Source organism: Streptomyces sp. NPDC028331, assembly GCF_055565775.1.
The window spans coordinates 111080-166252 of sequence record NZ_JBVHTR010000003.1; the positions used below are offsets into that span (position 1 = coordinate 111080).

56 protein-coding genes (2 of these 56 only partly in view) are annotated in these 55173 nt (G+C 70.9%); 25 read left to right on the forward strand and 31 right to left on the reverse strand.

Annotated features, from left to right (window positions below; translation table 11 throughout):
* Positions 1-187 carry the beginning of a dihydrodipicolinate synthase family protein gene (locus tag ACZ4SW_RS04565; RefSeq protein ID WP_468237852.1) on the reverse strand. The gene continues 722 nt to the left of window position 1, outside the view, so the window shows 187 of its 909 coding nt (coding positions 1-187); it begins with the start codon at positions 185-187; its stop codon lies off the left edge, out of view.
* Positions 184-861 (reverse strand): GntR family transcriptional regulator, encoded by a 678-nt coding sequence (locus ACZ4SW_RS04570; protein ID WP_468237854.1) that lies wholly within the window; start codon positions 859-861, stop codon positions 184-186. Before ACZ4SW_RS04570 ends, ACZ4SW_RS04565 begins: the two co-directional genes overlap by 4 nt.
* A gap of 300 nt (positions 862-1161) precedes the next feature.
* Here ACZ4SW_RS04570 and ACZ4SW_RS04575 point away from each other — a divergent pair, with 300 nt between their 5' ends.
* Positions 1162-2394 carry an MFS transporter gene (locus ACZ4SW_RS04575; RefSeq protein WP_468237857.1) on the forward strand — a complete coding sequence of 411 codons (1233 nt, stop codon included), beginning with the start codon at positions 1162-1164 and terminating at the stop codon, positions 2392-2394.
* Here the strand turns inward: ACZ4SW_RS04575 and ACZ4SW_RS04580 are convergent.
* On the reverse strand, positions 2331-3494 hold the full coding sequence (locus ACZ4SW_RS04580; protein WP_468237859.1) for a hypothetical protein: 1164 nt from the start codon (positions 3492-3494) through the stop codon (positions 2331-2333). The genes ACZ4SW_RS04575 and ACZ4SW_RS04580 overlap by 64 nt on opposite strands.
* Positions 3491-4432, reverse strand: coding sequence for a 5-dehydro-4-deoxyglucarate dehydratase (locus ACZ4SW_RS04585; RefSeq protein WP_468237861.1), 942 nt, complete (start codon positions 4430-4432; stop codon positions 3491-3493). Before ACZ4SW_RS04585 ends, ACZ4SW_RS04580 begins: the two co-directional genes overlap by 4 nt.
* 277 nt (positions 4433-4709) lie before the next feature.
* Between ACZ4SW_RS04585 and ACZ4SW_RS04590 the strand changes: the two genes are divergently transcribed.
* From ACZ4SW_RS04590 to ACZ4SW_RS04620, 7 genes are all read left to right on the forward strand, one after another.
* Positions 4710-5519 (forward strand): NAD-dependent epimerase/dehydratase family protein, encoded by an 810-nt coding sequence (locus ACZ4SW_RS04590; RefSeq protein WP_468237863.1) that lies wholly within the window; start codon positions 4710-4712, stop codon positions 5517-5519.
* Positions 5520-5774: 255 nt separating this feature from the next.
* The gene (locus ACZ4SW_RS04595; RefSeq protein WP_468237865.1) at positions 5775-6545 is read left to right on the forward strand and encodes a DeoR/GlpR family DNA-binding transcription regulator; all 771 of its coding nucleotides are present in this window, start codon (positions 5775-5777) and stop codon (positions 6543-6545) included.
* Between the two features lie 91 nt (positions 6546-6636).
* Entirely contained in the window at positions 6637-8007 is a 1371-nt protein-coding gene (locus tag ACZ4SW_RS04600; protein ID WP_468237868.1) for an ABC transporter substrate-binding protein, read from the forward strand.
* Entirely contained in the window at positions 8004-8942 is a 939-nt protein-coding gene (locus tag ACZ4SW_RS04605) for a carbohydrate ABC transporter permease (protein WP_468237869.1), read from the forward strand. Before ACZ4SW_RS04600 ends, ACZ4SW_RS04605 begins: the two co-directional genes overlap by 4 nt.
* On the forward strand, positions 8939-9790 hold the full coding sequence (locus tag ACZ4SW_RS04610) for a carbohydrate ABC transporter permease (protein ID WP_468237871.1): 852 nt from the start codon (positions 8939-8941) through the stop codon (positions 9788-9790). The genes ACZ4SW_RS04605 and ACZ4SW_RS04610 overlap by 4 nt, the downstream gene beginning before the upstream one ends.
* Positions 9787-10776 carry a zinc-dependent alcohol dehydrogenase family protein gene (locus ACZ4SW_RS04615; RefSeq protein ID WP_468237873.1) on the forward strand — a complete coding sequence of 330 codons (990 nt, stop codon included), beginning with the start codon at positions 9787-9789 and terminating at the stop codon, positions 10774-10776. The genes ACZ4SW_RS04610 and ACZ4SW_RS04615 overlap by 4 nt, the downstream gene beginning before the upstream one ends.
* Before the next feature lie 220 nt (positions 10777-10996).
* Entirely contained in the window at positions 10997-12166 is a 1170-nt protein-coding gene (locus tag ACZ4SW_RS04620; RefSeq protein WP_468237875.1) for a TerD family protein, read from the forward strand.
* An 82-nt stretch (positions 12167-12248) separates the two neighbouring features.
* Here ACZ4SW_RS04620 and ACZ4SW_RS04625 read toward each other — a convergent pair whose 3' ends face one another.
* Positions 12249-12815, reverse strand: coding sequence for a TetR/AcrR family transcriptional regulator (locus ACZ4SW_RS04625; protein ID WP_468237877.1), 567 nt, complete (start codon positions 12813-12815; stop codon positions 12249-12251).
* A gap of 108 nt (positions 12816-12923) precedes the next feature.
* Here ACZ4SW_RS04625 and ACZ4SW_RS04630 point away from each other — a divergent pair, with 108 nt between their 5' ends.
* Positions 12924-13421 carry a nuclear transport factor 2 family protein gene (locus tag ACZ4SW_RS04630; RefSeq protein WP_468237879.1) on the forward strand — a complete coding sequence of 166 codons (498 nt, stop codon included), beginning with the start codon at positions 12924-12926 and terminating at the stop codon, positions 13419-13421.
* 265 nt (positions 13422-13686) lie between these two features.
* On the opposite strand, the gene ACZ4SW_RS04635 is transcribed toward ACZ4SW_RS04630, so the two are convergent.
* Both ACZ4SW_RS04635 and ACZ4SW_RS04640 read right to left on the reverse strand, forming a co-directional pair.
* Positions 13687-15141, reverse strand: coding sequence for an alkaline phosphatase PhoX (locus ACZ4SW_RS04635; RefSeq protein WP_468237882.1), 1455 nt, complete (start codon positions 15139-15141; stop codon positions 13687-13689).
* Positions 15142-15376: 235 nt separating this feature from the next.
* Positions 15377-16804 (reverse strand): hypothetical protein, encoded by a 1428-nt coding sequence (locus ACZ4SW_RS04640; RefSeq protein ID WP_468237885.1) that lies wholly within the window; start codon positions 16802-16804, stop codon positions 15377-15379.
* Positions 16805-17115: 311 nt separating this feature from the next.
* Between ACZ4SW_RS04640 and ACZ4SW_RS04645 the strand changes: the two genes are divergently transcribed.
* Positions 17116-18942, forward strand: a complete 1827-nt coding sequence (locus tag ACZ4SW_RS04645; RefSeq protein ID WP_468237887.1) for an endonuclease/exonuclease/phosphatase family protein — start codon at positions 17116-17118, stop codon at positions 18940-18942.
* Positions 18943-18984: 42 nt separating this feature from the next.
* Here ACZ4SW_RS04645 and ACZ4SW_RS04650 read toward each other — a convergent pair whose 3' ends face one another.
* The 5 genes from ACZ4SW_RS04650 to ACZ4SW_RS04670 form a co-directional block, all read right to left on the reverse strand.
* Positions 18985-19716, reverse strand: a complete 732-nt coding sequence (locus ACZ4SW_RS04650; protein WP_468237889.1) for an SRPBCC family protein — start codon at positions 19714-19716, stop codon at positions 18985-18987.
* 14 nt (positions 19717-19730) lie between these two features.
* Entirely contained in the window at positions 19731-20360 is a 630-nt protein-coding gene (locus tag ACZ4SW_RS04655; protein WP_468237891.1) for an ArsR/SmtB family transcription factor, read from the reverse strand.
* Between the two features lie 84 nt (positions 20361-20444).
* Positions 20445-21149, reverse strand: a complete 705-nt coding sequence (locus ACZ4SW_RS04660; RefSeq protein WP_468237892.1) for an antibiotic biosynthesis monooxygenase — start codon at positions 21147-21149, stop codon at positions 20445-20447.
* A 90-nt stretch (positions 21150-21239) separates the two neighbouring features.
* Positions 21240-21902: a hypothetical protein gene (locus ACZ4SW_RS04665; RefSeq protein WP_468237895.1), complete on the reverse strand. Its 663-nt coding sequence runs from the start codon at positions 21900-21902 to the stop codon at positions 21240-21242.
* Positions 21899-22051 carry a hypothetical protein gene (locus ACZ4SW_RS04670; RefSeq protein ID WP_468237897.1) on the reverse strand — a complete coding sequence of 51 codons (153 nt, stop codon included), beginning with the start codon at positions 22049-22051 and terminating at the stop codon, positions 21899-21901. The genes ACZ4SW_RS04665 and ACZ4SW_RS04670 overlap by 4 nt, the downstream gene beginning before the upstream one ends.
* 186 nt (positions 22052-22237) lie before the next feature.
* On the opposite strand from ACZ4SW_RS04670, the gene dapA reads away from it, so the two are divergent.
* Both dapA and ACZ4SW_RS04680 read left to right on the forward strand, forming a co-directional pair.
* Positions 22238-23143 (forward strand): 4-hydroxy-tetrahydrodipicolinate synthase, encoded by a 906-nt coding sequence (dapA, locus tag ACZ4SW_RS04675; protein ID WP_468237900.1) that lies wholly within the window; start codon positions 22238-22240, stop codon positions 23141-23143.
* An 88-nt stretch (positions 23144-23231) separates the two neighbouring features.
* Positions 23232-23735 (forward strand): hypothetical protein, encoded by a 504-nt coding sequence (locus ACZ4SW_RS04680; RefSeq protein WP_468237903.1) that lies wholly within the window; start codon positions 23232-23234, stop codon positions 23733-23735.
* Between the two features lie 53 nt (positions 23736-23788).
* Here the strand turns inward: ACZ4SW_RS04680 and dapD are convergent, their stop codons facing one another.
* The 3 genes from dapD to ACZ4SW_RS04695 form a co-directional block, all read right to left on the reverse strand.
* Entirely contained in the window at positions 23789-24778 is a 990-nt protein-coding gene (gene dapD, locus ACZ4SW_RS04685; protein ID WP_468237905.1) for a 2,3,4,5-tetrahydropyridine-2,6-dicarboxylate N-succinyltransferase, read from the reverse strand.
* Positions 24779-24871: 93 nt separating this feature from the next.
* The gene (locus ACZ4SW_RS04690; RefSeq protein WP_468237908.1) at positions 24872-25408 is read right to left on the reverse strand and encodes a TetR/AcrR family transcriptional regulator; all 537 of its coding nucleotides are present in this window, start codon (positions 25406-25408) and stop codon (positions 24872-24874) included.
* Positions 25408-25728, reverse strand: coding sequence for a DMT family transporter (locus ACZ4SW_RS04695; RefSeq protein WP_468237910.1), 321 nt, complete (start codon positions 25726-25728; stop codon positions 25408-25410). Before ACZ4SW_RS04695 ends, ACZ4SW_RS04690 begins: the two co-directional genes overlap by 1 nt.
* A 284-nt stretch (positions 25729-26012) precedes the next feature.
* On the opposite strand from ACZ4SW_RS04695, the gene ACZ4SW_RS04700 reads away from it, so the two are divergent.
* A complete protein-coding gene (locus ACZ4SW_RS04700) occupies positions 26013-26867 on the forward strand; it encodes an AbfB domain-containing protein (protein WP_468237913.1) in 855 nt (284 codons plus the stop codon).
* A gap of 73 nt (positions 26868-26940) precedes the next feature.
* On the opposite strand, the gene ACZ4SW_RS04705 is transcribed toward ACZ4SW_RS04700, so the two are convergent.
* From ACZ4SW_RS04705 to ACZ4SW_RS04740, 8 genes are all read right to left on the reverse strand, one after another.
* Positions 26941-27276 (reverse strand): metal-sulfur cluster assembly factor, encoded by a 336-nt coding sequence (locus ACZ4SW_RS04705; RefSeq protein WP_103844434.1) that lies wholly within the window; start codon positions 27274-27276, stop codon positions 26941-26943.
* Positions 27273-27740, reverse strand: coding sequence for a Fe-S cluster assembly sulfur transfer protein SufU (sufU, locus tag ACZ4SW_RS04710; RefSeq protein WP_388563129.1), 468 nt, complete (start codon positions 27738-27740; stop codon positions 27273-27275). The genes ACZ4SW_RS04705 and sufU overlap by 4 nt, the downstream gene beginning before the upstream one ends.
* A gap of 16 nt (positions 27741-27756) precedes the next feature.
* Positions 27757-29013, reverse strand: coding sequence for a cysteine desulfurase (locus ACZ4SW_RS04715; RefSeq protein ID WP_468237916.1), 1257 nt, complete (start codon positions 29011-29013; stop codon positions 27757-27759).
* Entirely contained in the window at positions 29010-29774 is a 765-nt protein-coding gene (gene sufC, locus ACZ4SW_RS04720) for a Fe-S cluster assembly ATPase SufC (RefSeq protein ID WP_468237919.1), read from the reverse strand. The genes ACZ4SW_RS04715 and sufC overlap by 4 nt, the downstream gene beginning before the upstream one ends.
* Positions 29775-29781: 7 nt before the next feature.
* The gene (locus ACZ4SW_RS04725) at positions 29782-30102 is read right to left on the reverse strand and encodes a non-heme iron oxygenase ferredoxin subunit (protein ID WP_103844430.1); all 321 of its coding nucleotides are present in this window, start codon (positions 30100-30102) and stop codon (positions 29782-29784) included.
* Entirely contained in the window at positions 30099-31283 is a 1185-nt protein-coding gene (sufD, locus tag ACZ4SW_RS04730; protein WP_468237922.1) for a Fe-S cluster assembly protein SufD, read from the reverse strand. Before sufD ends, ACZ4SW_RS04725 begins: the two co-directional genes overlap by 4 nt.
* Positions 31284-31347: 64 nt before the next feature.
* A complete protein-coding gene (gene sufB, locus ACZ4SW_RS04735) occupies positions 31348-32769 on the reverse strand; it encodes a Fe-S cluster assembly protein SufB (protein WP_388563119.1) in 1422 nt (473 codons plus the stop codon).
* The gene (locus tag ACZ4SW_RS04740) at positions 32766-33542 is read right to left on the reverse strand and encodes a helix-turn-helix transcriptional regulator (protein WP_468237925.1); all 777 of its coding nucleotides are present in this window, start codon (positions 33540-33542) and stop codon (positions 32766-32768) included. Before ACZ4SW_RS04740 ends, sufB begins: the two co-directional genes overlap by 4 nt.
* A gap of 161 nt (positions 33543-33703) precedes the next feature.
* Between ACZ4SW_RS04740 and ACZ4SW_RS04745 the strand changes: the two genes are divergently transcribed.
* From ACZ4SW_RS04745 to ACZ4SW_RS04760, 4 genes are all read left to right on the forward strand, one after another.
* Positions 33704-34495, forward strand: a complete 792-nt coding sequence (locus ACZ4SW_RS04745) for an AAC(3) family N-acetyltransferase (RefSeq protein ID WP_468237928.1) — start codon at positions 33704-33706, stop codon at positions 34493-34495.
* 84 nt (positions 34496-34579) lie between these two features.
* Positions 34580-35503, forward strand: a complete 924-nt coding sequence (locus tag ACZ4SW_RS04750) for an ABC transporter ATP-binding protein (protein ID WP_468237930.1) — start codon at positions 34580-34582, stop codon at positions 35501-35503.
* 50 nt (positions 35504-35553) lie between these two features.
* Positions 35554-36270, forward strand: coding sequence for an ABC transporter permease (locus ACZ4SW_RS04755; protein WP_468238502.1), 717 nt, complete (start codon positions 35554-35556; stop codon positions 36268-36270).
* Between the two features lie 54 nt (positions 36271-36324).
* Positions 36325-37332 carry a COX15/CtaA family protein gene (locus ACZ4SW_RS04760; protein WP_468237932.1) on the forward strand — a complete coding sequence of 336 codons (1008 nt, stop codon included), beginning with the start codon at positions 36325-36327 and terminating at the stop codon, positions 37330-37332.
* A gap of 16 nt (positions 37333-37348) precedes the next feature.
* On the opposite strand, the gene ACZ4SW_RS04765 is transcribed toward ACZ4SW_RS04760, so the two are convergent.
* The 3 genes from ACZ4SW_RS04765 to ACZ4SW_RS04775 all read right to left on the reverse strand — a co-directional run bounded on the left by ACZ4SW_RS04765 (position 37349) and on the right by ACZ4SW_RS04775 (position 39936).
* A complete protein-coding gene (locus ACZ4SW_RS04765; RefSeq protein ID WP_468237934.1) occupies positions 37349-38455 on the reverse strand; it encodes an amidohydrolase family protein in 1107 nt (368 codons plus the stop codon).
* 79 nt (positions 38456-38534) lie between these two features.
* Entirely contained in the window at positions 38535-38870 is a 336-nt protein-coding gene (locus tag ACZ4SW_RS04770) for a hypothetical protein (RefSeq protein ID WP_468237937.1), read from the reverse strand.
* Positions 38871-38949: 79 nt separating this feature from the next.
* Positions 38950-39936: a heme o synthase gene (locus ACZ4SW_RS04775; RefSeq protein ID WP_468237939.1), complete on the reverse strand. Its 987-nt coding sequence runs from the start codon at positions 39934-39936 to the stop codon at positions 38950-38952.
* A 369-nt stretch (positions 39937-40305) separates the two neighbouring features.
* Here ACZ4SW_RS04775 and tkt point away from each other — a divergent pair, with 369 nt between their 5' ends.
* The 6 genes from tkt to ACZ4SW_RS04805 all read left to right on the forward strand — a co-directional run bounded on the left by tkt (position 40306) and on the right by ACZ4SW_RS04805 (position 47598).
* Positions 40306-42393, forward strand: a complete 2088-nt coding sequence (tkt, locus tag ACZ4SW_RS04780) for a transketolase (RefSeq protein WP_468237942.1) — start codon at positions 40306-40308, stop codon at positions 42391-42393.
* Between the two features lie 34 nt (positions 42394-42427).
* Positions 42428-43546 carry a transaldolase gene (tal, locus tag ACZ4SW_RS04785; RefSeq protein WP_468237945.1) on the forward strand — a complete coding sequence of 373 codons (1119 nt, stop codon included), beginning with the start codon at positions 42428-42430 and terminating at the stop codon, positions 43544-43546.
* 4 nt (positions 43547-43550) lie between these two features.
* Positions 43551-45083 (forward strand): glucose-6-phosphate dehydrogenase, encoded by a 1533-nt coding sequence (gene zwf / locus ACZ4SW_RS04790; protein ID WP_468237947.1) that lies wholly within the window; start codon positions 43551-43553, stop codon positions 45081-45083.
* Complete coding sequence (gene opcA / locus ACZ4SW_RS04795; protein WP_468237950.1) at positions 45080-46168, forward strand: glucose-6-phosphate dehydrogenase assembly protein OpcA; 1089 nt, start codon at positions 45080-45082, stop codon at positions 46166-46168. The genes zwf and opcA overlap by 4 nt, the downstream gene beginning before the upstream one ends.
* A complete protein-coding gene (pgl, locus tag ACZ4SW_RS04800) occupies positions 46165-46947 on the forward strand; it encodes a 6-phosphogluconolactonase (RefSeq protein ID WP_468237953.1) in 783 nt (260 codons plus the stop codon). The genes opcA and pgl overlap by 4 nt, the downstream gene beginning before the upstream one ends.
* A gap of 159 nt (positions 46948-47106) precedes the next feature.
* On the forward strand, positions 47107-47598 hold the full coding sequence (locus tag ACZ4SW_RS04805) for a lamin tail domain-containing protein (protein WP_468237957.1): 492 nt from the start codon (positions 47107-47109) through the stop codon (positions 47596-47598).
* A gap of 69 nt (positions 47599-47667) precedes the next feature.
* On the opposite strand, the gene ACZ4SW_RS04810 is transcribed toward ACZ4SW_RS04805, so the two are convergent.
* The 5 genes from ACZ4SW_RS04810 to ACZ4SW_RS04830 all read right to left on the reverse strand — a co-directional run bounded on the left by ACZ4SW_RS04810 (position 47668) and on the right by ACZ4SW_RS04830 (position 54317).
* Positions 47668-48507, reverse strand: coding sequence for a carbohydrate ABC transporter permease (locus ACZ4SW_RS04810; RefSeq protein ID WP_468237959.1), 840 nt, complete (start codon positions 48505-48507; stop codon positions 47668-47670).
* On the reverse strand, positions 48504-49862 hold the full coding sequence (locus ACZ4SW_RS04815) for an ABC transporter permease (protein ID WP_468237962.1): 1359 nt from the start codon (positions 49860-49862) through the stop codon (positions 48504-48506). The genes ACZ4SW_RS04810 and ACZ4SW_RS04815 overlap by 4 nt, the downstream gene beginning before the upstream one ends.
* Positions 49863-49868: 6 nt before the next feature.
* Entirely contained in the window at positions 49869-51194 is a 1326-nt protein-coding gene (locus ACZ4SW_RS04820; RefSeq protein WP_468237965.1) for an ABC transporter substrate-binding protein, read from the reverse strand.
* Positions 51195-51231: 37 nt separating this feature from the next.
* On the reverse strand, positions 51232-52878 hold the full coding sequence (locus tag ACZ4SW_RS04825) for a glycoside hydrolase family 13 protein (protein WP_468237968.1): 1647 nt from the start codon (positions 52876-52878) through the stop codon (positions 51232-51234).
* A gap of 167 nt (positions 52879-53045) precedes the next feature.
* Positions 53046-54317, reverse strand: a complete 1272-nt coding sequence (locus tag ACZ4SW_RS04830; RefSeq protein WP_468237971.1) for an ABC transporter substrate-binding protein — start codon at positions 54315-54317, stop codon at positions 53046-53048.
* 121 nt (positions 54318-54438) lie between these two features.
* Between ACZ4SW_RS04830 and ACZ4SW_RS04835 the strand changes: the two genes are divergently transcribed.
* On the forward strand, positions 54439-54954 hold the full coding sequence (locus ACZ4SW_RS04835; protein ID WP_468237974.1) for a PadR family transcriptional regulator: 516 nt from the start codon (positions 54439-54441) through the stop codon (positions 54952-54954).
* Positions 54951-55173, forward strand: the start of a protein-coding gene (locus ACZ4SW_RS04840; protein ID WP_468237976.1) for an ABC transporter ATP-binding protein. Its footprint extends 536 nt past the window's final position; 223 of the gene's 759 nt are visible here — the first part of the coding sequence; the start codon lies at positions 54951-54953; its stop codon lies off the right edge, out of view. Before ACZ4SW_RS04835 ends, ACZ4SW_RS04840 begins: the two co-directional genes overlap by 4 nt.

Below are 55173 nucleotides of genomic sequence, written 5' to 3' on the forward strand. Positions count from 1 at the left end.
GGGTGAGGGCGTAGAACTCGCCGGTGTTGCCGCCCGGGGTCAGGGTCCTCACCCCGCCGTCGAGCAGGCGACGCAGCAGGACCCGGTGCGCTTCCCGGTCGATGGTGCCGTCCTCGGCGAAGGGGGTCACCGGGATCGCCACCACGTCGGCCAGGGCCGCCCGCTGGGTCTCGAACGACGTTGTCATGCCCGACCGTCCTCTCCCCGGGCCGTCGGCTCCGCCGCCTCCGTCGCGGGGAAGGCCCGTCGCACGAACGACGCGATGTGGGCGCGGAGGGCGCCCGCCGCCCCGTCGGCGTCGCCTTCGAGGGCGAGCCGCAGGATCTCCCGGTGCTCGGCGGCCTCCCGCTCCCAGGAGGGGTCGGCGGCCCAGGCGACGGCCGAGACGAGGGCGGCCTGGTCGCGGACCTCGTCGAGCATCCGGCCGAGCAGCGGGTTGCCGCACGGCAGATAGAGGGCGCGGTGGAACTCCCGGTTGGCCAGGGAGCGTTCGGCGGTGTCGTGCGCCTCGTCGGCCCGGGTCAGCGCGTCGCGCGCGGCGTCCAGGGAGGCCCCGCGCCGCACCGAGCGCCGCAGGGCCTCCGGCTCCAGGAGCAGCCGGACGTCGTAGACCTCGCGCGCCATGTCCGCGTCCACCATGCGCACCGTGACGCCCTTGTACTGGCTCATCACGACGAGCCCGGTCCCGGCCAGGGTCTTGAGCGCCTCGCGCACGGGGGTCTTCGACACCCCGAACTGTGCGGCGAGTTCGGTCTCGACCAGGGCCTGACCGGGCGTCAGCTGCCCGGTGAGGATGCGGTGTTTGATCCCTTCCAGCACGTACTGCGTGCGGGAGGGAATCGGCGTGGGCACAGAGGTCATGCGCGCCTCTCGGGTGTCGCGTATGGGGTGTCGCGTATCTGATCTCGCGTACGGCGTCTCATATATGACGTACGAAGTACGACGGGTCGAAGGTAAGAGCGGTCCTGTGTTTCGTCAATGCTTCTGACAAAGGGAGTTGCGCCGACGTGTGGGTGACGCGCGGTCACTCACCGCGTGACGCTCCATGGGGCACGACTGACAACGCACCACGATTTCCGTCCACCACGGTCCCCGGCCCTCACTTTTCTAAGGCATCTGCCCGATCCCGCCCCCGTGTCCTTAGAGCCACGATGACCGGACATGACGACGACATGGACGGCGGCGCGCGTGCTGCGCGACCGCGATGCGGGGCTCTGTCTGGCCGGGGTGGTGGTGTCCGGCTTCGGCACGTCGGCGCTGTGGCTGGCGTCCGGGGTGTGGGTCAAGGACCTCACCGGCTCGGACGGCCTGGCCGCGCTGTGCCTCCTCGCCCTGTGGGCGCCGGTCCTGGCCGGCCCGGTCCTGGGCACGCTTGCCGACCGCGTCCGCCGCAAGCCGCTGCTGATCGCCACGAATCTCGGCCTCGCGGCCCTCCTGCTGACGCTCTTCACCGTCCGTTCCCAGGGCGGGCTGTGGCTGCTGTACGCGGTCCTGTTCGTGTACGGGGCGGCCGGGATCGTGCACGACGCGGCCGAGTCGGCTCTCGTCGCCGCCGCCGTCGACGGTTCGCTGCTCGGCGACTTCAACGGACTGAGGATGACGGCCACGGAGGGCATGAAGCTCGTCGCCCCGCTGGCCGGCGCGGGGATCTACGCGGCGTACGGGGGCCCCTGCGTGGCGTTCCTGGACGCCGTCACGTTCATACTCGCAACCGGTCTGTACGCGCTGCTGCGGGTCCGCGAGGACGGACCGGAGCCGCCCACCGCCGGGTGGCGCGCCCGGACCGTCGAGGGCGCGCGTCATCTGTGGCGGCACGAGCGGCTGCGGCCGCTGGTCCTGGCGAGCGGGAGCACCATGCTGTTCGCCGGGCTCAACGGCGCGATGATCTACGCGGTCGTGGACGGCCTCGGCCGCTCCCCCGCGTACGCCGGGGTGCTCTTCGCCGTCCAGGGCACCGGTTCGGTGCTGATCGGCACGGTCTCGGGCCCCGCCCTGCGCCGCCTGGGGGAACGCCGGTTCGCGGCCTGTGGCATCGCCCTGTTCGCCGCCGGTGTGGCGCTCAGGGTGATCTCGTCCGACCCGGTGACGCTGGCGTGCAGCGCGGCCATCGGTGCGGGACTGCCGTGTGTCCTGATCGCGGCGTTCACCGCGGTGCAGCGGGAGACACCGGGTCCGCTGCTGGGCCGTGCGGCCGCCACGGCGAACACGCTGCTGTTCGGCCCCAACGCGGTCGGGCTGGCCGTCGGGGCGGGGCTCGTCGAACTGGTCGGCCACCGGCCGGTGCTGGTGGCGCTCGGCCTGGTCGCGCCGGTGGCGGTGGTGCCGCTGCTTCAGAGCCCCGCAAGCGCGTCCGATACGGCGTCGAGGTCGTCGTCGGACGCCAACCCGGCGTGATACAGCCGCAGTTCGGTCGCGCCCAGCTCGGCGGCGCCCCGGGCGTCCCGCGCGAGTGTCCCCGGGCTGCCGCCCATGCCGGAGACCACGGTGAAGTTGGCGGCGAGGACGGCACCCGACCGGTGCTGTTCCGCGAACGGGGTCAGCAGCCCGGCGCCGCCCGTGCAGGGCACCACCACACCGTCCGCCACGGACAGGACGTGCGCCGGGTCGACGCCCGCGTTGGCGCCGCAGTGGTAGGAGACCGGGTCCGCGTGCAGCAGCACCTGGAAGCCGTCGGGTGCCGCCGCCCGGACCGCCGCCACGGCCTCCTCCTGGAGCGTGCGGGCGGTGGTGTCGCGCCACGCGCGCGTGGCCGCCGCTCGCGTGTCGCCGAGGAGCTTCTCCACGCCCGCCCAGCCCCCGTCACCGGGCGCCCCGCGCCACACCGGCTCCAGTGCGGCCCGTACCGCCGCCGCCAGTTCCCCGGCATCCAGTCCGTGCCGCCCGTAGCCCTCGCGGCAACTCGGGCAGAAGCACAGTGACATCAGGTACTGCGCGGCGTCCCCGAACGGCACACCGCCGATCTTGTCGTGGGCGTGCAGGTGCGCCAGTCCGTACCAACCGAGCGACTCCAGTTCCGCGCCGCGCGCGCCGGGTCGTACGGCCGCCTCGGCCGCCAGGTCGACCAGGTACGCGCGCGTGGCGGGCTGCGCGATGCACGGCGCCCAGGGGTAGCGGTCGCCGTAGGCGTTGACCACCGAGGTGGCGGGATGCTCCTCACCGAGGCGGGTGTTGTGCGCCAGCACCACCCAGGTGTGCACCTCGAGCCCGGCGGCGGTGAGCGCGCGGGCCGCCTCGCCGAACGCGTCGCCCGGGGCCCAGTCGCCGGCCGGGTGGGGGCGCAGGATGCGGCCCTCCCAGCGTGCGTCCGTCGGGTAGAGCACGGCCGCGTGCCGGGCGGTCACGATGCGGTGGCGCGGATGCCGGGGGGTGAGGGCGCGTGTGGAGTGGTACGCGGAGGCGAGGGTCACCTGCCGGACGCCCAGCGCGGCGATGCGGGCCGGGGCCTCGGGGTCGCCGTTGACGTCCCAGGGGTAGACGAACGCCGAGGCTTTCACATGCCCTCCTCGAGCAGCGCGTTGCCGCGGTCGATCAGCTCGGCGAGCTGTTTGACGTGGTCCCCGGACGGCTCGTGCAGCGGTGGCCGGACCTCGCCGACGTCGAGGCCGCGCAGCCGGACGCCCGCCTTGACGAGGGACACGGCGTAGCCGCGCCCGCGTGCGCGCAACTCGACGAACGGGCGGTAGAAGCCGTCCAGGAGCCGGTTCACGGTGGCGTCGTCGCCGGAGGCGAGCGCCCGGTGGAAGGCGAGGGCGATCTCGGGGACGAAGCAGAACACGGCGGAGGAGTACAGCGTGACGCCGATGCCGCGGTAGGCGAGCTGGGTCAGCTCGGCGGTCGGCAGCCCGTTGAAGTAGAGGAAGTCGCCGGGGACCTCGCTGCGCACGGCGCTGACGACACGCTGCATCAGGTCCAGGTCGCCGAGCCCGTCCTTGAGGCCCACGACGCCGTCCGTGCGGGCGAGTTCGACCACCGTCCCGGGCGTGAACACCGCGTTGTCGCGCTGGTAGACGACGGTCGGCAGCGAGGTCGCGGCGGCCAGCTCCCGGTAGTGCCGCAGCAGGCCCTCCTGGCCGGCGAGGACCAGGTAGGGCGGCATGGCGAGCAGCCCGTCGGCGCCGGCGTCCTCCGCCAGCCGCGCGTAGCGCACGGCGAGGGCGGTCCCGTATCCGGCGCCCGCGACGACCGGAACCCGTCCGTCCGCGGCCTCGACGGCCACCCGCACGCAGGCCTGGAACTCCTCGGGCGTCAGCGCGTGGAACTCGCCCGTGCCGCAGCACGCGAACACGGCGGCGGCGCCCGCCTCCACCCCCGTGCGCACATGGGCGCGGTAGACGTCGAGGGCGAGGGAGCCGTCGGGCTCGTAGGCGGTGACGGGGAAGAACAGCGGCCCGCTGGGGATGCTGAGTCGAGCGGCGAGAGGGGCTGACGTCACGGGCTCTCCCTTGAACAGGCGCTCCTGCGCGGACCGGCGGGCGCTCCGGGGTGGGTCACAACCCGGACGAGTGCACGTTTATGATCCGCGTCCATATCTCTGAACGAATCCACGCTATGGGGCCACGTCAGGGCGGGTCAAGCGCACAATCGGGCAAGTCAAGGGCGGATTCCCTACTTCCGCGCCAGACTTGACGGGCCCGGCCGACGCTCCCTAGCGTGTCCACGAATGTGAATCCTGTGCATGAATGCGGCCGTTGATCTCAAGGAGACCGAGGATGCCCGCTCCCCGCACCGTTCTGCTCACCGGCGCCGCCGGCGGACTCGGCACCCTGATGCGGGGACTGCTGCCGCAGTACGGCTACGAGCTGCGGCTTCTGGACCTCAGGCCGATCGAGGGCGAGCCCGGCGCGATCGTCGCGGACCTCGCGGACAAGGACGCCGTACGCGATGCGGTGCGGGGCGTCGACGCGATCATCCACCTCGCGGGCATCTCCCTCGAGTCCACGTTCGAGAAGATCCTGAAGGCGAACATCGAGGGCACGTACAACGTGTACGAGGCGGCGCGCGAGGAAGGGGTACGCCGGATCGTGTTCGCCTCCTCCAACCACGCGGTCGGCTTCACCCCGCGCCCCCGGGGTGACGACCCGCTCATCCCGATCGACGCCCCGCGCCGCCCCGACACCTTCTACGGCCTGTCCAAGTCCTTCGGCGAGGACCTGGCCCAGCTCTACTGGGACAAGCACGGCCTGGAGACGGTGTCGGTGCGCATCGGTTCCTGCTTCCGCGAGCCGACCAGCGTCCGCATGCTCTCCGTCTGGATGAGCCCCGAGGACGGCGCCCGCCTCTTCCACGCGGCCCTGACCGCCGAGAACGTCGGACACACGGTCGTCTACGGCTCCTCGGCCAACACCCGCCTGTGGTGGGACCTGACCACCGCCCGGGCCCTCGGCTACGAGCCGCAGGACGACTCCGAGCCGTACGCCGAGAAGCTCATCGCCGAGCAGGGCGAACTGGACCCGGACAACCCGGCGCACGCGTACCTCGGCGGCCATTTCGTCACCGACCCGCCCATCTGGCCGTACTGAGTCGGCACCCACCGGGGCGGGCGGGCACCGAACGGGCTCGCCCGCCCCGTCATTCGGGCACCGAGGCCGCCCGTTCCCACCGGCCTCCCGGCTCCACCGCAGGTCCGCGACGGGCCCGCTGTTCGCCATACGGGCCGCATCGGGCACACTCGGACTTGCAACAGACCTGGTCAGCGCCGCACAGCCGCTGTAGAAAGGCCTCCATGGCCCACACCGGGCCCGAACGGGCACACCGGAGCGGAGACGGGAGGCGCGATGACGGCCAGGACCGCTGAGGAACGGCAGCGTGAGATCGTCAGGGCCGCCCGCCGCACGGGCTCGGTCGACGTCACGACGCTCGCCGCGGAGCTGGGCGTCGCCAAGGAGACCGTACGCCGGGATCTGCGCGCCCTGGAGGACCACGGGCTCATCCGCCGCACCCACGGTGGCGCCTACCCCGTGGAGAGCGCCGGTTTCGAGACGACCCTCGCCTTCCGCGCCACCCGCCACGTCCCCGAGAAGCGCCGGATCGCGGCCGCCGCGGCCGAGCTGCTCGGGGACGCCGAGACCGTCTTCGTGGACGAGGGTTTCACCCCCCAGCTCATCGCCGAGGCCCTGCCCCGGGACCGGCCGCTGACCGTGGTCACCGCGTCACTGGCCACCGCCGGCGCGCTCGCGAAGGCCGAGAACACCACCGTCCTGCTGCTGGGCGGCCGGGTGCGGCACGGCACGCTCGCCACCGTCGACCACTGGACGACGAAGATGCTGGCCGGTTTCGTCCTGGACCTGGCCTACATCGGCGCCAACGGCATCTCCCGCGAACACGGCCTGACCACCCCCGACCCCGCCGTCAGCGAGGTCAAGGCGCAGGCGATCCGCGCGTCCCGGCGCACGGTGTTCGCGGGGGTGCACACCAAGTTCGGGGCGGTCAGCTTCTGCCGGTTCGCGGAGATCGGCGCGCTGGAGGCGATCGTCACGAGCACGCTGCTGCCGGCGGCCGAGGCGCACCGCTACTCGCTGCTGGGCCCGCAGGTCATCCGCGTCTGACACCGTCCGACGACAGCTCGAGGAAAACCCGCCACAGGGACGTTCACGCCCCCCGTGCGCCCTTGTCCCCCCATGAGTACAGGAGCGATCCATGCGCACCCAGAGCCGACGGAGGCCGCGAGCCGTGCTCGCCATGGCCGCCGCAGGGACGCTGCTCGCCCCGCTGCTCTCCGGCTGCTGGGTCGGAGCAGGCGGGTCCGGTTCCGGCGGCGACTCCATCAACGTCCTGATGGTCAACAACCCGCAGATGGTGGAGTTGCAGAAGCTCACCGCCGCCCACTTCACCAAGGACACCGGCATCAAGGTGAACTTCACCGTGCTGCCCGAGAACGACGTCCGCGACAAGATCAGTCAGGACTTCGCCAACCAGGCCGGCCAGTACGACGTCGCCACCCTGTCGAACTACGAGATACCCATCTACGCCCGCAACGGCTGGCTGCACGAGATGGACTCGTACGTCACCGAGGACCGCGGCTACGACGAGCAGGACATCCTCGGGCCCATGCGCGAGTCGCTGACCGGCGCCGACGGCAAGCTCTACGGGCAGCCGTTCTACGGCGAGTCGTCCTTCCTCATGTACCGCAAGGACGTCTTCACCGAGAAGGGCCTGACCATGCCCGCCCACCCCACCTGGCGGCAGGTCGCCGACCTCGCCGCCGAGGTGGACGGCGCGAAACCCGGAATGCGGGGCATCTGCCTGCGCGGCCTGCCCGGCTGGGGCGAACTCATGGCGCCGCTGACGACGGTCGTGAACACCTTCGGCGGCACCTGGTTCGACAAGGACTGGAAGGCACACCTGGACTCCCCCGAGTTCGAGAAGGCGACCAGGTTCTACGTCGATCTGGTCCGCGAGCACGGCGAGGCGGGCGCCGCCCAGTCCGGGTTCGCCGAGTGCCTCAACAACATGACCCAGGGCAAGGTCGCCATGTGGTACGACGCCACCTCCGCGGCCGGTTCCCTGGAGGCGGCCGGGTCCCCCGTCAAGGGCAAGCTCGGCTACGCCCCCGCCCCCGTCCAGGAGACCAAGTCCTCCGGCTGGCTCTACACCTGGGCCTGGGGCATCCAGAAGGCGTCCCGCAACCCCGACAAGGCCTGGAAGTTCGTCTCCTGGGCCTCCGGCAAGCAGTACGAACAGCTCGTCGGCCGCACCAGCGGCTGGGCGAACGTCCCCGCGGGCAAACGCGCCTCCACCTACGACAGCGCGGACTACCGCAAGGCCGCCGCCTCCTTCCAGGAGATGACCCGCGAGGCCATCGAGGGCGCACGGCCCCGCGACCCCGGCGTGCAGCCGCGCCCCGCGCCCGGCATCCAGTTCGTCGGCATCCCCGAGTTCACCGATCTCGGCACCAAGGTCTCCCAGGAGATCAGCGCGGCCATCGCCGGACGCCAGTCCGTCGAGTCGGCCCTGAAGAAGTCCCAGCAGCTCGCCGAGCAGATCTCCAAGGAGTACGAGGGACGATGACCGCCACGACCACGGCCCCCGTGGCCGCCACTCCCCTGCGCACCGCGCACCGCCCGTCGGCCCGCCTGCGCGCCTGGGCCACCCGGGCACCGCTGCTGCCCGCCCTCGTCTTCATGATCGTCGTGACCCAGCTTCCGTTCGTGGCGACAGTGGTGATCTCGTTCTTCGACTGGAACGCCCTCTACCCCAAGGCCCGCCACTTCACCGGCGTCGACAACTACCGTCAGGTCCTCGCCGACCCCGGGCTGCGCCACTCGGTGTGGACGACGGTCCTGCTCACGGTCGCCGTGGTCCTGGTCAGCCTGGTCCTCGGCCTCGCCCTGGCCCTGCTCCTGGACCGCAGGTTCCGCGGTCGCGGCATCGTCCGCACCCTGCTGATCGCACCCTTCCTGGTGGTCCCGGTGGCGGCGGCCCTGCTCTGGAAGCACGTGCTGTTCAACCCTGAGTACGGCCTGCTCAACGGGTTGCTGCACTATGTGGGCGGCCCCCAGCCGGACTGGATCTCCAACACCCCGCTGCTCGCGGTCGAGGCCTCACTCGTCTGGCAGTGGACGCCGTTCATGATGCTGATCCTGCTGGCCGGTCTGCAGAGCCGCGACCATCAGCAGATCGAGGCCGCACGGGTGGACGGCGCCGGCGACTGGCAGATCTTCCGCCACCTGACACTGCCGCACCTGCGCCGCTATCTGGAACTCGGCGCCCTGCTCGGCTCGATCTACATCGTGCAGAACTTCGACGCGGTGTTCACGCTCACCTCGGGCGGCCTCGGCACCGCGAACCTCCCCTACACCGTCTACCAGAGCTTCTACCAGGCCCATGAGAACGGCCTCGCCTCGGCCGCAGGCGTCCTGGTCGTCATCGGCTCCATCGTCATCGCGACCTTCGCCCTGCGCGTGGTGTCGTCCCTGTTCCGCGAGGAGGTGTCCCGAGCATGAGCGCCGTCGCCGCACGCGGCCGCATCCGCCGCCGGCGTGGAGCGGGACTGGGCCTGCTGGCCTGGCTGACCGGCCTGCTGTTCTTCCTGCCCATCGCCTGGATGGCCCTGACCTCCTTCCACTCGGAGGCGGACGCCGCGACCAATCCCCCGTCCTTCGGGGCCGCCCTGACCCTGGACGGCTACCGCGACTTCTTCGGCATGGGCGGTGGCGCGAGCCCCTGGCCGGCGCTGATCAACTCCACGGTGGCGTCGGTGGCCTCGACGCTGTGCGTCCTGCTCCTCGCCCTCCCTGCGGCCTACGCGCTCTCCATCCGCCGGGTGAAGAAGTGGACGGACGTCTTGTTCTTCTTCCTGTCCACCAAGATGCTGCCGGTGGTGGCGGGCCTGCTGCCGATCTACCTGTTCGCGAAGAACACCGGGATGCTCGACAACGTCTGGCTGCTGGTCATCCTCTACACCTCCATGAACCTGCCGATCGCGGTGTGGATGATGCAGTCGTTCCTCGCCGAGGTGCCGGTCGCGGTGATCGAGGCGGCGCGGGTGGACGGCGCGAGGCTGCCGACGGTACTGGCCCGGGTGGTGGCCCCCATCGCGCTGCCGGGAATCGCGGCAACGGCGCTGATCTGCTTCATCTTCAGCTGGAACGAGCTGCTCTTCGCCCGGGTGCTGACGGGCGTGGTCGCGGAGACCGCCCCCGTCTTCCTGACCGGCTTCATCACCAGCCAGGGCCTGTTCCTGGCGAAGGTGTGCGCCGCGTCGCTCGTCATCTCGCTGCCGGTGCTCGCCGCGGGGTTCACCGCCCAGGACAAACTGGTCCAGGGCCTGTCGTTGGGAGCCGTGAAATGAGGGCCGCCGTCATCGAGTCCGTGGGCCGCGCCGTCGTCTCCGAGGTCCCGGACCCGACGCCCGGGCCGCGCGAGGTGGTCGTGGAGGTCGCGGCCTGCGGTCTGTGCGGGACCGATCTGCACATTCTCCAGGGCGAGTTCGCGCCGAAGCTGCCGATCGTGCCGGGCCACGAGTTCGCAGGCGAGGTGGTCGGAGTGGGCACCGCGGTCACGGAGCTGACGGTCGGCGACCGGGTCGCCGTGGACCCGTCCCTGTACTGCCACGAGTGCCGGTACTGCCGTACGGGCCACAACAACCTGTGCGAGCGGTGGGCGGCGATCGGCGTGACCACGGCGGGCGGGGCGGCCCGGTACGCGGTGGCGCCGGCGGCGAACTGCGTGAAGCTCCCGGAGCACGTGCGCACCCAGGACGCGGCGCTGGTGGAGCCCCTGTCCTGCGCGGTCCGCGGCTACGACGTCCTGCGGTCCCGCCTCGGGGCACACGTCCTGATCTACGGCTCGGGAACGATGGGCCTGATGATGCTGGAGCTGGCCAAGCGGACGGGCGCGGCGAGCGTGGACGTGGTGGACGTGAACCCGGCACGGCTGGAGACGGCACGGCGGCTGGGCGTCTCGGGCTCGGCGGCGAACGCGGACGAACTCGACCGCCCGCAGGGCTGGGACGTGGTGGTGGACGCCACGGGCAACGCGGCGGCGATCCAGGACGGGCTGGGCCGGGTGGCGAAGGCGGGGACGTTTCTGCAGTTCGGGGTGGCGGACTATGCGGCGCGGGTGACGATCGATCCCTACCGGATCTACAACCAGGAACTGACCATCACCGGCTCCATGGCCGTCCTCCACAGCTTCGAACGCGCGGCGGAACTCTTCGCGAACGGGGTGCTGGACCCCGAGGTGTTCATCAGCCACCGGCTGCCGCTGGAGGAGTATCCGCGGGCGCTGGAGCAGTTCGCGGCGGGGGTGGGGCGGAAGATCGTACTGGTCCCGTAGCGGTGCGACACGGACGGTTCCCGCCCCCGCCGCCCCCGAGGGCCACACCCTCAGCCCCCTGCCGGCCTCCGGCCCGGAGCCCCCAGCGGGACGCAGTCCCGAAGGGGCGGAGCCCCTGGAGGTGGGACGGGTAGGGGCGGCGGGGGCGAGCACCCCGCAGAGACGTACCAGGTAAGGGAACGGTAAAGCGGACTTGCTCGTTACCCCTGGCATGACAGTTATGACCCCCGGCTCGAACCTCCCCCTCGGCGTCCCCCGCGTGACCGTCGACGTCGCCGCCCCGGTGCGGCTCGACGTGTCGGCCCTGCTGCTCACCGCCGACGGCAAGGTGCGCTCCGACGACGACTTCATCTTCTACAACCAGCCGATGGGCCCGGGCGTCACCTACCGCTCCGGCGGCGGCACGAACCCCGACTCGATCTTGGTCGACACCGCCTCCCTCCCCCCGGGCATCGAGAAGATCGTCGTCACGGCGAGCCCGGACGCCGCCGGCCAGACATTCCAGGGCATCGAGCCGACGGCCACCCTCCGCAACGCGGACGACAACAGCGTGCTGGCCACCTTCACGCCGCCCCGGCTCGGCACGGAGACCGCGCTGGTGGTCGTGGAGGTCTATCTGCGGGGCGGCGTATGGAAGGCGCGTGCCGTGGGACAGGGCTACGCCAACGGCCTCGCGGGCATCGCGACCGACTTCGGCGTCACGGTGGAGGAACCGGCCGCCGCCCCGCCGCAACCCGCCGCGCAGCCCCCGGTCACCGCTCCCCCGGCCCCCGCCGCGCCGCCCGCACCACCCGCCCCGGTCCCCGGTGCCGGAAAGATCAACCTCGACAAGGGCCGCGTCAGCCTCCAGAAGAACCAGACCGTGTCCCTCGTCAAGGGCGGCCGCCCGCTGCTCTCCCAGGTCCGGATGGGCCTCGGCTGGGAGCCCGCGTTCCACGGCAAGGACATCGACCTCGACGCGTCCGTCATCGCGTACGGCCCGCAGCGCAACCACATCGACAGCTGCTACTTCGGCAAGCTGACCATCCTGAACGGCGCGGTCAAGCACTCCGGGGACAACCTCACGGGCGAGGGCGGAGGCGACGACGAGGTCATCACCGTCGACCTCGGACGCCTGCCGCAGGAGGTCACCGGGCTGGTGTTCACGGTCAACTCCTTCTCCGGCCAGAAGTTCACCGAGGTCGCCAAGGCCTACTGCCGCCTCGTCGACGCCGCCACCGACCAGGAACTGGTCCGCTTCGACCTCACGCACGCGGAACCGCAGACTGGCGTGATGATGGCGAAGCTCGTCCGCCAGTTCTCCGGCGAGTGGGACATGACCGCGATGGGCGACTTCGTCAAGGCCCGCACGGTGCGCAACATGGTCAAGCCGGCGGCCGAGGCGCTGTAGCCGGTCGTACGCCGGTCACCACACCCGCGGGTGCCCCCTCGGCCGGGTGCCCACGGGTGCGGCCGTCGGCGGCCTCGTCGGCCTACGGCCGCAAGCCCTCCGTCAGCAGCGACAGGTAGCGGCGGATGTACCTGCCCTGACCGTTCGCCAGTTCCGAGGCCGTGGCGATCCCGTGGGCCAGCCGCAGGACCTCGATGGGTTCGATGTCGGCCCGCAGGGTCCCCTCCCGTTGCGCCGCCTCCACCAGCCGTGACGCCGCCTCCTTCATCGAGGTGCCGCAGGCCGTGACCGCGACGGAGCCGCCGTCCGTGACGGCCGAGCCCAGCAGGACCTTCATCCCGCGCACCTGGATCGTTCCGACGCACAGTTCGTACAGCCACTCCACCAGCGCCTCACCCGGCGGCAGTTCCCGCGCGATCTCGTCGGCGCGGGCCGCGATCGCCTCGATCCGGTCGACGTACGCGGCCTCCAGCAGCGCCTGACGGTTCGGGAAGTGCCGGTACAGCGTGCCCGACCCGACGCCCGCCCGCTTGGCGATGTCATCGAGCGACGCGTTCTCGCCGTGCTCGGCGAAGGCCTCGGCCGCCACCTTCAGCAACCGTTCGTAGTTGCGCCGCGCGTCCGCTCGCATGGGCCTGACCTGCGCCATCCAGCTACTCCTTGCGAACCGGGGACCCTCCCCGTATGTTATCGGCACCGAACCGGAGACACTCCCCGGTTATGTCGCCCGGGGACCGAGCGAACGGAGTCCCACCGTATGTCCACCACCGCCCCGACCGGCTCCGGCCCGAGCGACCTCCTGGCCCGCTACCGGCGCGCCCTGCTCGAGAAGTCCGCGGACGACCTGGCCGACCTGTACGCGGACGACGCCGTGCATGAGTTCCCGTTCCTCTTCCCGGGCATGCCCGCGCGCTATCACGGCCGTGAAGAGGTACGCGCCGGGTACAGGGCCGCCTGGGGCGCAAGCCCGGCGCAGCCGCGGCAGATCCGTGAGGTGGCCGTCCACGAGTCCACCGACCGGGAGGTGATCATCGTCGAGCAGATCGTCACCGGCACCGTGACCACCACCGGTGAGCCGTTCGAGTTCCCGGGACTCCTGGTGCTGCGCGTACGGAACGGATCGATCGTGCACGTGCGCGACTACATGGACGGCCTCGGTGTGGCCCACGCGATGGGCCGGCTGCCCGCTGTGGCCGCCGCGCTCGGCGGCCGGCGGCCCGGACAGCGGGAGGGGGACCGCGAGAGCGCACCCTAGGCGCTCAGCACGGACTGCCGCGGCTTTCCGTACGACATGCTCGCCAGAGACCACATCCGCAAGGTGACCGCGGGCGACCTGGCGATCGAAGCCCGCCGCTGACATCCGGTCGAGCGCCGAGGGCGGCACAGCAGCCGCCCTCGGGGCGATCGGCACCCGGGCCCAGATCGTCTCCCGGCCGCAAGCCCGGTCTGACGCGAAGGTTCTGATCACCTGTGAGGTGAACGCCGGCTCCACCGTCTGACCGGCACTTCCGCAACGGACCCTAGCGCCGCTGGCGCTTCCACGGCCCGGTGATGGCGAGCATGATGCCGGGCTCCTGGATGTTGGCGTACAGGGTCCTGCCGTCGGGCGAGAAGGTCACGCCGGTGAACTCGCTGTACTCCGGCTCCTCCTCGGTGCCGATGTTCAGCTCGTTGCGGGCGATGGGGTACGTGCGGCCGCTGTCGGTCGCGCCGAAGAGGTGCTGGACGCCCTCGCCGTCCTCGGCGATGACCAGACCGCCGTACGGGGAGACGGTGATGTTGTCGGGTCCGTCGAAGGCGCCGTCCTCGGCCGGGTCCGGGTTCACACCGAGCAGCACCTTGAGCGTCAGGGTCCGGCGGCGGGGGTCGTAGAACCAGACCTGGCCGTCGTGCTGTACGGGGCTCTCCGCGCGGGCGTAGGAGGAGACGATGTAGGCGCCGCCGTCACCCCACCACATGCCCTCCAGCTTGCGGGCGCGGGTGATCTCACCGGCGGCGAACTGCTTGCGCACGGGAACCGTCTTGGCGTCGCGGTCCGGGACGTCGATCCAGTCGACACCGTAGACGGTGCCCGTCTTCGTGGCGCGGGAGAGGTCGTCGACGAACCGGCCGCCGGAGTCGAAGCACTTGAAGGCCTGCAGGCGGCCCGCGTCGTCGGCGAGGGTGCGCAGCTTGCCGCGCCCGTGCTCGAAGCCCTGCGGCGGCGTCCAGCGGTAGAGCAGGCCGTTCGGGCCGGAGGCGTCCTCGGTCAGGTAGAGGTGGCCGCGCTTGGGGTCGACGACGACGGCCTCGTGGGCGTAACGGCCGAGCGCCTTGACGGGCTTGGGGTCGCGGTTGGCGCGCCGGTCGGCGGGGTCGACCTCGAAGACGTAGCCGTGGTCCTTGGTCATGCCGTTCTGGCCGGCCCTGTCCTCGGTCTCCTCACAGGTGAGCCAGGTGCCCCACGGGGTGCTGCCGCCGGCGCAGTTGGTGGAAGTGCCGGCGATGCCGACCCACTCGGCGACGTGGTCCTGGCGGACCTCCACGACGGTGCAGCCGCCGGACGCGGCCGGGTCGTAGACGAGGCCCTCGGTGAGGGGTACCGGGTACTTCCACTGGGAGCGGGGGCCCTTGAGCTCGTGGTTGTTGACGAGGAGGGTGGCGCCGCGCGGGCCGGGGAAGGTGGCGGTGCCGTCGTGGTTGGACGGGGTGAACTCACCCGATTCGAGCGTGGTCCTGCCGCTGTAGGTGATCACGCGGTACGAGAACCCGGCGGGCAGGGCGAGGACGCCCTTCGGGTCGGGGATGAGCGGTCCGTAGCCGACGCCGTCGTGCCGGTGCTCCTCGTCGGCGCCCGCGGTCTCGGTGTCGGTGTCGGTGTCGGTGGACGCGAGGGCGTTCGGAGCCGTGGCGAGGGCACCGACACTGCCGGCCAGGGCGATGCCGGCACCGGTGAACGCGGACTGCCTGGCGAAGTCCCTGCGGGTGAGCGACATGCTGTCTCCTGTGAGAGGGGAGTGAGTCGGTCGGGGGGTGGCTGGCGGACCTCCGCTGGGCGCACACGCTCGCGCCGACTCCTGAACTCCGGTTGAACAGCGGTCGACTCCTGGGCACGTTTTTCCATGAACCTGCAAAGCGGGGCCCTGCCGGGCGCCGCGCAGACCAACGCCGGGCAATGCCATGGCAACGTTCCGCCCCGCCACTCACCAAGCAGGGCCCCGAGTGCGACGGTCAGCCTCCCTGCTGGGACCGCGCCTTGAACGCCGCCTTCCTCGCCTCCTTCGCCACCTTCTTGTCCGGGTGCAGGCGCCCCATCGCCTCCAGGACGTCCGGTGTCGCCGGATGGTCGACCCGCCACGCCGTCGCGAAGAAGCCGCTGTGCTGGGCCGCCAAGCCCTCGACCAGGCCCTGCAGTTCCTCCGAGTTGCCCTCGGCGGCCAGTTGCGCGGCCAGCGTGTCGATGGTGAGCCAGAACACCATCCACTCCGGCGGTGCCGGCACGTCCGCCGCCCCGCGCTCGGTGAGCCATACGCGCGCCAGGCCGCCCAGTTCCGCGTCGTCCAGCACCTCGCGCAGCGCGGGTTCCGCCTCCGGCCCGATGAGGGACAGGGCCTGCTGGCAGCGGAGCCGGCGCAGCGGCGCACCGGCGTCCGAGCCCCGCGCCGCGGCCAGCAGCTCCCGCACCGCCGTCAGCGGGGCCCGGCGTGCCAGCCACTGCTCCGTCTCCGCCTGCGCGGCCGCCGGCGGAAACGCCGACGTGCCGTCGAGCAGGGCGTCCGCCCCCTTGTCCGCCAGTTCCCCGACCGCGGGCGCCGTCATCCCGGCCTCCTGCAGCCGCGCCCGCATCCCGTACAGCCCGAGGGGCGTCAGCCGCACCATCCCGTACCGGCTGACGTCCGTCTCGTCGACGGCCGCCGCGGACTCGTCCCCGGCGTCGGTCATCAGCGCCTCGTCGACCGGCTGGAAGTCGACGAGCCCGATGGGCTGAAGGATCCGGAACTGGTCGTCCAGCCGCATCATGGCGTCGGAGACCTGTTCCAGGACGTCGTTGGTGGGTTCTCCCATGTCGTCGGGCACGATCATCGACGCGGCGAGCGCGGGGAGCGGCACCGCGCTGTCGTCGGGCGCCTCCTGACTGACCGTCAGCACGTAGAGGTTGCCGAGCGCTCCGTCGAGGAACTCGGCCTCCGCCTCCGGGTCCCAGTCGAGGGAGGACAGGTCGACCCCGCCGTTCTCCTCCATGGCGTCGACGAGCCCGTCCAGCTCGGGGACGCTCGCGTCGGCGAGCACGGCCTCCAGCGCGCCGAGCCACACGCCGAGCACGTCGCCCGGGCTGCCGGAGGTCAGCAGCGCCAGATCGGCGCCGGTGGCGACCGTCCCCTCCTGCTGGTCGACGACCTGGACGAGACCGGTGTCGACGGCGACCCGCCAGGCCTCGCTCGCGCAGGCGGCGGCGTCCTCGCCGGTCAGCCCGAGGACCTCGGCGGCGGCGGGAAGCTGCTCCTCGACGAGTTCACCCCCGGGGCCGACCCGTGTGTCCGGTCCGGCCCAGCGGGCGAGCCGGGCGGCGCGGGAGAGCAGGGGTGTGGCGAGCGCGTCCCGTGCGAGCTCCGCCTCGGAACGCAGCCGGACCGGCGGCAGGAGGGAGCTGTGTGACATCGGCTGGATCTCCTTGGGGGACGTACGTGGTGGCCGAGGGGCGCCCCGAAACACACTGCTCAGCGTAGACGGATTTCCACCCATGCCACCCGGTTCATCTCCTCGCCGGCTGCCGTACATGGCCGAAACCTTGACAACTGGCCGGAGAACACAGGAGATTGACGCGCGTAGAAGTCGGGGGACAGCTGTTCACTGAGGTTCGGCGCCGTCCGTCGCCCGCTACGCGCGTCGCCGCCGCCCCACCGGTCGCGGCCCCCGGTTCCACGCTCCACTTCGTCCCGGCGTCCACGTATGTCCCCGGAGGGATTCCGTTGCCGAGCAAGTCTTCCGCGCGCCTCGCCGCGCTCACCGTCGCCGCCGTCTGCTCCGCCGTGCCCGGGGTGATCCTCACCTCTCCCGCGCACGCGGACACCGTGCGCATCCACGACATCCAGGGCACGACCCGGATATCGCCGCTGGCGGGCCAGAAGGTCACGGACGTGGCCGGAATCGTCACGGGTGTGCGGACCTACGGCTCGTCGAGAGGGTTCTGGATGCAGGACCCGGCCCCGGACGACGACCCGGCCACCAGTGAGGGCGTCTTCGTCTTCACCGGTTCCACCCCGAAGGTCGCCGTCGGCGACGCGGTCACGGTGACGGGCACGGTCTCGGAGTACGTCCCCGGCGGCACCTCGTCCGGCAATCAGTCGCTGACGGAGATCACCAAGCCGACGGTGACGGTGGGGTCCAGCGGCAACGCCGTCCCGGCGCCGGTCGTGATCGACGAGGACTCCGTGCCGGACGCGTACGCCCCGGCGGGCGACCCGGCCGCGAACGGCTCGATCAACGGCCTGGCCCTTCAGCCCTCGACGTACGCCCTGGACTACTACGAGTCCCTGGAGGGCATGAACGTCCAGGTCGCCGACGCCCGCGTGGTGACCGCGACCGACCCGTACAGCGAGCTGTGGGTCACGGTGAAGCCGCACGAGCACGCGAACCGCCGCGGCGGCACGGTGTACGGCTCCTACGACGCGCAGAACACCGGCCGCCTGCAGATCCAGTCGCTGGGCTCCACCGCCGACTTCCCGCAGGCGAACGTCGGTGACACGCTCACCGGCACCACGACCGGCCCACTGGACTACAACCAGTTCGGCGGTTACACCCTCGTCGCCGGCCGGCTGGGCACGCTCGAGAGCGGCGGGCTGGAGCGGGAGACCACCCGCAAGCAGGAGCGCGGCGAGCTGGCCGTGGCGACCTACAACGTGGAGAACCTGGACCCGTCGGACACCACGTTCGCGGCCCACGCCTCCGCGATCGTGAACAACCTGCAGTCGCCGGACATCGTGTCCCTGGAGGAGATCCAGGACGACAACGGCGCCAAGGACGACGGCACGGTCGACGCGAGCCAGACGGTGAACAAGCTGATCGACGCCATCGTCGCGGCGGGCGGCCCCAGGTACGACTGGCGCTCGATCGACCCGGTCAACGACCAGGACGGCGGCGAGCCCGGCGGCAACATCCGCCAGGTCTTCCTCTTCAACCCGGCGCGGGTCTCCTTCACCGACCGCCCGGGCGGCGACTCCACGACCGCCGTGGGCGTCACCAGGGTGCACGGCAAGGCCCGGCTGACGGTCTCCCCCGGCCGTATCGACCCGGCCAGCGACGCCTGGAAGTCCAGCCGCAAGCCGCTCGTCGGCGAGTTCGTCTTCCGCGGCAGGACGGTCTTCGTGATCGCCAACCACCTCACCTCCAAGGGCGGCGACCAGTCGCTGCACTCGCAGTACCAGCCGCCGACCCGCAGCTCGGAGGTTCAGCGCCACCTGCAGGCCACCGAGGTGAACGCCTTCGTCAAGGACATCCTCGACACGCAGAAGAACGCCGAGGTCATCGCGCTGGGCGACATGAACGACTTCGAGTTCTCCGACACCGCGAAGATCCTCGAGGGTGACGGCGAGCTGTGGTCGGCGATCAAGTCGCTGCCGAAGAGCGAGCGGTACACGTACGACTACCAGGGCAACGAGCAGGTCCTGGACCAGATCCTGGTCAGCCCGTCGATCCGCCGCGGTTGCGACCTGGACTACGACAGCGTGCACATCAACTCGGAGTTCCACGACCAGATCAGCGACCACGACCCGCAGGTGCTGCGGTTCCGTCCGTAGCCGTCCCCCGGTTCAGGGCCCCCCGGTTCAGGGCCCCCCGGTTCAGGGCCGGCTGAACACCCCGTCCAGCCAGCCCTGCCAGGCGGCCTCGTTCGCCGCGGCGTCGGCGCCGGGCGCGAAGTCGTGGACGCTGATGCCGACCGGGGCGCCCCAGTGGTTGCGGCCGAAGAAGCGGAGCAGGGCGTCGTCCGTGCGCAGCCCGAGGAAGTACGGGTTGCGGTAGTCGAGTACGGCCTCGAACGCGCTCGGCCCCCGGACGGTCACCCGCGCCCCCTCGGCGGTGTCGTCGGCGAGTCCCAGCGCCCGCTGGACGGCGGCGAAGGCGTCGGGCGCCGTGGACGCCGCGGGCCCGTTCAGGGTCGCGAAGGCGACCGGGCGGGGCGCGAAGTGGGTCAGGTACTCGCGCAGGGTGTGCAGGTAGAAGTCGGTGTGCTTGCTCGCGCCGTCGTACTGGTTGTCCCAGTCGTCGGTGAAGATCCCGCTGTGCACGTACCGCACCCAGGCGCGCCGGCCGCCGTCGCGCGGCTCGATGGTGTGGTCGAGCTGGTTGAGCGACTGGGTGGGGAGGCCGACGTCCTCACTGCGGCCGGTGTAGCGGTGCGGCGGGTCCCACGCGGTGACCGTGGATCCGAAGGGTCCCTTGCCGCCCTCCCTGGGCTCGGGCGGTTCCATCGGCCACAGGTAGCCGCCTGTGCCGGTGGTGATCGCCTCCCACACCTCCTCCGGCGTGGCGTCGACCTCGAACTCGCGGACGATCTCGAATTCCTTGGACATGGCGGGGCTCCTGCTCACTGGGATTCCTGCTGGGAGCCGGGTTCCGGGGCGGCCCCGGCCGGTTCCCTGACGGTGGGGTGGACGGCCACGACGATCCGGTGGTCGCGGCCGCCCTCGGCGTCCGGTGCGTCGTACTTGCGGATCAGGGCGCTGACGCCCGCCGTCAGCTCCTGCACGAACGCGGCGCGGTCGGCGGCGGAGGCGAACCTGACCTCGCCGTCGAGCGCGTACGTCGCGAGCCGTTTGCGGGCCTTGGCCGCGCCGGTGACGAGCGAGCCGACGTCGCGGACCAGCCGGGCGCCGAGGGCGAGCAGCCAGCGCGCCGAGAGCTGGTCGCGGAAGCGGTCGGGGTCGGGCTGCACGGAGGCGAGCGCGAGCGGGCTGATCACGTAGGACGCCGCGGTGGCCCGCATCAGCCGCTCGGTGACGTTGCCCTTGCGGCGCTCGCCGGCCAGTTCGACCAGGCCGTGCCGCTCGAGGGCCTTGAGGTGGTAGTTCACCTTCTGCCGGGGCAGCCCGACCTTTCCGGCCAGCATGGCGGCCGACGCGGGGCCGGCCGCCAGTTCGGCGAGCAGGCGGGCGCGGACGGGGTCCAGCGAGACGGCCGCGGCCTCGGGGTCCTCGATGACGGTGACGTCCAACATGGCTCCACCCTCTCACCGAAAACTTTTCTTGTCCAGGAGAGCGGAGTTTTCGGTGAGGGGTCGGGTGGAGGGACACCACGGGCGTCAGTCCGGCAGGAGTCCGAGGGCGTAGTCGTAGCGGCTCACGGTGGTGCTCTTGAGGCCGGGCCACGTCTGCACGCGCTCCCACTGGGCCAGGGCCGAGCCGATGCCGTCGCCGGGCGCGGCGAGCGCGTCCAGGTGGGCCTGGGCGCTCTCCCACTCGGCGTAGTTGAGGACCCGGGAGCCGTCCGTGCCGAGGTGGAAGTGGGCGGCGAGGGCGCCGGGGTGCGGGTTGGGCTCGCTCTCCAGCGCTTCGACGACGGCGTCCACCCAGGCGCGCTGCCGCCCGGGGTCGGGTCCGTCGAACTCGATGTCGACGATCACGATGCATCCGGGGACGCGTCCGTCCCGGCCGGCCGGAACGTGGCTGCGGTAGTGCCGGTACCGGCCGAGCCAGAGCCGTTCGGCGCCCGGCACCACGGTGTCGACCTCGTCGAGGCGTTCCTGCCGCTGCGTCGCGACGTACGCCTCATAGGCCTGCTCGTCCGCCCAACGCGAGTGGTACAGCAGGCTGGAGGTGTCGTGCCCGGTGTAGACGTAGTGGCCGAGCAGCCCGTCGGCGGGCCACGGCCGGCGCTCCCAGACCTCGGCGATGGTCTCGACCGCCCGCCGCTGCCGCAGGGGCGTCCCCACGCGCCAGGCGCCGAAGACGGGCGCCTCGGCCCTGGAGTCCGCGAGGTCCGGGTGGGTGGAGGTACGACGGGTCATGAAAGGCCTCCGTGCTCGGTGCTGCCACATGCACCGACCACGCTGCAACCTCAACCTAACTTCAGGTCAAGTCCGGCCCCTCGGCCCCGGTCACCGCGCGGACCCGCCGTTCTCCAGGCGCGCCAGCCGGCTCTGGAACCAATCGAGCCGGGCCTGGAGCAGAGCCGCCTCGGCGACCAGCTCGGACACGCCCAGGTCGGCGGGCGGGCTCTCGGCGCCCGGTGCGGCCCGCACCCGCAGCCCCTCCCCGGCGAGCCGCGCGAACGCCGCGAGCGACAGCGACGTACGACCGCGTACGCACCCGGCGCACGAGGGCTGGAGCACACGCCAGCCCGGCCGCCCCCAGCCGGCGTCGGCCAGCGCCGAGGCGGGCGCTCCGCACGCACACGCGCCGACCGTCATCGTCCGCACCCGCTGGCGCGCGTACCGGAAGCCGCGTTCGAAGCGGAGGTACGCGCCGAGGACCGTGACCTCGAGCAGCACGGCCGCCCGGTGCTCTCCGGTGCACAGCAGCGCCTCCGCCTCCGCACGGTCGTGGAGGCAGTGGAAGCCGCAGTCGCAGCGGCGGTGCGGCGCGCGGTGCCGCAGCCCGTAGACGCACCGGGCCTCGTCGAGGACGCCGTAGGGCAGGCCGCCGCCCAGCGACACACCGGTGAACCCGGCCCGGGTGCCGTCCTGGGACAGCACCGGGTGGGCGATCTTGTATCCGGTCGGCGGCTCCGTCGGTCGTTCCTCGGGGAGCCGCAGTCTCATCGCGCGACCGGGACCTCTTCGGGGGCGGACGCCTCCTCGACGGGCTCCGCGATGTCGGCGACGTCGGCGACCCGGAGGTCGGCTTCTTCCTCGTGCACCTGCGGGCGCTCCTCGGCGACCCCGGTGGCGAGTGCCCTGCCCAGCTTCATGACGCCTCCCGGCTGTTGGTTACCGTCTCCGCCATGGTGACCCACACGGCCCGATTTGGCACCAGTGCCTGGTCGCCGACGGCGCCTCGCCGCGCCCCTCACGCCCGCAAAAAACAAGCGACTCTAATCGATACTCTGTAGAAGAATTAAGTGGAGCTTCACAGTGGAGCTGCCGAGACTACTCCCATGACGACCACACCCCCGCCCGCCCGTCCCTTCGGCCGCACCCTGTGCGCCATGATCACCCCCTTCACCGAGGCGGGCGCGCTCGACCTCGACGGCGCGCAGCGGCTCGCCGACCTGCTCGTGTCCGAGGGCTGCGACGGTCTGGTGCTCTCGGGTACCACCGGCGAGTCCCCGACCACCACCGACGCCGAGAAGGCGGCGCTGGTGCGGGCGGTACGCGAGGCGGTCGGCGGGCGGGCGTCCATCGTGGCGGGCGTGGGCACCTCGGACACCCGGCACACCCGGGAGCTGGCGCTGGAGGCCGAAAAGGCGGGCGCCGACGGGCTGTTGGTGGTCACGCCGTACTACAGCAGGCCCCCGCAGGACGCGGTCGAGGCCCACTTCCGGCAGATCGCCGACGCCTCGGGGCTGCCGCTCATGCTCTACGACATCCCCGGCCGCACCGGCACCCGCATCGAACCGGAGACGATGATCCGGCTCGCGCGGCATCCGCGGATCGTGGCCGTCAAGGACTGTTCGTACGACTTCCTCGGCGCCCAGAAGGTGCTGGCGCGGACCGGGTTGGCGTACTACGCGGGCTGCGACGAGCACAACCTCGCCCTGTACGCGGTCGGCGGCGCCGGGTACGTCAGCACGGTCGCGAACGCCGTCCCGCGCCGGCTCCGCTCGGTTCTGGACGCGTTCGACGCCGGGGACACGGCGCGGGCGGCACGGCTGCAGCAGCAGGCCACCCGGCTCATCGACCTGATGATGTCCGCGGGCCTGCCCGGCACGGTCACCGCCAAGGGCCTGCTGGGGGCGCTCGGTCTGCCCGCGGGCCCGGTCCGCGCCCCGCTGCGGCCGGCCGGCCGCGAGACGGTCGACGGGCTGCTGGCGGCGTACGAGGAGCTGGCCGGCGGGGAGTGATCGCAGACGGCCGTGTGCCGGTGGCACTCCCGTCCGCCCCGAGCCGCGCCCCGTCGCCCGGCCGCCGTCTCCGGCGTACGTTGACGGGATGAGCCGACCGGTGCTGTACCTGGACGTCGACGGCCCGCTCAACCCGTGGGCCGCCCGGCCCGAGCGCCGCCCGGAGGGGTACACGACCATCCGGGTCGCCCTGCACCCGGGGCACGCCCTGCGGGTCTGGCTCCACCCGGGCCATGGCGAGGCCCTGCTCGGCCTCGGCTACGAACTGTGCTGGGCGACCACGTGGATGGACGCCGCCAACCGCTGGATCGGCCCGGTCGTCGGGCTCCCCGAGCTGCCGTACGTCGACTTCGGCGCGGGCCTGTTCGCGGTGCGTCCCGACGGCGTCCACTGGAAGACCGAGGCGATCGTGGCGCACGCGGGCGGCCGTCCCTTCGCCTGGGTCGACGACGAGCAGAACCCGGCGGACGAGGCGTACGTCGCCGCGCACCATCCGGGTCCGGCCCTGCTGCACCCTGTCGATCCCCGGGTGGGCCTTCGGCAGGACGACTTCGCGGTCCTCGCCGAGTTCGCCGCGAGGGCCGGGGGATGAGCCGAGCGCCTCACGCGGCGTTCCGCGGGAGGCGCTCAGGCCGCTGCGACGGGCTAGTTGTGGCTGTGCAGGACGTCGTTCAGGCCGCCCCAGACCGCGTTGTTCGGGCGGGCCTCGACCCTGCCGGTGACGGAGTTGCGGCGGAAGAGGATGTTGGAGGCGCCGTTGAGCTCGCGGGCCTTGACGATCTGGCCGTCGGGCAGGGTGACCTGGGTGCCCGCGGTGACGTAGAGGCCGGCCTCGACGACGCACTCGTCGCCGAGGGCGATGCCGACGCCCGCCTCCGCGCCGATCAGGCAGCGCTCACCGATGGAGATGATCACGTTGCCGCCGCCGGACAGCGTGCCCATCGTGGAGGCGCCGCCGCCGATGTCCGAGCCGTCGCCGACCACGACGCCCGCGGAGATGCGGCCCTCGACCATGGAGGTGCCGAGCGTGCCGGCGTTGAAGTTCACGAAGCCCTCGTGCATGACGGTCGTGCCCTCGGCCAGGTGCGCGCCCAGGCGGACCCGGTCGGCATCGGCGATGCGGACGCCCTTGGGCGCGACGTAGTCCGTCATGCGCGGGAACTTGTCGATGGAGGTCACCTGGAGGTGCAGCCCCTCGGCGCGGGCGTTGAGGCGCACCTTCTCGACGTCGTCGACGGCGACCGGGCCGAGCGAGGTCCAGGCGACGTTGGCGAGGAGCCCGAAGACGCCCTCCAGGCTCTGGCCGTGCGGCTTGACCAGGCGGTGGGAGAGCAGGTGGAGCCGCAGGTAGACGTCGTGCGTGTCGATCGGCTTCTCGTCGAGCGAGGCGATGACCGTGCGCACCGCGACCACCTCGACGCCTCGGCGGGCGTCCGGGCCGATCGCCTTGGCGGCGCCCTCGCCGAGCAGCTCCACGGCCTTCTCGGCGGACAGTCGCTCGGTGCCGGACGGGCCGGGTTCGGCGGCCAGCTCGGGAGCGGGGAACCAGGTGTCGAGAACGGTGCCGTCGGCGGCGACGGTGGCGAGGCCGGCGGCCACGGCACCGGTGGTACGGGGGGCAGTCGTGTCGGTCATAGGGGAAACCTAACGTGGTGGGGCGCGCAGGGGCGAACCGGTGCGCGGGCGTCTCAGGTGCCGGTCAGACGGGGCGCCGGCGCCGGCCACGGATCAGGGGATCACCCGTGCCAGGACCTCCCGCGCGTACTCCTCGTCGTACGGCGCCCCCGTCAGCAGCACCTGCAGACAGATCCCGTCCAGCAGGGCGAGCAGTGCCCGCGCCGTGGCCGGGTCCGTGCGCCGCGCCAGCCGTTCGGCCGTCCCCTCCGTCCACTCGGCCGCCACGGGCCGCAGCGCCGGGCGGCGCAGGGCCGCGAGATACAGCTCGTACTCCAGCTCGACGCCCGCGCGATCGCCGCCCAGCCACTGCCCCAGCAGCCGGGCGAGGTCCGCCGCCAGGTCGCCCTCCACGTTCTCCAGCAGGCCGCTCTCGGCGAGCGTCCTGGCGAACCCCTCGTTCGCCTGCCGCAGCGCGGCGACCATCAGTTCGTCGAGGGTCTTGAAGTGGTACGTCGTGGAGCCGAGCGGTACGTCGGCCTCGGCGGCGACGGAGCGGTGGCTCAGTCCGGCGATGCCCTTCTCCCCGACCACCCGGATCGCCGCGTCGATGATCCGCCGGCGTCGCTCGGGGTCGTAGCGGCGGGGCATCAGTGCGCACCTCCCAGGTTCAGAACCACCACCCCGCCGATGATCAACCCGATCCCGACGATCTTCGCCGGCCCCATTCCCTCCCCGAAGAGCACCAGCCCGATCATGGCGACGGTCGCGGTGCCGACGCCGGACCAGATCGCGTAGGCGGTGCCGATCGAGAGGGACTTCAGGGTCTGCGCGAGCAGCAGGAAGGAGACGACATAGCCGAGGAGGGTCACCAGCGAGGGCCCGAGCCTGGTGAACCCCTCGCTGTACTTCATGGAGGTCGTGGCGGCGACTTCGGCGGCGATGGCCCCGGCGAGGAAGGCGTATCCCATGTGGACGAGTGTACGCATCGTTGTGTACGGCTGTACATACCGCGTCGTACGCGAGGCCGGGGCGCGAGGGCGCAGTGCCGTGAAACCGCTCTCTCAAACGGCTGCTGAAAACCCGTCATGTCCACTACTGTTTCACCGGTCGATCACCCGGCTTCCACGGCCGCCACTCTTCCGCGTGCCCGTGGCCCGGCCGACCCCTGCCTTCCTCGCTTGCCCCGTTGTGCCACGACCCGCTCTTTTCACGATTCCGCGTCCGCCGTACGGCGACGCCGAGGGAACCGCGCATGCCAGACAACAACCCCCCACCCGCTCCGCACCAGCCCGCCCCTTCCCCGGTGTGGGAGACCGGTGACGTCCCGGGCGAGGCCCGGACGCCGGGATCCCGCAGGCTCTGGGCGGCGGGACTGCTCGCCGTGGCCGTCTTCTCCACGAGCGCGATAGCGATCTCCGTGTGGAGCAAAGGAGATGACACCCCGTCGCCGAAGAACGCGCACGACACCGCCGTCGCACTGGGCGACCCGGACGTGCCCGACTTCTCCCTGCCCCCCTCCCCCGTCGCGGCGCCCAGCGGGAAGAGCGGCATGACGTCCGGCAACGGGTCCCCGGCGGCCGAGGCCAACTCGCCCTCTGCGGAGACCGCCCGGCACACGGCCGAGGCCGGAGCCACGGCTCACGCCTCCAAGCCGTCCACCGCCAAGCCCCCGAAGTCCCAGCCGTCGGCCGCCTGGAGGTCGCTGCAGTCGGTCAACTACCCCGACCGCTACTGGCACGTCAGCGGCGGCTACGTGAAGCTGGACCCGGTCCGAGGCTCTCAGAGCCGTCAGGACTCCACCTTCGAACTGGTCACCGGCCTGGCGGACGCGTCCTGTTACTCCTTCGCCACGGCCGACGGCACCTACCTGCGCCACCGGAACTTCATCCTGCGCGCCGAGCCCGACGACGGCTCGTCCCTGTTCCGGCAGGACGCCACCTTCTGCCCCCGGCCGTCCTCGTACCCCGGCGCGGTCATGCTCGAGTCGGTCAACTACCCCGGCCGCTTCCTGCGCCACCAGAACTTCCAGCTCAAGCTGGACCCGTACCAGTACGGCGATCAGTACCGGGCGGACTCGGCGTTCCGGCTGGTGCACGGCCTGGCCTGAACCCGTCCGGGCATGCGAAACGGCGGGGCCCGCTCGGGCCCCGCCGTGTGTGCCGCTTCGTGGCTCGTGGGTCTCAGACGTTGAACCCGAGCGCCCGAAGCTGCTCGCGGCCGTCGTCCGTGATCTTGTCGGGGCCCCACGGCGGCATCCAGACCCAGTTGATGCGCAGCTCGTTGACGAGGCCGTCCGTGGCGGACTTGGCCTGGTCCTCGATGACGTCCGTCAGCGGGCAGGCCGCCGAGGTCAGGGTCATGTCGACGGTGGCGATGTTCGCCGCCTCGTCGATGTGGATGCCGTAGATCAGCCCCAGGTTGACGACGTCGATGCCCAGTTCGGGGTCGACGACGTCCATCAGGGCCTCGCGGAGCTCCTCCTCCGAGACCGGCTTCATCTCCACGGTGTCGCTCATGCCGTCTTCCTTTCGGCGTCGGCTCCGCCCAGCGCCTGGGCCGTCGCGTCCTTCCACGCCATCCAGCTCAGGAGGGCGCACTTCACCCGCGCCGGGTACTTGGACACCCCGGCGAACGCGACCGCGTCCTCCAGGACGTCCTCCATCGCGTCGTCGGGCTCGATCCTGCCCTTGGACTGCATCAGCTCCAGGAAGGTCTCCTGGATCTTCTGCGCCTCGGACAGCTCCTTGCCGACGAGGAGCTCGTTCAGTACGGAGGCCGAGGCCTGGCTGATGGAGCAGCCCTGGCCCTCGTACGAGACGTCCTTGATCGTCGTGCCGTCGTACTTCACGCGAAGGGTGATCTCGTCGCCACACGTCGGGTTCACGTGGTGCACCTCGGCGTCGCCATCCCGCAAGCCCCGCCCGTGCGGGTTCTTGTAGTGGTCCAGGATGACTTCCTGGTACATGGAGTCCAGCTTCACCTTTTCAGCACGCCCCTCAGCCGAAGAAGTTCCGTACGTGCTCCAGCCCCTCGACCAGAGCGTCGATCTCGGCCGGCGTGGAGTACAGATAGAACGACGCTCGCGTGGTCGCAGGAATTCCGTACCTGAGGCAGACCGGCCGGGCGCAGTGGTGGCCGACCCGGACGGCGATGCCCTGCTCGTCGAGGACCTGACCGACGTCGTGCGGGTGGATGTCGCCGAGGGTGAAGGAGATCGCCGCGCCCCGGTCCTCGGCCGTGGTCGGGCCGATGATCTTCAGGTCGGGGACCTCGGCCAGCCGCTTCACCGCGTACTCGGTGAGCGCGTGCTCATGGGCGAGGATCCTGTCCATGCCGATCGAGTTCAGGTAGTCGATCGCCGCGCCCAGACCGACCGCCTGCGCGATCGGCGGGGTGCCCGCCTCGAACTTGTGCGGGGCGGGTGCGTACGTCGACGAGTGCATCGACACCGTCTCGATCATCTCGCCGCCGCCGAGGAACGGAGGCAGGTCCTCCAGCAGCTCCTGGCGGCCCCAGAGGACACCGATACCGGTCGGGCCGCACATCTTGTGGCCGGTGAAGGCGACGAAGTCGGCCTGCAGGGCCTGCACGTCCAGCGGCATGTGCGGCGCGGCCTGGGAGGCGTCGACGCACACCAGGGCGCCGACCTCCTGGGCGCGGCGCACTATCGCCTCGACCGGGTTCACGGTGCCCAGGATGTTGGACACCAGCACGAAGGAGACGATCTTCGTCTTCTCCGTGATGATCTCCTCGATGTTGGACAGGTCGAGGCGGCCGTCGTCGGTCAGGCCGAACCACTTCAGCTTCGCGCCCGTGCGCTGCGCCAGCAGCTGCCACGGCACGATGTTGGAGTGGTGCTCCATCTCCGTGATGACGATCTCGGTGTCCGAGTCCACCCGGTAGGGCTCGTCGGCCCAGCCGAGCATGTTCGCCACGAGGTTCAGCGACTCGGAGGCGTTCTTGGTGAAGATCACCTCGTCGCGGCTCGGCGCGTTGATGAACGCGGCGACCTTGTCGCGCGCGCCCTCGTACAGCGCCGTGGCCTCCTCGGCGAGCACATGCACACCGCGGTGGACGTTGGCGTTGTAGCGCTCGTAGTACTCGCTCAGGGCGTCCAGCACCTGGCGCGGCTTCTGCGACGTCGCCGCGTTGTCCAGGTACACGAGCTTCTGGCCGTCGTGGACCAGCCGGTCCAGGACGGGGAAGTCCTTGCGGATCGCCTCGGTGTCGAGGAGGCCCGGCAGCTGTGTCACGCGGATGCGCCACCCTTCACGTATGCCTCGTAGCCCTCTTCCTCCAGCTTGTCCGCGAGCTCGGGGCCGCCGGACTCGACGATGCGGCCGCCGGCGAACACGTGGACGTGGTCGGGCTTGATGTAGCGCAGAATGCGCGTGTAGTGCGTGATCAGCAGGGTGCCGACCTCGCCCGACTCACGGACGCGGTTCACCCCCTCCGACACGATCCGAAGCGCGTCGACGTCCAGACCGGAGTCGGTCTCGTCGAGGATCGCGATCTTCGGCTTGAGCAGCTCGAGCTGGAGGATCTCGTGGCGCTTCTTCTCACCGCCGGAGAAGCCCTCGTTGACGTTGCGCTCGGCGAAGGACGGGTCGATGTTGAGGCGCTCCATGGCCTCCTTGACCTCCTTCACCCAGGTGCGCAGCTTCGGGGCCTCGCCGCGGATCGCGGTGGCGGAGGTGCGCAGGAAGTTGGAGACCGAGACGCCGGGGACCTCGACCGGGTACTGCATCGCCAGGAACACACCGGCGCGGGCGCGCTCGTCGACGGACATCTCGAGGACGTCCTCGCCGTCGAGCAGCACGGTGCCGCCGGTGACCGTGTACTTGGGGTGGCCTGCGAGCGAGTAGGCGAGGGTCGACTTGCCCGAGCCGTTGGGGCCCATGATGGCGTGCGTCTCGCCCTGCTTCACGGTGAGGTCGACGCCCTTGAGGATCTCCTTCGTGGCGTTCTCGGCCTCGACGGTGACGTGCAGGTCTCGGATTTCAAGCGTTGCCATGGGTGCCTCAGGACTCCTGGGTGAGGGAGACGAGCACGTCGTCCCCTTCGATCTTTACGGGGTATACGGGGACGGGGCGCGTCGCGGGAAGGGCGTCCGGCTTGCCGGAGCGGAGGTCGAAGCGCGAGCCGTGCAGCCAGCACTCGATGTGGCAGTCGTCGACCTCGCCCTCGGACAGGGAGACGTTCGCGTGCGAGCAGATGTCGTTGATCGCGAACACCTCGCCCTCGGTGCGCACGACGGAGATGGGCGTGCCGTCGAGTTCCACCCGCTTCGGGGTGTCCTCCTCCAGCTCGCTCAGACCGCAGACACGTACGAAGGCGCTCATGCGACGGACGCCTCCAGCTCCTCTTCGATCTTGGCGAGCAGCCGCTCCTCGATGTCCGCGACGCCGATCTGCTGGACCAGCTCGGCGAAGAAGCCGCGGACCACCAGGCGGCGCGCCTCGTGCTCCGGGATGCCGCGGGCCATCAGGTAGAACAGCTGCTCGTCGTCGAAGCGGCCGGTGGCGCTGGCGTGGCCGGCGCCGACGATCTCGCCGGTCTCGATCTCCAGGTTGGGGACCGAGTCGACCCGGGCACCGTCCGTCAGGACGAGGTTGCGGTTCATCTCGTACGTGTCCGTGCCCTCGGCCTTGGCCTCGATGAGCACGTCACCGATCCACACGGCGTGCGCGTCGTCGCCCTGGAGCGCGCCCTTGTAGACGACGTTCGACTTGCAGTGCGGGGTGTTGTGGTCGACGAAGAGCCGGTGCTCCTGGTGCTGGCCCCGGTCGGTGAAGTACAGACCGAACAGCTCGGCCTCGCCGCCGGTGCCGGCGTACGACACGCGCGGGTGCAGACGGACCACGTCACCGCCGAAGGTCACGACGACCGACTTGAAGCTGGCGTCCCGGCCGACCAGCGCGTTGTGCTGGGCGACGTGCACCGCCTTGTCGTCCCAGTCCTGGACCGACACCACGGTCAGCTTGGCGCCGTCACCCAGGATGTAGTCGACGTTGGCGGCGAGCACCGCGTCACCGGTGTGGTCGATGACGACGACGGCCTCGGCGAAGGCGCCCAGCTCGATCACCTGGTGGCCGAAGGCGGTCCCGCCCTCGCCGTGCACCGCGATACGGATCGGCTCGGTCAGGACGGTGTCCTTGGCGACGGTCACGACCGAGGCCTTCTCGAAGGCGGAGTACGCCTGGGCGGCGACGCGGTCCACCGGGGTGCCCGCCCTGCCGAGCCGCGGGTCGTCGCGGTCCACGGTCTCGACGGTGACGCCCTCGGGGGCCCCGACGGCCACCTTCACGCCGCCGCCGTTCGCGACGGCGGTCCCGTCGTGCAGACCGCGCAGGCGCTCCAGCGGCGTGAACCGCCACTCCTCCTCGCGGCCGTGCGGCACCGGGAAGTCCGCCACGTCGAAGGACGGCGGCGCGCTCATGCGCGTGGCGACCGTCGACTCGGCGGCGACCGCGATCGAGCCCGCGGTGGTGGATCCCACGGGGATGTTCTGGGCCTCAGCCATGGCTGTCGTTGTGCTCTCTTCCTACGTCAGAAATCTGCGTGCTGCTTGCTCCGGCGGGCGGTCGTCAGCCGACCGCGCCCTCCATCTGCAGCTCGATCAGCCGGTTGAGCTCCAGCGCGTACTCCATGGGCAGCTCCTTGGCGATCGGCTCGACGAAGCCGCGCACGATCATCGCCATCGCCTCGTCCTCGGACAGGCCGCGGCTCATCAGGTAGAAGAGCTGGTCCTCGGAGACCTTCGAGACGGTGGCCTCGTGGCCCATGGAGACGTCGTCCTCGCGGACGTCCACGTAGGGGTACGTGTCGGACCGGGAGATCGTGTCGACGAGCAGGGCGTCGCACAGCACGTTCGACTTCGACCCGGCGGCGCCCTCGCCGATCTCGATCAGACCACGGTAGGACGTACGGCCGCCACCGCGCGCGACGGACTTCGAGACGATGTTGGACGACGTGTTCGGCGCCATGTGGACCATCTTGGCGCCCGCGTCCTGGTGCTGGCCCTCGCCCGCGAAGGCGATGGAGAGGGTCTCGCCCTTGGCGTGCTCGCCCATCAGGTAGACGGCCGGGTACTTCATCGTCACCTTGGAGCCGATGTTGCCGTCGATCCACTCCATGGTCGCGCCCTCGTAGGCCACGGCGCGCTTGGTGACCAGGTTGTAGACGTTGTTCGACCAGTTCTGGATGGTCGTGTAGCGGCAGCGGGCGTTCTTCTTGACGATGATCTCGACCACGGCGCTGTGCAGCGAGTCCGACTTGTAGATCGGGGCCGTACAGCCCTCGACGTAGTGCACGTAGGCACCCTCGTCGACGATGATCAGGGTCCGCTCGAACTGGCCCATGTTCTCCGTGTTGATGCGGAAGTAGGCCTGGAGCGGGATCTCCACGTGCACGCCCTTCGGCACGTAGATGAAGGAGCCGCCGGACCACACGGCGGTGTTCAGCGCGGCGAACTTGTTGTCACCGGCCGGGATGACCGTGCCGAAGTACTCCTTGAAGAGCTCCGGGTGCTCCTTCAGCGCGGTGTCGGTGTCCAGGAAGATGACGCCCTGCTCCTCCAGGTCCTCGCGGATCTGGTGGTAGACGACCTCGGACTCGTACTGGGCGGCGACACCGGCGACGAGGCGCTGCTTCTCGGCCTCCGGGATGCCCAGCTTGTCGTAGGTGTTCTTGATGTCCTCGGGCAGGTCCTCCCAGGACTCCGCCTGCTTCTCCGTGGAGCGCACGAAGTACTTGATGTTGTCGAAGTCGATGCCCGACAGGTCCGAGCCCCAGTTCGGCATGGGCTTCTTCTCGAAGAGCTTCAGGCCCTTCAGGCGCAGCTTGGTCATCCACTCCGGCTCCGACTTCTTGCCGGAGATGTCGCGGACGACCTCCTCGTTCAGGCCGCGCCTGGCGGAGGCACCGGCCACGTCGGAGTCGGCCCAGCCGTATTCGTACTTGCCCAGGCCCTCGAGCTCAGGGTGGGCAGTCTCCGTGGGGAGAGTCATGCGGGGTTCCTCCCGGCCGTGCTTGCGGATGCGTTGTGGGTGGTCTCGGAAATCTTCGAAGCCTTGCGGGGCGCCTGGTGCGCCGCCTTGGGGATGAACGTCGTGCAGACGCCGTCGCCGTGCGCGATCGTGGCCAGTCGCTGTACGTGCGTGCCGAGGAGCTGGGAGAAGACCTCGGTCTCCGCCTCGCACAACTGCGGGAACTGCTCCGCGACGTGGGCGACCGGGCAGTGGTGCTGGCAGAGCTGCTCGCCGACCGGTGCGCTGCGTGCCGTAGCAGCGTACCCGTCCGCACTCAGGGCCTTGGCCAGCGCTTCGGTGCGCCGTTCGGGGGCGGCGGCCTCGATCGCCTCGCGGTAGGCGCCGGCCTGGGCGGCGATCCGGGCGCGGGCGAACGCGGCGACGGCCGCCTCACCGCCCTCGTGCTCGGCGATCCAGCGCAGGGCGTCGGCGGCGAGCTTGTCGTAGGACTGGTCGAAGGCGTCGCGGCCGCAGTCGGTGAGGGCGAACACCTTGGCGGGCCGCCCGCGCGTACGCGTGCCGTACACGCGCTGCTCGCGCGCCTCCACGACGTCGTCGGCGACCAGCGCGTCCAGGTGACGGCGTACGGCCGCCTGGGTGAGTCCCAGCCGTCCGGCCAGCTCGGCGACGGTCGACGGGCCGTGGTCCAGGATGGACCGCGCGACCCGGTTGCGCGTCGAGCGCTCCCCGGTCGCGAGCTCCTCCTGAGGGGCCCCCACCGGGGTCTCCCGAGCCTCGCCGACGTTTTTCACAACGCCATTGTTGCGTAATTCCTCAGAAGCTGACAAGCGCCGTCCGCCGGGGCCGCCGGTGCGCTACGTCACTTAGGCATACCTAAACTGACCTGCGCAAACGATCCGTGATCCATCGAACCGGTGGCGGCCGGCCGCGGCCTGGGCAAGACTCCCAGGTCATGCCCCTACCCCTTCCGACCGGCCCTCTTGTCACCAGGGACGGTCTCGCGGCAGAGCTGCGCACGCTGGGTGTCGCGCCCGGCGAGATCCTCCTGGTGCACTCCTCGCTCAGCTCCCTGGGCTGGGTCAACGGCGGTGCCGTCGCGGTCGTCGAGGGACTGCTCGACGCCGTCGGACCGGACGGCACGCTGGTGGTCCCGACGCAGTCCGGCGATCTGTCCGACCCGGCGCTGTGGAGCAATCCGCCGGTGCCCGAGGAATGGTGGGAGACCATCCGGGCCACCATGCCCGCCTACGACCCGCGGACCACGCCCACGCGCGGGGTCGGCGTGATCCCGGAGACCCTGCGCACCTGGCCGGGTGCGTTGCGCAGTGCGCATCCCCAGACGTCCTTCGCCGCCGTCGGCCGGCATGCCGCGGAGATCGTCCAGGGCCACGCGCCCGACTGCCGTCTGGGCGAGCGCAGCCCGCTGGCCCGGCTGGAGGCCCTGGGCGCCCGGGTGCTCCTGCTGGGGGCCGGATACGACTCCTGCACCTGCTTCCACCTGGCCGAGTACCGCATACCGTCACCGCTCGTCGAGGTGGGACGGCCCGGACCGGGCGGATGGGAGACGGTGACGGAGGTGTCGATCACCTCCGAGCGCTTCGACGAGCTGGGACACGACTTCGAGCGGGACCGGCCCGTCGTGCGGGGAAGGGTGGGCGCGGCCGAGGCGCGGCTGTTCCCGGTCGCGGACGCGGTGGCCTATGCGGAGCGGTGGCTGGCACTGCACAGGCCGCGCGAGGAGTAGTTTCCGGACGCCGTCGTCCCCGGTGCAATCGGTTTCCGGCCCCCGTCGTCCGGTGCCCGGGGCGCCTACCTAGACTCTGGACCCATGGGAAGTGAGCCGGTCGTCCAGGTACAGGCCCTGGTGAAGCGGTATGGCACGAAGACCGCGGTGAACGGGCTCGACCTGGTGGCCCGGGCGGGCATCACCGCCGTTCTCGGCCCCAACGGGGCGGGGAAGACGACCACGGTCGAGACCTGCGAGGGGTACCGGAAGCCGGACTCCGGCACCGTACGCGTGCTGGGCCTCGACCCGGTCCGGGAGGCCGCCGCGCTGCGTCCCCGGATCGGCGTGATGCTGCAGTCCGGCGGCGTGTACTCGGGCGCCCGGGCGGAGGAGATGCTGCGGCACGTGGCCAAGCTGCACGCGCACCCCCTCGACGTGGACGCGCTCATCGAGCGGCTGGGACTGGACGGCTGCGGCAGGACGCCCTACCGGCGCCTGTCGGGCGGACAGCAGCAGCGGCTCGCGCTCGCCATGGCCGTCGTCGGCCGCCCCGAGCTGGTGTTCCTGGACGAGCCGACCGCCGGCCTCGACCCGCAGGCCCGCCGGGCCACCTGGGACCTCGTCCGCGACCTGCGCGCCGACGGCGTCTCCGTGATCCTGACCACGCACTACATGGACGAGGCCGAGCAGCTCGCCGACGACGTCGCGATCATCGACGCGGGCCGGGTCATCCTCCAGGGCTCCCCGGAGGAGCTGTGCCGCGGCGGAGCCGAGAACACCCTCCGCTTCACCGGCCGGCCCGGCCTCGACGTCGGCTCCCTCCTCAAAGCGCTCCCGGCCGACTGTTCCGCGGCGGAGCTGACGCCGGGCGCGTACCGCGTCGTCGGCAAGGTCGATCCGCAACTGCTGGCGACCGTGACCTCCTGGTGTGCCCAGCACGGGGTGATGCCGGACAGGATCTCGGTCGAACGGCACACCCTGGAGGACGTCTTCTTGGAGCTCACCGGCAAGGAGCTGCGCTCGTGACCACCGTCGGCACCTACACGCCCAAACCCGGCGCCGCACCGCTGCCCCGCATGATCGCCGCGCAGGCCGCGCTGGAGACGCGCATGCTGCTGCGCAACGGCGAGCAGTTGCTGCTGACGGTCGTCATCCCCACGCTGCTGCTGGTCCTGTTCAGCTCCGTCGACATCGTCGACACCGGCGCCGGCAAGGCCGTCGACTTCCTCGCCCCCGGGATCCTGGCACTCGCCGTGATGTCGACCGCGTTCACGGGACAGGCCATCGCGACCGGCTTCGAGCGCCGCTACGGCGTGCTGAAGCGGCTCGCCTCCTCGCCGCTCCCCCGCTGGGGACTGATGACCGCCAAGACGGCGTCCGTCCTGGTCACCGAGGTCCTTCAGGTGATCCTGCTGACGGTGATCGCCTTCGCCCTGGGCTGGTCGCCGCACGGCAACCCGCTCGCCGTGCTGCTCCTGCTCGTCCTCGGCACGGCCGCCTTCTCCGGGCTCGGCCTGCTGATGGCGGGCACGCTGAAGGCGGAGGCCACCCTGGCCGCCGCCAACCTGGTGTTCCTGCTGCTGCTCGTGGGCGGCGGGGTGATCGTGCCGCTGGACAAGTTCCCCTCCGGCGCCCAGGACGTGCTCGGGCTGCTTCCGATCTCCGCGCTCTCGGACGGTCTGCGGTCCGTGTTGCAGCACGGGGCCGGGACTCCCTGGGGCGACCTCGGCATCCTGGCGGTGTGGGCCGTGGTGGGGCTGGCCGCGGCCGGGAGGTTCTTCCGCTGGGAGTGACTCCCTCCCCATCGACCGACCCCTCGTGAAAGCGTGCACAAGCGGCGGCCTACGATGGTGGGCGTGCCAAAGCTGAACCGCGCCGATGCCGCAGCGGCCCTGCGCAACCCGCTCGCCTTCATCGCCGACCGCTGGACCCCCGAGCCCCGGACCGTCCAGCGGGCGGCTCTCGCCGCGCTCGTCATGTCGGTGGTCATCGTCGTCACCGGCGGTGCCGTCCGGCTGACCGCCTCGGGGCTGGGCTGCCCGACCTGGCCGGAGTGCACCGACGGCTCACTGACGCCGACGCACGCGCTGAGCTATCACAGCGCCATCGAGTTCGGCAACCGCATGCTGACGTACGTGCTGTGCGCCGCGGTCGGCTGGGCGATCATCGCCGCCCGCTCCGAGAAGCCGTACCGGCGCAGCCTGACCCGGCTGGGCTGGGCCCAGTTCTGGCTTGTGATGAGCAACGCGATCCTCGGCGGAATCGTCGTGCTCGTGGGTCTCAACCCGTACACCGTCGCGGCCCACTTCCTGCTGGCGACGGCTCTGGTCGCCGTCGCGGCGGTGATGTGGCAGCGCACCCGCGAGGGCGACGGCGCGCCCCGGCCGCTGGTCGGCAAGGCCGTGCAGCAGCTCGTGTGGTTCCTGGTGGCCGCGTCCCTGCTGCTCATCGCCGTCGGCACGGTGGTGACGGGGGCCGGACCGCACCCGGGTGACTCCGGCAAGGTCGACCGGATCCACATCAGCTGGGAGACGGTGGCCAAGATGCACGCGGTGCTCGCCTGGATCGTGGTGACACTGACGTTCGCGCTGTGGTTCCTCCTCAAGGCCGTCGACGCCCCCAAGCGCCCCCTGGCCCGCACCCGCGACCTGTTCCTGATCCTGCTCGCGCAGGGCGTGATCGGCTACGTCCAGTACTTCACGCATCTGCCGGCGGTCCTGGTCGGCCTCCACATGCTCGGCTCCTGCCTGGTGTGGATCGGGGTGCTCCGGGTGCTGCTGTCGCTGCGGGAACGCGCCGAGGTCGCGGCGGATCTCCCGGGACCCTCCACCGAGTCGGCGCTCACCAGCGCGTGACGCCGCGCCGTACGGCTCACTGAAGCCCGTACACCCGCCGCGCGTTCCCCGCCGCGATCATCCCCGCCACCCGCTGGGCGTCCGCCAGCGACCAGGCGCCCTCGGCGACCCAGCCGCCGAGCAGCCGGGAGAGGGCCTCACGGAAGAGGCGGGCGCCGATCACATGGAGTTCCGGCAGGCCGTGCGCGCCGCTGGAGAAGAGGAGCTTGCCGAAGGGGGCCAGCTCCAGAACCTCGGCCAGGACGGCGGCGGCGCGGGCGCCGGTGCGCGCCAGCGCCGCGCCCAGGTCCGCGTAGACGTGCGGGAAGACCCCGGCCAGGTGGGCGGCGTGCCGGTGGTACGGGTAGCCGTGCAGCAGGACGAGGTCCGTGCCGAGACCGGCGGTGGCGCGCACGAAGTCGGTGAGCAGGACGGGGTCGGTGCGGTCGATGCGCAGGCCCGGTTCGCCGAGGCCCGCGTGGAGCTGGAGCGGCCGGCCCGAGGCGACCGCGCTCCACAGCAGATGGCGCAGCAGGACCGGGTCCGACAGGGCGCCCCCGACTCGGCGGCCCGCCAGCCAGCGCCCGGCCGCGCCCCTCACCTCCCCCGGGCCCGGCGGCTCGGGCGCGAGCGCCAGGCCGTGCCGTACGCCCGCCACCGAGGTGAAGGCCACCGCGTGCGCCGCCGCGCCGTGGATCGACTCGGCGAGATTGGCGAGGAATCCCTCGACGGTCCCGGAGGTGTCGGCCACCTGTTCGGCGAGCAGCTCCAGGCGCACGATCTCGTGTGCCTCGGCATCCCCCGTGGTGGCCATCTCGGCGGGCCCGGTGAGGTCGCCGGGCAGCCCGGTGTCGACGAGGTAGGTGGTGATGCCGCTGCCGCGCAGCAGCCTGCGCCCCGCTTCCAGGACGCCGAGTTCCCGGCGTCTGGCGAGGTAGCGGGCGGGCGGGCAGTGCGGTTCCAGGCCGAGCAGCGGCGGGCACCAGCGGCGCACCGCGAAGCCCGTCTGGGTGTCGAAGAGGGTGGTACCGGCGGCGGGCGGGCCCTCGGTGCGGGCGAGGTGGGCCTCGAAGGTGCCGAGACCCAGCTCGGTACGGAGCACGCCGTGACAGTACTGGTCCACCAGGGACGGCGTTTCGATCATCCGGACTCCCGTGACTGGACCGTGCCTGCGAAGGTCCTAACGGGTGAAACCGGCGTGAGGTGTTGCTAGTGCCGCGGCACTAGCGGGTGGTGCGCTTGCCGCCCACCTGGATCCCCGCCATGCGCGTCCACTCGTAGGGGCCGGTCTTCACCTTGCCCGCGAACTCGCCGTCGAACGCCTCGTGGACGGTGATGCCGGACTTCTCCACCGCCTTCTCGGCCACGGCGTAGGTCGGCGCCACCAGGTCGCCCCAGGTGCCGTCCTCGCCGACGAGCACGATCCGTGCCCCGCGCTGCCCGATGTACGCGACCTGGCCCTCGGCACCGCCGTGGGCCTTGGAGAAGGAGTCGATCTGCCGGGCGATCCGGGCGGCCCTGCGCTCGTCCTTGGGGTCAACCTGCTGCGTGTCTGCCATGGTCAGGATGCTACCGACGGGTAGATCGGCTGGCGAGAGCACTCCCCTGTGACGTACGTCGGCTGCCCGCAGGGATCCGTCAGCGGAGGAAGGGATCCACCGCCACCGCGACGAAGAGCAGCGAAACGTAGGTGATCGACCAGTGGAAGAGCCGCATCTCCTTCAGCTTGGCCCCGGTGGCCTCCGCCTTCGCCCGGTTCTGCAGCGCGTGCGCCTCCCACAGCCACCAGCCGCCCGCCGCCAGCGCGACCGCGGTGTAGAACCAGCCGGTGTAGCCGAGCGGGGTGAGCAGCAGGGAGACCGCGACCATGACCCAGCTGTAGATCACGATCTGCCGGGCGACCACCTTGTTGGAGGCGATGACCGGCAGCATCGGCACGCCCACGCGCGCGTAGTCCTCCCTGACCTTCATGGACAGCGGCCAGTAGTGCGGCGGCGTCCAGAAGAACATGACGAGGAAGAGGATGACCGGCGCCCACGACATGGAGTTCGTGACCGAGGACCAGCCGATGAGGACCGGCATGCAGCCGGCGATGCCGCCCCAGACGATGTTCTGCGACGTACGGCGCTTGAGGATCATCGTGTAGACGACGACGTAGAACAGCAGCGCCCCGAGCGACAGCCACGCCGACAGCCAGTTGACGGTGAGGCCGAACAGAAGCGTCGAGACGACCGCCAGCGTGATGCCGAAGGCGAGGCACTCGCGCGGGCTGACCATGCCGGTGACCAGCGGGCGCTGCGAGGTGCGGTCCATGAGCGCGTCGATGTCGCGGTCGATGTACATGTTCAGCGCGTTGGCGCCGCCCGCGGACAGATAGCCGCCGATGCAGGTGAGCAGGACCAGTTTCAGGTCCGGCACACCCTGCTGCGCGAGGAACATCACCGGGACGGTGGTGATCAGCAGCAGCTCGATGATCCGCGGCTTGGTCAGTGCCACGAACGCCTTGACACGGGCCCCGAACGGCCGGTGGCTCGGGCTCTCGCTCGCACCGAGCACCCCCTCCCCCAGTGCCTTAAGGGCCTGGGAGGTGCCCCCAGGACGGGATTCGACGGCCGTCACGCACACCCCTGACAGAGACTCCCAGCGAGCCGTGGCCGTGAACGCCCAGTAAAGGCTCGCGCGTACTCACGCAACTTTAGACGTTGCCCGAAGCGCGCCCTTCGCGGGGGGTGGGTCGTGTTGGGCGGTGGCCGCGCGACCGGTGAACGGGTCTCGGCGCATGAGCCGGATCGGTCTCCGTTGAGCGATCGGATGAGCGCCTCCGTATTCAGTTGCCGACTACGGATATGGCGGGTCGAGAGGCGTACTTCCGGGACTCCCGGCAGTCTGGAATGACTCGAAAAGACGCACGTACTTACGGGGGTAGGCTCAGCAGCGGCCGGTGGGCGCCCAGTGCACCGGCATTCGACATGTGGAGAGGAGCCCTGACCCAGGGTGAGCACCAAGCCGACCACCACAGACCTCGAGTGGACCGAGTTGGACCAGCGTGCGGTGGACACCGCGCGCGTCCTGGCCGCCGATGCCGTACAGAAGGTCGGAAACGGCCATCCGGGTACGGCGATGAGCCTGGCTCCGGCCGCCTACACCCTCTTCCAGAAGGTGATGCGCCACGACCCGGCCGACGCCGACTGGGTGGGCCGTGACCGCTTCGTGCTGTCCGCCGGCCACTCGTCCCTGACCCTCTACACCCAGCTCTACCTGGCCGGTTTCGGCCTGGAGCTGGACGATCTCAAGGCCTTCCGCACCTGGGGCTCGAAGACCCCCGGCCACCCCGAGTACGGGCACACCGTGGGCGTGGAGACGACGACCGGCCCGCTGGGCCAGGGCGTCGCCAACGCCGTCGGCATGGCGATGGCCGCCCGCTACGAGCGCGGCCTGTTCGACCCGGACGCCCCGCAGGGCGAGTCCCCCTTCGACCACTTCATCTACTGCATCGCCGGCGACGGCTGCCTGCAGGAGGGCATCTCCGCGGAGGCGTCCTCGCTGGCCGGCCACCAGAAGCTCGGCAATCTGATCCTGCTGTGGGACGACAACCACATCTCGATCGAGGGCGACACCGAGACCGCGGTCTCCGAGGACACGGTCAAGCGGTACGAGGCCTACGGCTGGCACGTGCAGCGCGTCGCCCCGAAGCCGGACGGCGACCTCGACCCGCACGCCATCTACAACGCGATCCAGGCGGCGAAGAAGGTCACGGACCGGCCGTCCTTCATCGCGATGCGTTCGATCATCGCCTGGCCCGCGCCGAACGCGCAGAACACCGAGGCCGCGCACGGCTCCGCGCTGGGCGAGGACGAGGTCGCGGCCACCAAGCGGGTCCTGGGCTTCGACCCGGACAAGTCCTTCGACGTCGCGGACGAGGTCCTGGCGCACACCCGCGAGGCGCTGCGGCGGGGCCGTGACGCCAAGGCCGAGTGGGAGAAGTCCTTCCAGCAGTGGCGGGACAACAACCCCGAGCGCGCCGCCGAGTACGACCGGATCAGCAAGGGCGAGCTGCCCACGGGCTGGGAGGAGAAGCTCCCGGTCTTCGAGGCGGGCAAGGGCGTCGCCACGCGTGCCGCCTCCGGCAAGGTGCTCCAGGCGCTGGGCGCGGTCATCCCCGAGCTGTGGGGCGGCTCCGCCGACCTCGCCGGGTCGAACAACACGACCATCGACAAGAACAGCTCGTTCCTGCCGGCCGGCAACCCGCTGCCGGAGGCGGACCCCTACGGCCGCACGATCCACTTCGGCATCCGCGAGCACTCCATGGCCGCGGAGATGAACGGCATCGCCCTGCACGGCAACACCCGTATCTACGGCGGCACGTTCCTGGTGTTCTCCGACTACATGCGCAACGCCGTGCGGCTGTCCGCGCTGATGCACCTGCCGGTGACGTACGTGTGGACGCACGACTCCATCGGTCTCGGCGAGGACGGCCCGACCCACCAGCCGGTCGAGCACCTGGCCTCGCTGCGGGCGATCCCGGGCCTGAACGTGGTGCGCCCGGCCGACGCCAACGAGACCGCCATCGCCTGGCGCGAGATCCTCAAGCGCTGGACGAAGGAGTTCGGCAAGGGCGCCCCGCACGGCCTGGCGCTGACCCGTCAGGGCGTGCCGACGTACGAGCCGAACGAGGACGCCGCGCGTGGCGGTTACGTGCTGTTCGAGGCGGAAGGCGGGGAGCCGCAGGTCGTCCTGATCGCCACCGGGTCCGAGGTGCACCTCGCCGTCGAGGCGCGTGAGCAGCTCCAGGCCGAGGGGGTTCCGACGCGGGTGGTGTCGATGCCGTCCGTGGAGTGGTTCGAGGAGCAGGACCAGGGGTACCGGGACAGCGTCCTGCCGCCGTCGGTGAAGGCGCGGGTCGCGGTGGAGGCCGGAATCGGGCTCACCTGGCACAAGTACGTCGGGGATGCCGGACGCATCGTTTCCCTGGAGCACTTCGGTGCTTCGGCCGACGGCAAGGTGCTCTTCCGCGAATTCGGTTTCACTGCCGAGAACATCGCATCCGCCGCCCGGGAATCGATCGCCGCAGCCCAGCGCTGACGCTGATATACGACACGTAGGAGATGCAATTTCCATGACAGACGCACTCAAGCGCCTCTCCGAAGAAGGCGTCGCGATCTGGCTGGACGACCTGTCGCGCAAGCGGATCACGTCCGGCAACCTCGCCGAGCTGATCGACCAGCAGCACGTCGTGGGCGTCACCACCAACCCGACGATCTTCCAGAAGGCGATCTCGTCGGGCGACGGCTACGAGCAGCAGCTCACCGACCTCGCCGCCCGCAAGGTCACCGTCGAAGAGGCGATCCGCATGATCACCACGGCGGACGTCCGGGACGCCGCGGACATCCTGCGCCCGGTGTTCGACGCCACCGAGGGCCAGGACGGCCGGGTGTCCATCGAGGTCGACCCGCGGCTCGCGCACAACACCCGGGCCACCGTCGCCGAGGCCAGGCAGCTCGCCTGGCTGGTGGACCGGCCGAACACCCTCATCAAGATCCCGGCGACCCGTGCGGGCCTGCCGGCGATCACCGAGACCATCGGCAACGGCATCAGTGTCAACGTCACGCTGATCTTCTCGCTGGAGCGCTACCGCGAGGTCATGGACGCCTACCTCAGCGGCCTGGAGAAGGCCCGCGAGAGGGGCCTGGACCTCTCCAGGATTCACTCGGTGGCGTCCTTCTTCGTCTCCCGTGTCGACACGGAGATCGACAAGCGGATCGACGCGCTCGGCACGCCCGAGGCGAAGGCGCTGCGCGGCAAGGCCGCCGTCGCCAACGCGCGGCTCGCCTACGAGGCGTACGAGGAGGTCTTCTCCTCGGACCGGTGGAGCGCGCTGGAGAAGGCGGGCGCGAACAAGCAGCGTCCGCTGTGGGCCTCCACCGGCGTGAAGGACAAGGCGTACAAGGACACCCTGTACGTGGACGAGCTGGTGGCGCCGAACACGGTGAACACCATGCCGGAGGCCACCCTGGTGGCCACCGAGGACCACGGCGAGATCACCGGCAACACCGTCGCCGGCACCTACGAGCAGGCGCGCGCCGACCTCGACGCGCTCGCCGAGCTCGGGATCTCGTACGACGAGGTGGTCCAGCTCCTGGAGGACGAGGGCGTCGAGAAGTTCGAGGCCTCCTGGAACGACCTGCTCAAGTCGACCGAGGCGGAGCTGCAGCGCCTCGCGCCCTCGGAGGGCTGAAACCTTGACATCCGTACACGGAGCGAATCCGCTTCGTGACGCCGCGGACCGACGGCTCCCGCGCATCGCGGGGCCGTCGGGCCTGGTCATCTTTGGCGTTACGGGCGATTTGTCACGTAAAAAGCTGATGCCGGCGGTCTACGACCTGGCCAACCGCGGTCTGCTGCCCCCGGGCTTCTCCCTCGTCGGCTTCGCTCGCCGCGAGTGGCAGGACGAGGACTTCGCCAAGGAGGTCCACGACGCGGTCAAGGAGCACGCCCGTACGCCGTTCCGTGAGGAGGTCTGGCAGCAGCTCATCCAGGGGATGCGCTTCGTCCAGGGCACCTTCGACGACGACGACGCGTTCGAGCGGCTCCGCGGGACGATCGAGGAGCTGGACAAGGCGCAGGGCACGGGCGGCAACTTCGCCTTCTACCTCTCCGTGCCGCCGAAGTCCTTCCCGGTGGTCATCCAGCAGCTCAAGAAGCACGGCCTGGCCGACCAGTCGGCCGGCTCCTGGCGCCGCGCGGTCATCGAGAAGCCGTTCGGTCACGACCTGAAGTCGGCCGAGGAGCTCAACGCGATCGTGCACGAGGTCTTCGCGTCCGACCAGGTCTTCCGCATCGACCACTACCTGGGCAAGGAGACCGTCCAGAACATCCTGGCCCTGCGGTTCGCGAACACGATGTTCGAGCCGATCTGGAACCGGTCCTTCGTGGACCATGTGCAGATCACCATGGCCGAGGACATCGGCATCGGCGGCCGCGCGGGCTACTACGACGGTATCGGTGCCGCCCGTGACGTCATCCAGAACCACCTGCTCCAGCTCCTCGCGCTGACCGCGATGGAGGAGCCGGCCTCCTTCGACGCCGACGCGCTCGCCGCGGAGAAGACGAAGGTGCTCGGTGCGGTCCGGCTGCCGAAGGACCTGGGCGCCTCGACCGTGTTCGGGCAGTACTCGGCCGGCTGGCAGGGCGGCGAGAAGGTCATCGGGTACCTCGAGGAAGAGGGCATCGACAAGAAGTCGAAGACCGACACCTACGCCGCGGTGAAGCTGGAGATCGACAACCGCCGCTGGGCGGGCGTGCCGTTCTACCTGCGCACCGGCAAGCGGCTGGGCCGCCGGGTGACGGAGATCGCGGTCGTGTTCCAGCGCGCCCCGCACTCCCCCTTCGACACCACCGCCACCGAGGAGCTGGGCCAGAACGCGGTCGTCATCCGCGTCCAGCCGGACGAGGGCGTCACCGTGCGCTTCGGTTCCAAGGTGCCGGGCACCTCGATGGAGATCCGGGACGTGTCCATGGACTTCGCCTACGGCGAGTCCTTCACGGAGTCCAGCCCGGAGGCGTACGAGCGCCTGATCCTGGACGTGCTGCTGGGTGACGCCAACCTCTTCCCGCGGACCGAGGAGGTCGAGCTGTCCTGGAAGATCCTCGACCCGATCGAGGAGTACTGGGACAAGCACGGCAGGCCCGCGCAGTACCCGGCCGGCACCTGGGGGCCCGTCGAGGCGGACGAGATGCTTCAGCGAGACGGACGGAGCTGGCGCCGGCCATGAAGATAGACCTCACGGACACCACGGCCAGCAAGATCAACAAGGCGCTGGTGGAGGGCCGCCGAGCGATCGGCACGCCCGCCGTCGGCATGGTGCTCACGCTGGTCATCGTCACCGACGAGGAGAACGCCTACGACGCGTTGAAGGCCGCGAGCGAGGCCTCGCGCGAGCACCCCTCGCGCACTCTCGTGGTCATCAAGCGCGTCTCGCGTTCCCCCCGCGACCGTACGTCCTCGCGCCTGGACGCGGAGGTGCGGGTGGGCGCGGAGGCCGGCACCGGCGAGACGGTGGTGCTGCGGCTGTACGGCGAGGTGGTGGACCACGCCCAGTCCGTGGTGCTGCCGCTGCTGCTGCCGGACGCGCCCGTCGTCGCCTGGTGGCCGGTGAACGCGCCGCTCGACCCGGCGAACGACCCGCTCGGCGCGCTCGCGCAGCGCCGGGTCACGGACTCGTACACCGCGGAGGCGCCGGTGCGGGAGCTGAGCGCCCGGGCCGAGGCCTACACACCCGGCGACACGGACCTGTCGTGGACCCGGATCACGCCCTGGCGGTCGATGCTGGCCGCGGCCCTCGACCAGGTCACCTGCGAGGTGAGGAAGGTCGAGGTGGAGGGCGAGGAGTTCAACCCGAGCTGCGAACTCCTGGCGATGTGGCTGGCGGACCGCTTGGACGTCCCGGTGAAGCGCTCGCTCTCCTCGGGTCCCGGCCTGACCGCGGTCCGCATGGACACGACCTGCGGCCCGATCACCCTCGGCCGCGCGGACGGCTCGCTCGCGACCCTGTCCATCCAGGGGCAGCCCGACCGTGCGGTGGCGCTCAAGCGCCGCGAGACGTCCGAGCTGATCGCGGAGGAGCTGCGGCGGCTGGACCCGGACGACACGTACGCGTCGGCGCTGCGGTACGGGGTGGACCGGCTGAACACCGCGGCCGCCGAGGCTGCGGCCCACGAGCCGGCCGAGAAGCCCGCGGCCCGAGAGCCGGTGGCTCAGGGGCCGGTGGCGGTAGAGGCCCCCGTGGAGACGGCCGCGAAGGCACCCGCGAAGAAGGCCGCCAAGAGGGCCCCGGCGAAGAAGGCGGCCGCCAAGTGACCGCTCCCCAGCTCGTCGTGCACCGCGACAAGGAGTTGATGGCCCAGGCCGCGGCGGCCCGGCTGATCACGAAGATCGTGGACGCGCAGGCCTCGCGCGGCTCCGCGTCGGTCGTGCTCACCGGCGGCCGCAACGGCAACGGCCTGCTCGCCGCGCTGGCCGCCGCGCCCGCCCGGGACGCCGTCGACTGGGGCCGCCTGGACCTCTGGTGGGGTGACGAGCGGTACCTCCCGGAGGGCGACCCCGAGCGCAATGTGACCCAGGCCCGCGAGGCCCTGCTGGATGCCGTGCCGCTGGATCCGAAGCGCGTGCACGCCATGCCCGCGTCGGACGGCCCGTACGGTGCGGACGTGGAGTCGGCGGCCGAGGCGTACGCGGCGGAACTGGCCCGGGCCGCGGGTCCCGAGAACCATGGCCCGGTGCCCACCTTCGACGTGCTGATGCTGGGCGTCGGCCCGGACACGCACGTGGCGTCGCTGTTCCCGGAGCTGCCCGCGGTGCGGGAGACGGACCGCACGGTCGTCGCCGTCCACGGCGCACCGAAGCCGCCGCCCACGCGCATCTCCCTCACGCTGCCCGCCATCCGGGCGGCGCGTGAGGTGTGGCTGCTGGCGGCGGGCGAGGACAAGGCGCAGGCGGCGGCGATCGCCCTGTCGGGTGCGGGTGAGATCCAGGCGCCGGCGGCGGGGGCGTACGGCCGCTCGCGCACGCTGTGGCTGCTGGACGCGGCGGCGGCCTCGCAACTGCCGCGCTCTTTGTACCCACCGGCATCGCCGTGAGGAACGGGGGCGGCACCGGACGACCCGACTGCCGCCCCCGTCGCCTCAGCCGCCTCCCCTCGACCAGGGCCTTCACATTTTCTGCACCAGATATCCATGTACTGGTCAACTTTTGTGTAAGCTCCTGGCCCGACAACCGCACCATCGAGGGGGGACCTCATGCGCATACGCTTCGCCCTGGCGGCCGTCACGGCTGCGGCGCTCGCCGTCGTCGTCGCGAGCCCGGCCCAGGCCACCGAGTACTCCTCCGCCCTGAAGATCAGGGGCGTCCAGTACGACGCACCGGGGCCGGATTCCAACAACTGCCGCACGGGCAACACCAAGAGCGAGTACCTGACGATCAAGAACTACTCGCGCAGCACGACGGTCAACCTGAAGGGCTACGTCGTCAAGGACGCCGCGGGCAACCGGTTCACCTTCCCCGCCAACCACTACCTCCAGCCCGGCGACTACGTGAACCTGCGCGGGGGCCACGGCACCGACTCGGACGCGGGGAACGTCGTCTACCGCCAGAACTGCAACTTCATCTGGAACAACGACAAGGACACCATCTACCTGTACAAGCCGTCCGGTGCCCATGCGGACACCCACGCCTACACCAAGTCCCGCGACGACCGGGACGGCAACGGTTACATCACCTTCCACGGCTGACGGCACACGCGTGCCGGGGACGGCCGACTCTTCGGCCGCCCCCGGCACGCGTCGCCGCAGCCGGCCCGGTCACTTGACCGAGCCCGCCATCACGCCTTGCACGAAGTGCCGCTGGAACGCGAAGAAGACGACCACCGGCACGATCAGCGACAGGAACGCCCCGGGCGCCAGTACGTCGATGTTGCTGCCGAACTGCCGTATCTGCGACTGCAGTTCCACCGTCAGCGGCTGCGACGAGCTGTCCGCGAACAGCAGCGCCACCAGCATGTCGTTCCACACCCACAGGAACTGGAAGATGGCCAGGCTGGCGATGGCCGGCCGCCCCACGGGCAGGACCAGCCGGGTGAAGATCCGCCACTCGCTCCCCCCGTCCATCCGCGCCGCCTCCAGCATCTCCTTCGGCATCTCCGCGAAGTAGTTCCGCAGCAGGAACACCGCGAACGGCAGCCCGTACGCCACGTGGAACAGGACCACGCCGGGGATCGTGCCGAACAGGCCCAGCGCGCCGAAGAGTTTCGCCACCGGCAGCAGACCGATCTGCACCGGCACCACCAGCAGCGCCACCACCAGCAGGAACAGTGGCTCCCGCCCGGGGAAGTCCAGCCACGCGAACGCGTACCCGGCGAGTGCGGCCAGCACCACCACCAGCGCCGTCGCCGGCACCGAGATCAGCACGGTGTTCCAGAAGGCCTGCGTCATCCCGGAGTTCTTCAGCAGCGTCGAGTAGTTATCGAAGGACAGTTGGCCGGGGCTCGTCAGCGCCGTCCACCAGCCGCCCTTCGCCGTGTCCTGCGACGACCGCAGCGACGACACGAACAGCCCCGCCAGCGGGGTCAGCCAGATCAGGCCGACCACCACCAGGAAGGCCTGCACCAGGCCGTTGCCCAGCCCCCGCCTCACCGCGTTCATCGCTGACTCCTTCGGAAACGCCGGACGTTGAAGACCATCGCGGGGATCACCAGCAGCAGGAGCAGCACACCCAGCGCACTGCCGAGGCCCTGGTTGTTGCCGCCGCCGAACGACACCAGCCACATCTGCGTCGCGAGCACGGTCGCGTCCTCCTGCACCGGCCCGGGCGCGATGATGTAGACGAGGTCGAAGACCTTCATCACGTTGATGACGAGGGTCACGAAGACGACCGTCAGCACCGGCGCGAGCAGCGGCACCGTGATCCGCCGGAAGATCTGCCACTCGTTCGCCCCGTCGATCCGCGCCGCCTCCAGCGCGTCACGCGGCAGCGCCGACAGTCCGGCGCCGATCAGCACCATCGCGAAGCCGGTCCAGATCCACAGGTACGCCCCGATGATCGCGGGCGTGACCAGCGTCGGCCCGAGCCAGGACACGCCCTGGTACGGCGCAGCGAAGTTGGACGCCGGCAGCTTCACCGTGTACGAGCCGGACTTCAGCCCCGGGAAGCGGAAGGAGCCGTCGGCCGCGGTCGTCGTACTCGCGACCGTCCGTCCGTCCCGCACGGCCTCGACCTTCATCCCGGGCAGCCCGCTCTCCCGCGGGTCGACCTTCCCCTGCTTCCCTCCCCCACCGGGCGTGAAGTCCAGGTACACGACCCCGCGCAGTTCGTCCGCCGCGGCCTTCTTCCCGGCCGCCGGGTACGCGGACGAGGCATCCTTCGGCAGGTCCTTGGGCAGTACGCCGACCATCGGGAGCGTCACCGAGTCACCCGGTGAGGCGACCGCGGTCGTCGCATACGACCCGTCACGGCCCTGCGTCAGGCCCTGGCCCTCGCGCGCCCGCGCCGTCGGATACGACGACGTGCCCTCGAAGGCGTCGTGGATCGAGACCGCGGCCGCGTTCAGCACCCCCTTGTTCGGGTCCTGGTCGTAGGCGAGCCGGAAGATGATGCCGGCGGCGAGGAAGGACACCGCCATCGGCATGAACAGCAGCAGCTTGAACGCCGTCGCCCAGCGGACCTTCTCCACCAGCACGGCCAGGATCAGGCCGAGGCCCGTGAGCAGCGCCGGGGCCACGACCACCCAGATGGTGGTGTTGCGGATGGCCTTCAGCGTCGCCGGGTCGCGGAACATCTCGGCGTAGTTGTCCCCGCCCACGAACCGGGTGCCGGAGGCGTCGAAGAAGCTGCGGCCGACCGAGAACAGCACCGGGTAGACGACGAGCGCACCGAGCAGCAGCAGCGCGGGGAACACGAACAGCAGGGCGATGATCCGCCCCCGCCGCCGGGTGCGGCGCCTTGCGGCGGCACCGGCGGCGGTCGGCGGGCTCGCCTCTTTCACGAGCGTGGCGGTCATGTCCGGTCAGCCCTGGTAGGCCTTGGCCGCCGCGTCCTCGAGCCGGGCCGCGGTCGCCTTCGGGTTCGACGGGTCGCGCAGGAAGTCCTGCAGCAGCTTCCACTCGCCCGCGCCCTTGGTGCCGCCGAAGGCCGCCGGAGCCTGGTCGGACATGTCGAAGCGGACCGAATCGCCCGCAGCGATCAGGGACTTGGCGGTCGCGCGCGTCACGTCGTCGCCGTAGGAGGCGAGGTCGAGCTTCTTGTTCGGGGACAGGAAGCCGCCCGCCTTCGCCCACACGGCAGCGGCCTCGGGGGTCGCCAGGTACTCCAGGAGCTTCATGCCGGCCTGGGCGTTCTTGCCGTCCTTCAGGACGACCGCCGCGTCACCGCCGCTGACGACCGGCGCCGTACCGCCGTCGACCGACGGGAACGGGAAGAAGTTCGCGTCCTTGCCGATCGTCTTGCCGAACTGGTCGTGGGCGACACCGGCCACGAAGTCGCCCTCGTAGACCATTCCGGCCTCGGGCTTCGGCCCGAACACCTTCTCGACCGAGCCCGGGAAGTCGGTGTTCAGGGCCTCCTTCTGGCCGCCCGCGATGAGCTGCTTGTCCTTGAACAGCTTGCCCAGCGTGGTGAGCGCCTTGACCACGCTCGGGTCGGTCCACTTGAGCTTGTGCGTGGCGAGCGCGTCGTACTTCTCGGGACCGGCCTGGGAGAGGTAGATGTTCTCGAACCAGTCGGTGAGGGTCCAGCCGTCCTCGCCCGCGACGGCGAAGGCGGCGAGGCCCGAGTCGGAGACGGTGTGCCCGGCCTTGAGCATCTCGTCGTACGTCTTCGGCGGCTTGACCCCGGCCTGGTTGAGCGCGTCGGGGCTGTACCAGACGGTCGACTTGTGGGCGGCCTTGAAGTACAGGCCGTACAGGGTGCCGTCGACGCTGCCGTACTTCTTCCACACCGGCGCGTAGTTGCTGTCGACCGACTTCTCGGTGGTCGCGGACAGCGGCTTCAGCCAGCCCTTCTTGGCGAACTGCTGGAGCACGCCGACCTGCGGGACCATCACGACGTCCGGCGCGTTGCCGCCCTCGATCTTGCTGCCGACCACGGTGGAGACGTTGTCGCCGGTGGAGATGAACTGCGTCTTGGCGCCGGTCTTCGCGGTGAACGCGTCCAGCACCTTCTGGAAGTTCTTCTGCTCGCTGCCGGTCCAGACGCCGGCCACGGTGACCGTCTGGCCGCTGAGCGCCTTGTCACCGCCGCCCGCGGTGACGGGGCCGCCGCCGCATGCGGTCGCGCCGAGTGCGAGGGCGAGCGCGGTGCAGCCGGTGAGCAGGGTGGTACGTCGTCGCATCATCGTTGATGTCCCTTCGGGGATGGGGAGTTGGACGGGGTCAGAGGTCGGTGCCGTCGCTGATCCACCAGGCGGCCGTCGAGCCGGGGAGCACGCCGGGCGGACAGGGGGCGCTGGCCAGCAGAGGGGTGCCGGAGACCGGCGCGGGCGTGGGGGCCGTGCCGAAGTTGACGGCACAGACCAGGTCGTCGCCGCGTACGAAGGCGAGGACCCCGGGCGGGGCGTCCAGCCAGCGCAGGGTGCCCTCTCCCAGTTGCGGGAGGGAGGAGCGCAGTTGGAGGCCGTCGCGGTACAGGTGCCAGAAGGAGCGGGTGTCGGCCAGGGCGCGGTCGGTGGCGTACTCGGCGAAGTACGACGGCTGCGGCAGCCAGGGCTTCGCGCTCTCCGCGCCGGAGGTGAAGCCGAATGGGGAGGCCTGCCCGGACCACGGCAGCGGCACCCGGCAGCCGTCGCGGATACGGGCGCGGCTTCCGGTGCGGCGGAAGATCGGGTCGGTGAGCACGTCGTCGGGCAGGTCGACGACCTCGGGCAGGCCGAGCTCCTCGCCCTGGTAGATGTACGCGGCCCCGGGCAGCGCCAGCATCAGCAGCGCGGCGGCGCGGGCGCGGGCGGTGCCGAGGCCGCTGCCCTGCGGGGTCGGTTCTCCGTAGCGGGTGACGGTGCGGACCTGGTCGTGGTTGTTGAGGACCCAGGTGACCGTGGACCCCGTGCCGGCGATGTCCTGCATGGCCTCCGAGATCACCTTGCGGAAGGCGTCGGGGTCCCAGGGGGCGCTGAGCAGGTCGAAGAAGAACGCCTGGTGCAGTTCGTCCGGGCGGACGTACTGCGCGTGCTCGCGGGCGGTCGGGACGGAGACCTCGCCGACCAGCAGGCGCTCGCGGCCGTCGCGCGCCGTGTACTCCTCGCAGACCGATCGCCAGTGCCGCCACACGTCGTGCACCTCGGGCTGGTTCCAGGCGAGCGGGTTGACCGAGTCGCGGGTGCGGGCGTCGGCCTCCGGGTCCGGGGAGTCCGGCAGTTCGGGGTGCTTGAAGAGGCCGGCGGCGACGTCGATGCGGAAGCCGTCGACGCCGCGGTCCAGCCAGAAGCGCAGCACCCGGTCGAACTCGGCGGGGACCTCGGGGTTGCGCCAGTTCCAGTCGGGCTGCTCGGGCGTGAACATGTGCAGGTACCACTGGCCGGGGCGGCCGTCCGCCTCGGTGATCCGGGTCCAGGCCGGGCCGCCGAACATGGCGTGCCAGTTGTTGGGCGGTTCGGAGCCGTCCGGGCCGCGGCCGTCGGCGAAGTGGAAGCGGGCGCGGGCCGGGCTGCCGGGCGGCGAGGCGAGGGCCTCGCGGAACCACGGGTGCTCGCTGGAGCAGTGGTTGGGGACGATGTCGAGGAGCACCTTGATGCCGAGCCGCCGGGCGGCCGCCATCAGCATGTCGAACTCGGTGAGATCGCCGAAGAGGGGGTCGACGTCGCAGTAGTCGGCGACGTCGTAGCCGTGGTCGTGCTGCGGGGAGGGGTAGAAGGGGCTCAGCCAGATCCCGTCGACGCCGAGCTTCTTCAGGTACGGCAGCCCGGCCCTGACGCCGGCCAGATCGCCGATGCCGTCGCCGGTGCTGTCCAGGAAGCTGCGGACGTACACCTGGTAGATCACTGCGTCGCGCCACCAGCGACGGGTGTCGATGTGCTTGGGACTCACCCCGGGACCTGTCTGTGCGTGCTAACGGTTATGCATGCATGTTAGGTAGCAGTTTCACGGAGGTGTCAATGAACAGAACAGAAGCTACTGGGGGGTTGGCCAAACAAATCCGGACTTATCGGGTCACCAGGAAGGCAGATGAGACTTCGGCGTTACCTAACAAGTAACTATCGGTGCGAGATGGCGGCCAGCTCGCGCGCCAGGCGCCGCACCGCCGACTCGGGCGTCTCCTGTCCCGTCAGGGCGTCGTGCACCACCGCCTGCACCGCCAGGCTGACCTGGTCGTAGCGCGGGCTCTTGGGGCGCGGTGCGGCCGCGAGCACGGCGGCACGCAGGGTCGGCAGGTACGGGAACCGCCGCACGAGTCCGGGGTCGTCGTAGAGCGCGGCGCGCACGGGCGGCAGCGCGCCGCGCGTGAGCACCTGACGCTGGACCCGTTCGCTGGTGAGATACGCGATCAGGCGCGCGGCCGACTCGGGGTGCCGTGCGTGGGTGTTGACGGCCAGGTTGGAGCCGCCGAGGACACTCGTCCCCGGGCCGTCAGGCCCCGGCAGCGGGACGGCGCCGATCCTCCCGGCCACCTTCGAGCCCGGGGCGGAGGCGGCGACGTACGCGTACGGCCAGTTGCGCAGGAAGAGCAGCCGGCCCTCCTGGAAGGCCTGCTTGGACTCCTCCTCCTTGTACGTCAGCGCCTTCCTCGGGATCCATCCCTCGCGCACCCCGCGGGTGAGGAACCCGATGCCCTCGCGGGCCGCGGCCGAGTTCACGGTGACGCGCGCGCCCTCGTCGCCGAGGATCGTGCCGCCCGCCGAGTACACGGCCTCGGCCGCGTTGACGGTGAGGCCCTCGTACGGCAGGAACTGGCCCGCGTAGCCGTCGAGTCCGTACTTGGGGGCGATGGTCTTGGCGTCGTGCTCCAGTTCGGCCCAGGTGCGCGGCGGCGGGACGCCCTCTTTGGCGAGGATGTCCTTGCGATACAGGAGAAGCCCGGCATTCGTGACATACGGGACCGCGTAGAGCCGTCCGTCGTAGGTGGCCGTGTCGACGACCGGCGGCAGGAAGCTCTTGAGCGGGAAGCGTTCGCGCGGCAGCGGGCGGATCCAGCCGGCCGCGGCGAACTCGGAGGTCCAGGCGACGTCGATGTTGAGGACGTCGAACCGGCTGCGGTCGCCGCCGCGCAGGTCGGTGGTCATCTGCGCGTGCGTCTCGTCGGCGGAGTCCGGCAGCTCGACGAGGGTGACCTTCTCGCCGGGGTGGGTGCGGTTCCAGCCCTGCAGGAGGGGGCCGAGGTAGCCGGTGAGATCCCCCGCGGTGGCCAGGGTGAGCGGGCCGCGGCCGCCGGCGTTCCCCTCGTCGGCCCGGGCGCCGGAGGCGACGTAACCGGTCATGACCACGGCGAGGACGAGGAGGCCCCTACCGGCGGCGCGTATCCACCGCATAGGTTCCTCCCTGTACACCGGCACCGGGCACCCTCGCCCGGGGTCAGAGGCCATGTATACCCGTTAGGTATGCGCGATACTAGGGCCTGGAGCACATCCCGAGGACAGGAGGACAGCACGAGTGCGCCTGCCCCTCCTGGCACTCCTCGCGCGCGGCCCCGCCCACGGCTACGAGCTCAAGCAGGACCTTGAGCAACTGCTGGGCTCCGCGTACCCTCAGCCGAACGTCGGCCAGATCTACGTCACCCTCGGCCGCCTCGAGAAGTCGGGACTGATCGAGGGCGAGGACGTCGAGCAGTCCAGCCGGCCCAACAAGAAGGTCTACCACCTCACCGACGCCGGGCGGGAGGCGCTGCACGCCTGGTTCGAGGAGACCGAGGACGAGCCGCGGGTACGGGACGAGTTCTTCATGAAGCTGGCACTCGCCCCGCGCACCGGTCTCGCCGACCAGATCACACTGATCAACAAACAGCGGCGCCAGTACCTCAACACCATGCGCGACCTGTCGAGACTGGCCGCCGCCGAAGACCGCGACAACCGTATCGCCCACCTGCTGATAGAGGGCGCGATGCTGCACCTGCAGGCCGACCTCGACTGGCTGGAGCGGTGCCAGGAGGAACTGGAGGAGCTGGAATGAGCGAGCGCCCCACTCCTCTGCTGCGCGCCGAGGGCCTGGTCAAGACCCACTACGGCGAGGGCGCCCCGGCGCACGCCGTGCGCGGGGTCGATCTCAGCCTGTCACGGGGCGAGTTCGTGGCCGTCACCGGCCCGTCCGGCGCCGGGAAGTCGACGCTGCTGCACCTGCTCGGCGGGCTGCAGCGGCCGGACGGCGGCAGCATCTGGCTGGACGGCGAGC

Bases quoted from the DNA above. Each gene is read 5' to 3' on its own strand.
- ACZ4SW_RS04635 (WP_468237882.1), bottom strand. From the start codon at position 15,141: ATGTCGCTCACCCGCAGGGACTTCGCCAGGCAGTCCGCGTTCACCGGT.
- ACZ4SW_RS04665 (WP_468237895.1), bottom strand. From the start codon at position 21,902: ATGAGACTGCGGCTCCCCGAGGAACGACCGACGGAGCCGCCGACCGGA.
- ACZ4SW_RS04570 (WP_468237854.1), bottom strand. From the start codon at position 861: ATGACCTCTGTGCCCACGCCGATTCCCTCCCGCACGCAGTACGTGCTG.
- dapA (WP_468237900.1), top strand. From the start codon at position 22,238: ATGACGACCACACCCCCGCCCGCCCGTCCCTTCGGCCGCACCCTGTGC.
- ACZ4SW_RS04610 (WP_468237871.1), top strand. From the start codon at position 8,939: ATGAGCGCCGTCGCCGCACGCGGCCGCATCCGCCGCCGGCGTGGAGCG.
- ACZ4SW_RS04750 (WP_468237930.1), top strand. From the start codon at position 34,580: ATGGGAAGTGAGCCGGTCGTCCAGGTACAGGCCCTGGTGAAGCGGTAT.
- ACZ4SW_RS04660 (WP_468237892.1), bottom strand. From the start codon at position 21,149: ATGACCCGTCGTACCTCCACCCACCCGGACCTCGCGGACTCCAGGGCC.
- ACZ4SW_RS04760 (WP_468237932.1), top strand. From the start codon at position 36,325: ATGGTGGGCGTGCCAAAGCTGAACCGCGCCGATGCCGCAGCGGCCCTG.
- sufC (WP_468237919.1), bottom strand. From the start codon at position 29,774: ATGGCAACGCTTGAAATCCGAGACCTGCACGTCACCGTCGAGGCCGAG.
- ACZ4SW_RS04695 (WP_468237910.1), bottom strand. From the start codon at position 25,728: ATGGGATACGCCTTCCTCGCCGGGGCCATCGCCGCCGAAGTCGCCGCC.
- ACZ4SW_RS04680 (WP_468237903.1), top strand. From the start codon at position 23,232: ATGAGCCGACCGGTGCTGTACCTGGACGTCGACGGCCCGCTCAACCCG.
- ACZ4SW_RS04745 (WP_468237928.1), top strand. From the start codon at position 33,704: ATGCCCCTACCCCTTCCGACCGGCCCTCTTGTCACCAGGGACGGTCTC.
- ACZ4SW_RS04830 (WP_468237971.1), bottom strand. From the start codon at position 54,317: ATGCGGTGGATACGCGCCGCCGGTAGGGGCCTCCTCGTCCTCGCCGTG.
- ACZ4SW_RS04755 (WP_468238502.1), top strand. From the start codon at position 35,554: ATGATCGCCGCGCAGGCCGCGCTGGAGACGCGCATGCTGCTGCGCAAC.
- ACZ4SW_RS04705 (WP_103844434.1), bottom strand. From the start codon at position 27,276: ATGAGCGACACCGTGGAGATGAAGCCGGTCTCGGAGGAGGAGCTCCGC.
- ACZ4SW_RS04595 (WP_468237865.1), top strand. From the start codon at position 5,775: ATGACGGCCAGGACCGCTGAGGAACGGCAGCGTGAGATCGTCAGGGCC.
- ACZ4SW_RS04690 (WP_468237908.1), bottom strand. From the start codon at position 25,408: ATGCCCCGCCGCTACGACCCCGAGCGACGCCGGCGGATCATCGACGCG.
- ACZ4SW_RS04650 (WP_468237889.1), bottom strand. From the start codon at position 19,716: ATGTCCAAGGAATTCGAGATCGTCCGCGAGTTCGAGGTCGACGCCACG.
- ACZ4SW_RS04640 (WP_468237885.1), bottom strand. From the start codon at position 16,804: ATGTCACACAGCTCCCTCCTGCCGCCGGTCCGGCTGCGTTCCGAGGCG.
- ACZ4SW_RS04770 (WP_468237937.1), bottom strand. From the start codon at position 38,870: ATGGCAGACACGCAGCAGGTTGACCCCAAGGACGAGCGCAGGGCCGCC.
- sufD (WP_468237922.1), bottom strand. From the start codon at position 31,283: ATGGCTGAGGCCCAGAACATCCCCGTGGGATCCACCACCGCGGGCTCG.
- ACZ4SW_RS04810 (WP_468237959.1), bottom strand. From the start codon at position 48,507: ATGAACGCGGTGAGGCGGGGGCTGGGCAACGGCCTGGTGCAGGCCTTC.
- ACZ4SW_RS04590 (WP_468237863.1), top strand. From the start codon at position 4,710: ATGCCCGCTCCCCGCACCGTTCTGCTCACCGGCGCCGCCGGCGGACTC.
- opcA (WP_468237950.1), top strand. From the start codon at position 45,080: ATGAAGATAGACCTCACGGACACCACGGCCAGCAAGATCAACAAGGCG.
- ACZ4SW_RS04655 (WP_468237891.1), bottom strand. From the start codon at position 20,360: ATGTTGGACGTCACCGTCATCGAGGACCCCGAGGCCGCGGCCGTCTCG.
- ACZ4SW_RS04620 (WP_468237875.1), top strand. From the start codon at position 10,997: ATGACCCCCGGCTCGAACCTCCCCCTCGGCGTCCCCCGCGTGACCGTC.
- ACZ4SW_RS04670 (WP_468237897.1), bottom strand. From the start codon at position 22,051: ATGAAGCTGGGCAGGGCACTCGCCACCGGGGTCGCCGAGGAGCGCCCG.
- ACZ4SW_RS04815 (WP_468237962.1), bottom strand. From the start codon at position 49,862: ATGACCGCCACGCTCGTGAAAGAGGCGAGCCCGCCGACCGCCGCCGGT.
- ACZ4SW_RS04605 (WP_468237869.1), top strand. From the start codon at position 8,004: ATGACCGCCACGACCACGGCCCCCGTGGCCGCCACTCCCCTGCGCACC.
- ACZ4SW_RS04805 (WP_468237957.1), top strand. From the start codon at position 47,107: ATGCGCATACGCTTCGCCCTGGCGGCCGTCACGGCTGCGGCGCTCGCC.
- ACZ4SW_RS04725 (WP_103844430.1), bottom strand. From the start codon at position 30,102: ATGAGCGCCTTCGTACGTGTCTGCGGTCTGAGCGAGCTGGAGGAGGAC.
- ACZ4SW_RS04700 (WP_468237913.1), top strand. From the start codon at position 26,013: ATGCCAGACAACAACCCCCCACCCGCTCCGCACCAGCCCGCCCCTTCC.
- dapD (WP_468237905.1), bottom strand. From the start codon at position 24,778: ATGACCGACACGACTGCCCCCCGTACCACCGGTGCCGTGGCCGCCGGC.
- ACZ4SW_RS04625 (WP_468237877.1), bottom strand. From the start codon at position 12,815: ATGGCGCAGGTCAGGCCCATGCGAGCGGACGCGCGGCGCAACTACGAA.
- ACZ4SW_RS04820 (WP_468237965.1), bottom strand. From the start codon at position 51,194: ATGATGCGACGACGTACCACCCTGCTCACCGGCTGCACCGCGCTCGCC.
- ACZ4SW_RS04600 (WP_468237868.1), top strand. From the start codon at position 6,637: ATGCGCACCCAGAGCCGACGGAGGCCGCGAGCCGTGCTCGCCATGGCC.
- sufB (WP_388563119.1), bottom strand. From the start codon at position 32,769: ATGACTCTCCCCACGGAGACTGCCCACCCTGAGCTCGAGGGCCTGGGC.
- tal (WP_468237945.1), top strand. From the start codon at position 42,428: ATGACAGACGCACTCAAGCGCCTCTCCGAAGAAGGCGTCGCGATCTGG.
- ACZ4SW_RS04630 (WP_468237879.1), top strand. From the start codon at position 12,924: ATGTCCACCACCGCCCCGACCGGCTCCGGCCCGAGCGACCTCCTGGCC.
- ACZ4SW_RS04765 (WP_468237934.1), bottom strand. From the start codon at position 38,455: ATGATCGAAACGCCGTCCCTGGTGGACCAGTACTGTCACGGCGTGCTC.
- ACZ4SW_RS04575 (WP_468237857.1), top strand. From the start codon at position 1,162: ATGACGACGACATGGACGGCGGCGCGCGTGCTGCGCGACCGCGATGCG.
- ACZ4SW_RS04615 (WP_468237873.1), top strand. From the start codon at position 9,787: ATGAGGGCCGCCGTCATCGAGTCCGTGGGCCGCGCCGTCGTCTCCGAG.